This window comes from Methyloversatilis discipulorum (assembly GCF_018780585.1).
GTDB classification, from domain to species: domain Bacteria; phylum Pseudomonadota; class Gammaproteobacteria; order Burkholderiales; family Rhodocyclaceae; genus Methyloversatilis; species Methyloversatilis discipulorum_B.
Window position 1 is genome coordinate 1 of sequence record NZ_JADMJL010000001.1, and the last position, 41,083, is coordinate 41,083.

General features: G+C 65.7%; 35 protein-coding genes and 1 other RNA gene. 29 read left to right on the forward strand and 7 right to left on the reverse strand.

Annotated elements, in window-relative coordinates:
- The 3 genes from IV112_RS00005 to IV112_RS00015 all read left to right on the forward strand — a co-directional run.
- A partial coding sequence (locus IV112_RS00005; RefSeq protein WP_304000223.1) for a TRAP transporter small permease occupies positions 1-485 on the forward strand: 485 nt, incomplete at its 5' end.
- Positions 482-1,768, forward strand: a complete 1,287-nt coding sequence (locus IV112_RS00010) for a TRAP transporter large permease (protein ID WP_304000227.1) — start codon at positions 482-484, stop codon at positions 1,766-1,768. The genes IV112_RS00005 and IV112_RS00010, both read left to right, overlap by 4 nt.
- Before the next feature lie 364 nt (positions 1,769-2,132).
- A complete protein-coding gene (locus IV112_RS00015; RefSeq protein ID WP_232415999.1) occupies positions 2,133-3,149 on the forward strand; it encodes a methyl-accepting chemotaxis protein in 1,017 nt (338 codons plus the stop codon).
- A 68-nt stretch (positions 3,150-3,217) separates the two neighbouring features.
- Here IV112_RS00015 and IV112_RS00020 read toward each other — a convergent pair whose 3' ends face one another.
- The 3 genes from IV112_RS00020 to IV112_RS00030 form a co-directional block, all read right to left on the reverse strand.
- On the reverse strand, positions 3,218-3,727 hold the full coding sequence (locus IV112_RS00020; RefSeq protein WP_304000230.1) for a c-type cytochrome: 510 nt from the start codon (positions 3,725-3,727) through the stop codon (positions 3,218-3,220).
- A gap of 28 nt (positions 3,728-3,755) precedes the next feature.
- Entirely contained in the window at positions 3,756-4,337 is a 582-nt protein-coding gene (locus IV112_RS00025) for a pentapeptide repeat-containing protein (RefSeq protein ID WP_304000232.1), read from the reverse strand.
- Between the two features lie 172 nt (positions 4,338-4,509).
- On the reverse strand, positions 4,510-6,372 hold the full coding sequence (locus tag IV112_RS00030; RefSeq protein WP_020164279.1) for a methanol/ethanol family PQQ-dependent dehydrogenase: 1,863 nt from the start codon (positions 6,370-6,372) through the stop codon (positions 4,510-4,512).
- A gap of 348 nt (positions 6,373-6,720) precedes the next feature.
- Here IV112_RS00030 and IV112_RS00035 point away from each other — a divergent pair, with 348 nt between their 5' ends.
- The 3 genes from IV112_RS00035 (at position 6,721) to IV112_RS00045 (ending at position 10,333) form a co-directional block, all read left to right on the forward strand.
- Positions 6,721-7,476 carry a quinoprotein dehydrogenase-associated SoxYZ-like carrier gene (locus IV112_RS00035; RefSeq protein WP_304000234.1) on the forward strand — a complete coding sequence of 252 codons (756 nt, stop codon included), beginning with the start codon at positions 6,721-6,723 and terminating at the stop codon, positions 7,474-7,476.
- The gene (locus IV112_RS00040) at positions 7,473-8,429 is read left to right on the forward strand and encodes a quinoprotein relay system zinc metallohydrolase 1 (protein ID WP_304000236.1); all 957 of its coding nucleotides are present in this window, start codon (positions 7,473-7,475) and stop codon (positions 8,427-8,429) included. Before IV112_RS00035 ends, IV112_RS00040 begins: the two co-directional genes overlap by 4 nt.
- Before the next feature lie 149 nt (positions 8,430-8,578).
- Positions 8,579-10,333, forward strand: a complete 1,755-nt coding sequence (locus IV112_RS00045; RefSeq protein WP_304000238.1) for a PQQ-dependent methanol/ethanol family dehydrogenase — start codon at positions 8,579-8,581, stop codon at positions 10,331-10,333.
- A gap of 393 nt (positions 10,334-10,726) precedes the next feature.
- On the opposite strand, the gene IV112_RS00050 is transcribed toward IV112_RS00045, so the two are convergent.
- Positions 10,727-12,694, reverse strand: a complete 1,968-nt coding sequence (locus tag IV112_RS00050; protein ID WP_304000240.1) for a sigma-54-dependent Fis family transcriptional regulator — start codon at positions 12,692-12,694, stop codon at positions 10,727-10,729.
- Between the two features lie 235 nt (positions 12,695-12,929).
- Between IV112_RS00050 and pedF the strand changes: the two genes are divergently transcribed.
- From pedF to IV112_RS00160, 22 genes are all read left to right on the forward strand, one after another.
- Entirely contained in the window at positions 12,930-13,370 is a 441-nt protein-coding gene (pedF, locus tag IV112_RS00055) for a cytochrome c-550 PedF (RefSeq protein ID WP_304000243.1), read from the forward strand.
- Positions 13,360-14,205, forward strand: coding sequence for a substrate-binding periplasmic protein (locus IV112_RS00060; RefSeq protein ID WP_304000245.1), 846 nt, complete (start codon positions 13,360-13,362; stop codon positions 14,203-14,205). Before pedF ends, IV112_RS00060 begins: the two co-directional genes overlap by 11 nt.
- A 191-nt stretch (positions 14,206-14,396) precedes the next feature.
- A complete protein-coding gene (locus tag IV112_RS00065) occupies positions 14,397-14,867 on the forward strand; it encodes a 4Fe-4S dicluster domain-containing protein (RefSeq protein ID WP_019918660.1) in 471 nt (156 codons plus the stop codon).
- 18 nt (positions 14,868-14,885) lie between these two features.
- Positions 14,886-16,733: an aldehyde ferredoxin oxidoreductase family protein gene (locus IV112_RS00070; protein WP_304000250.1), complete on the forward strand. Its 1,848-nt coding sequence runs from the start codon at positions 14,886-14,888 to the stop codon at positions 16,731-16,733.
- 63 nt (positions 16,734-16,796) lie between these two features.
- Complete coding sequence (locus tag IV112_RS00075; RefSeq protein ID WP_304000252.1) at positions 16,797-18,068, forward strand: NAD(P)/FAD-dependent oxidoreductase; 1,272 nt, start codon at positions 16,797-16,799, stop codon at positions 18,066-18,068.
- A 2-nt stretch (positions 18,069-18,070) separates the two neighbouring features.
- Positions 18,071-18,325: a sulfur carrier protein ThiS gene (thiS, locus tag IV112_RS00080; protein WP_304000253.1), complete on the forward strand. Its 255-nt coding sequence runs from the start codon at positions 18,071-18,073 to the stop codon at positions 18,323-18,325.
- Entirely contained in the window at positions 18,322-18,630 is a 309-nt protein-coding gene (locus IV112_RS00085) for a hypothetical protein (RefSeq protein ID WP_304000254.1), read from the forward strand. Before thiS ends, IV112_RS00085 begins: the two co-directional genes overlap by 4 nt.
- 62 nt (positions 18,631-18,692) lie before the next feature.
- An RNA gene (gene ffs / locus IV112_RS00090) (signal recognition particle sRNA small type) lies at positions 18,693-18,791 on the forward strand.
- 49 nt (positions 18,792-18,840) lie between these two features.
- Positions 18,841-20,550 (forward strand): DNA polymerase III subunit gamma/tau, encoded by a 1,710-nt coding sequence (dnaX, locus tag IV112_RS00095; protein ID WP_304000256.1) that lies wholly within the window; start codon positions 18,841-18,843, stop codon positions 20,548-20,550.
- A 10-nt stretch (positions 20,551-20,560) separates the two neighbouring features.
- On the forward strand, positions 20,561-20,884 hold the full coding sequence (locus IV112_RS00100; protein ID WP_304000259.1) for a YbaB/EbfC family nucleoid-associated protein: 324 nt from the start codon (positions 20,561-20,563) through the stop codon (positions 20,882-20,884).
- A 19-nt stretch (positions 20,885-20,903) separates the two neighbouring features.
- Entirely contained in the window at positions 20,904-21,497 is a 594-nt protein-coding gene (gene recR / locus IV112_RS00105) for a recombination mediator RecR (protein ID WP_029143636.1), read from the forward strand.
- Entirely contained in the window at positions 21,494-22,705 is a 1,212-nt protein-coding gene (locus tag IV112_RS00110; protein WP_304000263.1) for a CaiB/BaiF CoA transferase family protein, read from the forward strand. Before recR ends, IV112_RS00110 begins: the two co-directional genes overlap by 4 nt.
- A gap of 127 nt (positions 22,706-22,832) precedes the next feature.
- Complete coding sequence (petA, locus tag IV112_RS00115; RefSeq protein WP_029143637.1) at positions 22,833-23,441, forward strand: ubiquinol-cytochrome c reductase iron-sulfur subunit; 609 nt, start codon at positions 22,833-22,835, stop codon at positions 23,439-23,441.
- Between the two features lie 3 nt (positions 23,442-23,444).
- The gene (locus IV112_RS00120; protein ID WP_019918650.1) at positions 23,445-24,728 is read left to right on the forward strand and encodes a cytochrome b; all 1,284 of its coding nucleotides are present in this window, start codon (positions 23,445-23,447) and stop codon (positions 24,726-24,728) included.
- Between the two features lie 13 nt (positions 24,729-24,741).
- Positions 24,742-25,500, forward strand: a complete 759-nt coding sequence (locus IV112_RS00125; RefSeq protein ID WP_304000266.1) for a cytochrome c1 — start codon at positions 24,742-24,744, stop codon at positions 25,498-25,500.
- A 105-nt stretch (positions 25,501-25,605) separates the two neighbouring features.
- Positions 25,606-26,202, forward strand: coding sequence for a glutathione S-transferase N-terminal domain-containing protein (locus tag IV112_RS00130; RefSeq protein ID WP_024300503.1), 597 nt, complete (start codon positions 25,606-25,608; stop codon positions 26,200-26,202).
- 28 nt (positions 26,203-26,230) lie between these two features.
- Positions 26,231-26,668 (forward strand): ClpXP protease specificity-enhancing factor, encoded by a 438-nt coding sequence (locus tag IV112_RS00135; protein WP_020164299.1) that lies wholly within the window; start codon positions 26,231-26,233, stop codon positions 26,666-26,668.
- A gap of 144 nt (positions 26,669-26,812) precedes the next feature.
- A complete protein-coding gene (locus IV112_RS00140) occupies positions 26,813-27,781 on the forward strand; it encodes an acetyl-CoA carboxylase carboxyltransferase subunit alpha (protein WP_304000270.1) in 969 nt (322 codons plus the stop codon).
- Positions 27,750-29,132, forward strand: a complete 1,383-nt coding sequence (gene tilS / locus IV112_RS00145; RefSeq protein WP_304000272.1) for a tRNA lysidine(34) synthetase TilS — start codon at positions 27,750-27,752, stop codon at positions 29,130-29,132. Before IV112_RS00140 ends, tilS begins: the two co-directional genes overlap by 32 nt.
- 81 nt (positions 29,133-29,213) lie before the next feature.
- Positions 29,214-29,906, forward strand: a complete 693-nt coding sequence (locus tag IV112_RS00150; RefSeq protein ID WP_304000273.1) for a CAAX prenyl protease-related protein — start codon at positions 29,214-29,216, stop codon at positions 29,904-29,906.
- A gap of 68 nt (positions 29,907-29,974) precedes the next feature.
- Positions 29,975-30,676 (forward strand): transglutaminase-like cysteine peptidase, encoded by a 702-nt coding sequence (locus IV112_RS00155; RefSeq protein ID WP_304000274.1) that lies wholly within the window; start codon positions 29,975-29,977, stop codon positions 30,674-30,676.
- Positions 30,673-32,616 carry an EAL domain-containing protein gene (locus tag IV112_RS00160; RefSeq protein WP_304000277.1) on the forward strand — a complete coding sequence of 648 codons (1,944 nt, stop codon included), beginning with the start codon at positions 30,673-30,675 and terminating at the stop codon, positions 32,614-32,616. Before IV112_RS00155 ends, IV112_RS00160 begins: the two co-directional genes overlap by 4 nt.
- Before the next feature lie 17 nt (positions 32,617-32,633).
- On the opposite strand, the gene IV112_RS00165 is transcribed toward IV112_RS00160, so the two are convergent.
- Both IV112_RS00165 and IV112_RS00170 read right to left on the reverse strand, forming a co-directional pair.
- Positions 32,634-33,308, reverse strand: a complete 675-nt coding sequence (locus IV112_RS00165; RefSeq protein WP_304000279.1) for an N-acyl amino acid synthase FeeM domain-containing protein — start codon at positions 33,306-33,308, stop codon at positions 32,634-32,636.
- Between the two features lie 381 nt (positions 33,309-33,689).
- Positions 33,690-34,601, reverse strand: coding sequence for a hypothetical protein (locus tag IV112_RS00170; protein ID WP_304000281.1), 912 nt, complete (start codon positions 34,599-34,601; stop codon positions 33,690-33,692).
- Between the two features lie 239 nt (positions 34,602-34,840).
- Between IV112_RS00170 and IV112_RS00175 the strand changes: the two genes are divergently transcribed.
- Complete coding sequence (locus IV112_RS00175) at positions 34,841-39,874, forward strand: alpha-2-macroglobulin family protein (RefSeq protein WP_304000284.1); 5,034 nt, start codon at positions 34,841-34,843, stop codon at positions 39,872-39,874.
- A gap of 524 nt (positions 39,875-40,398) precedes the next feature.
- Here IV112_RS00175 and IV112_RS00180 read toward each other — a convergent pair.
- Positions 40,399-40,842, reverse strand: a complete 444-nt coding sequence (locus IV112_RS00180) for an REP-associated tyrosine transposase (protein WP_304000286.1) — start codon at positions 40,840-40,842, stop codon at positions 40,399-40,401.
- Positions 40,843-41,083 lie beyond the last annotated feature (241 nt).

A 41,083-nucleotide genomic window follows, 5' to 3' on the forward strand; every position in this document is an offset into this window, starting at 1 on the left:
TGTTCGTCTGGATGGCCAAGTTCGGCGCCGCCTACGGCGTGCGCACCGGCATCCACGTCGGCGTCGATGTGCTGATCAACCAGTTGCAGCCGGCGCTGCGCAACAAGTTCGTCGTGTTCGGTCTGGCGGCGGGCGCGCTGTTCACCGGCATCATCTGTGCGCTGGGCAGCCACTTCGTGTGGGAGAACGGCGCCGCCTACGCGGTGCTGAGCGCAATGGGCCAGGACACCGGCGATCTGTTCGAAGGGCCGACCACGCCCGATCTCGAATGGCCGACCTGGATCGTCTACATGGCCATTCCGCTCGGTTCCGGCCTGATGTGCTTCCGCTTCCTGCAGGTGATGACAGCCTTCATCCGTACCGGTGAGCTGCCGCACCATGATCATGCGCACGTCGAAGGCATGGAGGACGTCAAGCCGGTGCTGATCGGCGAGGCGGTTGAAGAAGCCGAAGAGCGCGAACATGCCAAGGGAGGCCGCCAATGAGCGCCGCCATCATCTTTGCACTGCTGCTGGTGCTGATGCTCACCGGCATGCCGGTGTCGATCTCGCTGGGTCTGACCGTACTGACCTTCCTGTTCACGATGACCGATGTGCCGGTCGAATCGGTGGCGCTGAAGCTGTTCACCGGCATCGAGAAGTTCGAAATCATGGCGATTCCGTTCTTCATCCTGGCCGGCAACTTCCTCACCCACGGCGGTGTGGCGAAGCGGATGATCAACTTCGCGACCTCGCTGGTCGGCCATTTCCATGGCGGCCTGGGCATGGGCGGTGTGGTGGCCTGCGGTCTGTTCGCCGCCGTGTCGGGCTCCAGCCCGGCGACGGTGGCGGCGATCGGCGCCATCCTGCTGCCGGCCATGGTGAAGCAGGGCTTCCCGATGAAGTTCGGGGCGGGCATCGTCGCCAGCTCCGGTGCACTCGGCATCCTGATTCCGCCGTCCATCGTGATGGTGATGTATGCGGTGTCGACCAACTCGTCGATCGGCGCGCTTTTCATGGCCGGCATCATCCCGGGCGCGGTGCTGCTGTTCATGCTGGGCTTCACCACCTGGTGGCGCGCCAAGAGCAATAACTACCCGCGCATGCCGAAGGCGCCGATGGCCGATCGCATCAAGGCCTTCCGCGAATCCTTCTGGGGGCTGATGCTCATCGTCGTCGTGATGGGCGGCATCTACACCGGCATCTTCACGCCGACCGAGGCGGCCGCGATGAGCGCGGTGTACGCCTTCATCGTCGCGGTGTTCGTCTACCGCGACCTGCCGCTGAAGCGCATCCCCAAGGTGCTGCTCGATTCGGCAAACATGAGCGCGATGCTGCTCTACATCATCACCAACGCCATCCTGTTCTCCTTCCTGCTGACCTCGGAACAGATTCCGCAGGCGGTGGCGGCATGGCTGGTGGATAGCGGCATGGGGGCGCTCGGCTTCCTGCTGGTGGTGAACATCCTGCTGCTGCTGGCCGGTAACATCATGGAGCCGTCGTCCATCATCCTGATCACCGCGCCCATCCTGTTCCCGGTGGCGATGGCGCTGGGCATCGACCCGGTGCATTTCGGCATCATCATCACGGTGAACATGGAAATCGGCATGATCACGCCGCCGGTGGGTCTCAACCTGTATGTCGGCAGCGGCATCGCAAAGCTGGGCATGACGGACATGACCAAGGCAGTGTCGCCGTGGCTGGTCACGATGCTCATCTTCCTGGTCATCGTCACCTACTGGCCGGCGCTGTCGCTGTGGCTGCCGCGCACCTTGGGCATGATCAGCTGATGCGCAGCTGACACTGCTGCAACTCGCAGTTCTGACGCCGCGTGAAGTTATGCGCGGCGTTCTTCTTTTTTGCAAACCCCCTGCTCAAGTCCGCCGTGCCATGCGTCGTAAACGCTCCTACGAGGAGATCGACGGTGCGCTTCCGTATAACTAAAGTCCTATAAGCACCTGTCGATATTGGCCATGTAGTGAATCGAAAACAGGGAACAGACACATGAAGAACATGCTGAGCATCCGCAAAGCCTTCCTTTTTCACTCCATCTTTGCGTCGGCAATATGCACGACCATTTTCGGCGTGCAGGAGTTTCTGTTCCCGGGTTGGACCGGCCTTGTCGTCTCGTCTGTCCTGAGTTCCGTCTTCATCATGGGCGTTGGCATCTGGTTCGGCACCGGCTTCGGCCAGCGCGCCGAACTGCTGGTCAACGCCATGCACAGCCTTGCCGAAGGCAAGCTCAATCACAAGCTCAGCCTGTCCGGCAAGGACGATTTCGCCTGGCTGGGCTATGAGTACAACCAGGCCTGCAAGTCTTTCCGCAAGCTGATCGAGAAGATGACGACCCTGTCGTCGACGCTCACCAGTTCGGCCGAAGAACTGTCCAAGCTGACCATTGCCGCCAACGAGACCGGCTCGCGCCAGGCCGACCGCATCCGTACCGTCGCCGAGGCGATGGAGCAGATGACCGCCTCGGCCCGCCAGGTCGCAGACCTGTCGGCCGACATGGACAGCATCGTGCGCGCCGCCGGCGACAGCACGCGCAGCGGCAAGACCGACCTCGAAGTGTCGATGGAGGGCGTCAGCCGTATCGCCAAGGAGATGGAAGAGTCGCTGCAGGTGATCGAACGCCTGGTCAAGGATTCCGAAGAGATCGCCAAGATCAACGACGTGGTGAAGGACATTTCCGACCAGACCAACCTGCTGGCGCTCAACGCGGCCATCGAGGCGGCACGGGCCGGCGAGCAGGGCCGCGGTTTCGCGGTGGTGGCCGACGAGGTGCGCAAGCTGGCGCAGCGCACCCAGGGTTCGACCGCGGACATCGAGCAGATCGTTGCCAAGATCCGCCACGACGCTCAGGAAACGGTCGAGCGCGTCGGTCAGGCCAGCGAACGCGTCAGCGGTGCGGTGACCACCTCGCGCGGCGCGGTGGAGACGTTCGAGTCCATCCTGCACCGCATGGAAGAACTGGTGAACAAGTCGGGTGAAGTGGCGACCAGCATGCGCGAACAGGACACCACGGCGCACGCCATCCTGCGCAACGCGGGCGAGCTGTCCGCACTGTCCGAAGACAACGCACGCGGCGTGGCGCAGACCGCGTCGCAGGGCGAATCGGTCGCCGGCTCGGCGCGCGAGCTCGAAGCCAGCCTGCGCACCTTCCAGATCTGAACCGCGTCGATTCCGACCAAAAAAAGCCGGCGCATCGCGCCGGCTTTTTCATTTGTCGCGGGTGAGTTTCAGCGTGCCGCGGTCTTCCCCTGCGCCTTGATCCGCGCATCCTCGTCGATACGGGCCTCGATGAAGGTCTTGATCGCCCACACCGCCTCCTGCGCCAGTACCTTGTCCCACGGCGGCATGTGCTGCACGTCGAGCACCCGCTTGCCCTTGCGGACCGTCTTGACGAAGTAGTGATCGACGTCGCTGAGGCAGCGCGGCAACAGTTCCGGCTCGGTCACCTTGCGACAGCCGCGGTGCAGGCGCAGCAGGTTGGGGCCGACCTGGTTCTTGTGATTGACATCGGTGCCGTGGCAGACGGCGCAGGATTCGTTGTAGAGCGCGCGACCGGTATCAACGACGGCGGCGTTGCCGCGGTAGGGATTGCTGTCCTTCCATGCATCGCCGACCGGCGGCAGCGCCGAAATGTCGGTCTTGGGCGGGTGCGCCTCCATCGCAGGGTCTCCTGCGTATGCCGACGCGATGCCGAGTGCGGCCGCCAGCACCAGTGGTGCAGCCACTTTCCTGATCATGTCCTTTATCTCCTTGTGCGGACGGTGCTTACCAATCGACTGGACAACCCTTGCAGTCGTCGAAATTGGCGTCGAGGAAGACGGTGTAGCGCGTCACGCAGCCTTCCATGATGGCGTTGCGGAAATCGGCGCTGCCAAACTTGGTTTCCTGCAGGTTGGCGTTGACCAGCCGGGCATAGTGGAAGCGCGCGAACATCGGGCGGGCCGCTTCCAGGTTGGCGGCGGTCAGGTCGGCGTAGCTGAAGTCGACGCGGAACATGCGCGCGAACTCCATGTCCGTACCGACCAGCCGCGCGCCGCGCAGGCTGGCGGCGGGAATGTTGGCCTTCTGCAGGCGGGCTGAGCTGAGATCGGCGCGGTCCAGTATCGCGCCTGCAAGATTGGCGGCACGCAGGTCGGCGCGCACCATGTTCGCACCGGTGAAGTCGGCGCCGGCGAGGTCCTTTGCCGACAGGTCGGCATGGCGCAGGTCGGCACCCGGGCAGCGGGTGTAGGGCCAAATCGGGCAGCCATTGACGACCAGTGTTTCGCTCGCCGGCATATCTTCGGCGACGGCCGGCGCGGCCAGGCCGAGCAGTACCAGCAGTGTTACGGGGAAAAGTCTTCGCATCCAGGACTCCGGACAGAAAGAACCTGGCAACCGCGCATCTTGGGCCGACGCTGACGCGACGGCACCGGAAACCCTCGGGAGACCTTATCGCAGTTGCCAGGTAAAGGCCGGCCACGCAGGGCCGGCAGGAGGAGTGGCCGGCCCCCGCCGGGCGGCGGGGGCGCGCCGTCAATCAGCGCTTCGGCAGCTTGAAGGCCCAGAACGAGCCGCCCTGGCTGACCTGCTTGGTCAGCTCGGCCATGTCGCCGCCCCACAGTGGCACGGCGCCGCCGTAGCCGGAAGAAATGCCGATGTACTGTTCGCCATCCTGTTCCCAGGTGATGGGCACCGACACCACGCCGGAGCCGGTCTGGAATTTCCAGACTTCCTTGCCGGTCTTGGCGTCGAAGGCCTTCACGTAGCCATCGGAGGTGCCGGTGAACACCAGGCCGCCGGCGGTGGTCAGCGTGCCGGCCCACAGCGGGAACTGTTCCTTGTGCTCCCAGGCGATCTTGCCGGTCTTCGGATCGATCGCGCGCAGGACGCCGACGTGGTCGTCGAACAGCTTCTTGATCCGGAAGCCCTGGCCGAGGTAGGCGGCACCCGGCTTGTAGGTCACGTTCTCGGTCCAGTAGTCCATCGCCCAGTGGTTGGCCGGGATGTAGAACAGCTCGGTGTCCGGGCTGTACGACATCGGCATCCAGTTGGTGCCGCCGAGGAAGGGCGGCGACACGAAGATGGATTCGCCCTTGTCCGCACCGGCCTTGGGCTTCGGCGGATACTGGCTCTCGACCACGTTGGGCAGGCCGGTCTTCGGATCGAAGCCCTTGGACCAGGTGATACCGTCGACGAAGGGCCAGGCGCCGATCAGCGCGGTCTGCTTCCACGGGTAGCCGGCGCCGGTGGCCAGCTTTTCGCGGTCGGTCACGAAGAAGTAGCCGTTGCGGTCGGCGTGCGCCGATGCCTTCACCAGCTTGCCGGTCTTCGGATCCTTGTACTCGAACAGCAGCACCGAGTTGTTGCCGGAGAAGTCCCAGGCGTCGTTCGGCGTGTGCGAGAAGAAGCCCTTCAGTTCGCCGGTCGAGGCATCGACATAGGCCTGGCCGGAGGTGAACAGGCTGGGCCACTTGGTCGGGCTGTCGCCTTCCTTGGTCCGTTTCCAGGTGTTCCAGGGGGCCGGGTTGCCGGTGCCGATCACCACCATGTTCTGTTCGACGTCGAACGAGGCGGTCTGCCACGGGGCTCCGCCGCCATGGCTCCAGGCCTCGACCTTGCCGGTTTCGCGGCTGGGATCATCCGGCCACGACGGCGCCTTGGCGTCGCCGGTCGTCGTGCTGTCCTTGCCGTTCAGGCGACCCATGTGGCCCTCGACCATCGGACGCGCCCAGATTTCCTCGCCGGTATCGACGTCGCGCGCAAACAGATAGCCGATCACGCCGAATTCGTCACCGGACGAACCGTGCACCAGCATCACGCGACCGGACTTCTTGTCCTTGACGATGAAAGGGGCACCCGACATCGTGTAGCCGACCTTGTGGTCGCCCCACTTCTTCGACCAGACGACCTTGCCGGTGTCCTTGTTCAAGGCCACCATGCCGGCGTCCAGCGTGCCGAAGTACACCTTGTCACCATAGATGGCGGCGCCGCGGTTCACCACGTCGCAGCACGGACGAATGTCGTCCGGCAGCCGATGTTCGTACGCCCACAGACGCTTGCCGGTCTTGGCGTCGATGGCGTACATGCGGGAGTAGGAGCCGGTGATGTAGATGACGCCGTCGTGCACCAGCGCCTGGCCTTCCTGGCCGCGCTGCTTCTCGCCGCCGAAGGAATAGGACCAGGCGGGGCTCAGCGATGCGACGGTCTGCGTGTTGATCTGCTTGAGCGGGCTGTGGCGCTGGGCCTTCATGCCTAGACCATAGGTCAGCACGTCCTTCGTCGTTTTGTCGTCGTTGACGATATCTTCCCAGCTCACCGTCTTGGCGGCGTGCACCGGGCCTGCTGCGAGGATGCCCAGCGCGATCAGCAGTGCCGGGTTCCTGAGGGCAAACGTTTTCATCCTGACTCCTCTTTCAGTGTTGATCTGTCGTGTCGTCATCGCGGCCCCGCTTGTTTCGCGGACACAGGGTCGTGATGCGCACTGCAGGTTAGGCAGCACGTGGAGGTGTCGAAGGTTCAAAGCTCCCGCAGAATCAGGGAGTCGGTCCCGTTTTTCCGGACTGTTTCAGGGATGGACACTTAGTTGTCGAGGTCTGTAACAGACGGCTGTTCGGCAAGCTTTATGCCGGATGCGAGGCGCTCTGCCGGTCCCGGGCGGCGATGGTCTTCGTCTTGCTTGCCTCGCTGCACGGGGACCGGTTTCTGGCGCCGTTTACATATAGAAGATGCAATGGAGGAGTTTGTCCCGATGAAGAAGGTGATTGCGGCCCTCGGGCTCGCGCTTGCGTTGGCCGGCACCGTGCAGGCGGCCGATGCCGATCCGCTGAATTCCTCGCGCTGGCCGGATCTGCAGCGCGAATATCTGAACGATGCGCCAGTGGCTTTCGATCCGCGCATCGAAGTGCTGGCGCCCAAGGTGGCCGAGGATTCGATGAACGTGCCGGTGACGGTCAGGCTGAAAGGCTTGCCGGACGTCAAGCGCGTGCTGGTGATCGCCGACTTCAATCCCATCGTCAAGGTGCTCGACTTCCAGCCGCTGCTGGCGCAGCCCGGCCTGTCCTTCCGCATCAAGCTGCAGCAGGCGAGCCCGATCCGCGCGCTGGTGCAGACCGGCGACGGCAACTGGCTGGCCGGCGGGGTCTGGGTGGATGCTGCCGGCGGCGGCTGTACCGCACCGAGCACCGGCCGCAGTGCGCCGGACTGGGCGCAGAAACTCAATCAAGTGCAGGGCAGGGTGTGGCGCGACGGACAGAACCAGCGTGTTCGCCTGCGCATCATGCATCCGATGGACACCGGTCTTGCGCCGGGCATCCCGGCCTTCTTCATAGAACAGCTCGCCATCGTCGACGACAAGGGCGACGCCATGCTCAAGCTCGAGACGTTCGAGCCCTTGAGCGAGAACCCGGTGTTCTCGTTCGATCTGCCGGACACCGGCGCGGTGGCGCTGCGCGTCGTCGGCCGCGACAACAACGGCAACCGCATCGACGCCAAGGTGCAGCCATGATGGCCCGCCTTCTTGCTGCACTGGTCGCCTTTGCGCTGAGCGTCGCCGCACCCGCGGCGGCACCTTTCGACTATCGCCTGAAGCCGGAGAAGATCGCGGACGACACCTGGGTGCTGATCGGCAGCACCGAGGACATCACGCGCGGCAACGGCGGCAATATCGTGAACACCGCCTTCGTCGTAACCAAGGAGGGCGTGGTCGTGATCGACAGCGGTCCGTCGCGCCGCTATGGCGAACAGATGAGGGCGGCCATCGCCCGCGTCACCGACAAGCCGGTCGTGCGCGTGTTCAATACGCACCATCACCCCGATCACTTCCTCGGCAATCAGGCTTACGCGGATGTTCCGATCGCCGCATTGCCCGCCACGCGCGCCGGCGAGCGTGACGACGGCGGGGCCTTCGCCGACAACATGTACCGGATGGCGGGCGACTGGGCATCCGGCACCGAACCTCAGGTTGCGCAGCAGGACGTGAAACCCGGACGGCTGACGGTGGGCGGACACGAGTTCGAACTGATTGCGCTGGAAGGGCACACCGCCGGCGATCTGGCCATCCTCGATCACCGGACCGGCGTGCTGTTCGCCGGCGATCTGGTGTTCCTCGATCGAGCCCCGACCACGCCGCACGCGTCGGTGCAACGCTGGCTGAAGTCGCTCGACGCGCTGGCGGCGCTGGGCGCGAAGAAGACGCTACCCGGTCACGGTCCCGTGCATGCGGGTAGCGCCGGCATCGAGCAGACGCGTGACTGGCTCAAGTGGCTTGATCAGACCCTGATGCAGTCGGCGGCAAACGGTCTCGATATGGCCGAGGTGATGCGCCTGCCGCTGCCCGAGCGCTTCGAGCGCATGCCGCTCGCCCGCAGCGAGTTCGAGCGTTCGGTCACCCACCTGTACGGCGCCTACGAGTTGCGGGCGCTGGACAGTGTTGCACTGCCTGTGTTGCAACAAAAATGAACACCTGACCCGTTTCGCATCGCAGGAGTGCGGTGCGAACGGGATTTTCTCCTTGTTTTGGGCTGGCCCGGTTTTTGCGGTCGGTCTCCTGCCGAAAAAGGGAACCATTCCCTTCGTGCAAGAGAGAAATTCACCAACGAGGAGGAAGTATGAAAGGCTTGCGTAATTCCACGCTGTCCAGCCTGCTGGTTGCGGCGTTCGCCGCGATGGCAGCACCGCAGGTCATGGCCGGTGTGACCGACCGTGACATCGAAAACGACGCGAAGACGACCGGCGATGTGCTGTCGTGGGGCATGGGCACGGAAGGCCAGCGCTACAGCCCGCTCGACAAGATCAACGTCGGCAACGTCAAGAACCTGGTTCCGGTTTGGTCGTTCTCGTTCGGCGGCGAAAAGCAGCGCGGTCAGGAATCGCAGCCGCTCGTCGTCAACGGCAAGATGTTCGTTACGGGTTCCTACTCCCGCCTGTACGCACTCGATGCCAAGACCGGCGCCAAGCTGTGGCAATACGAGCACCGCCTGCCGGACGGCATCATGCCGTGCTGCGACGTGGTGAACCGCGGCGCCGCCGTGTATGACAACCTGGTCATCTTCAGCACGCTGGACGCACAACTGGTTGCTCTCGACCAGAACACCGGCAAGGTCGTCTGGAAGGAAAAGATCGACGACTATCAGGCTGGTTACTCCAATACCGCAGCTCCGATCATTGCCAAGGGCCTGATCCTGACCGGCGTGTCCGGCGGCGAGTTCGGCATCGTTGGCCGTGTCGAGGCGCGCGACGCCAAGACGGGCAAGATGGTGTGGAGCCGTCCGACCGTCGAAGGCCACATGGGCTACAAGTTCGATGCCGCCGGCAACAAGACCGAAAACGGCATCAGCGGCACGACCAACGCGACCTGGCAGGGTGACCTGTGGAAGACCGGCGGCGCAGCCACCTGGCTCGGCGGCTCCTACGACGCCAAGACCGGTCTGGCCTACTTCGGCACCGGCAACCCGGCTCCGTGGAACAGCCACCTGCGTCCCGGCGACAACCTGTACTCCTGCGCGACCGTGGCCATCGACGTTGCCACCGGCCAGATCAAGTGGCACTTCCAGGGCACGCCGAACGACGGCTGGGACTATGACGGCGTGAACGAATTCGTCACGTTCGACATGAACGGCAAGCGCATGGGCGGCAAGGCTGACCGTAACGGCTTCTTCTACGTGCTGGACGCGAACACCGGCAAGTTCGAGCGCGGCTTCCCCTTCGTCAAGAAGATCACCTGGGCCAAGGGCCTGGATGCAGCCGGCAAGCCGATCTTCGATCCGGCCAACCGCCCTGGCGACCCGTCCAAGGGTGCCGACGGCAAGAAGGGTGAAGTGGTGTTCTCCGCTCCGTCCTTCCTCGGCGGCAAGAACCAGATGCCGATGGCCTACAGCCCGGACACCGGCCTGTTCTACGTGCCGGCCAACGAGTGGGGCATGGAAATCTGGAACGAGCCGATCACCTACAAGAAGGGTGCTGCCTATCTGGGCGCCGGCTTCACCATCAAGACCATCGACGACAAGTACATCGGCGCGCTGCGCGCGGTCGATCCCAAGACTGGCAAGATCGTCTGGGAAGTCACCAACAACGCTCCGCTGTGGGGTGGTGTGATGACGACCAAGGGTGGCCTGGTGTTCTGGGGTACGCCTGAAGGTTTCCTGAAGGCCGCCGACGCGAAGACCGGCAAGGAAGTGTGGTCCTTCCAGACCGGTACCGGCGTCGTGGCGCCCCCGATCACCTGGGAACAGGACGGCGAGCAGTACATCGGCGTCGCTGCCGGCTGGGGTGGCGCTGTGCCGCTGTGGGGCGGGGACGTGGCCAAGAAGGTCAACTACCTGAACCAGGGTGGTTCGATGTGGGTGTTCAAGCTGCACAAGTAATGACATCGACGACCTGTGCTGGCATAGCGCTTGCCTAAGTCGTATATCCCGGCGCCTGTGGGCGTCGGGATAAAGGAAACAAGCGGGCAGGTCGCGGCGGACTGGAGCGACGTACTGGAACTTCAGGCCGAGCCCGCTTCCGGTGGTGTGATCCATCCCCGGTTTCGCGGCCGTATCCGTTCCGTTACAGGCAGTTTCGGGGTGGTGTTGTTCTCTTCAGTTAGACATGGCTCTTTGGCCGGCTTACCCAAGCCGGCCATTTTTTTGCCTGTCCGAAACGGGCGCTGAGGCACGTGCGGGAGCGATTCCCGCCCGCTGTACAGGTGGAACGTTACTGTACGAAGTGTTCAGTTCCGTGGCTGCCGTCCTGGCAGTGCCGAGATCAGAGCCTGATCAGCCTTCCTTCAGCTTGCGATAGAGCGTGGTCCGGCTGATGCCGAGCTCGCGCGCTGTAGCGGCCACGTTTCCTTCGTTGCGCGATAGCGACTCGCGTATTGCGCGCAGCGTGAGGCTGTCGAGGTCACAGGGTGCCTGGGCAGCGACCGCACGGAACTCCGGTTCGCTTGGTGCGAACGTCGGCGCTCCGCCCAGTTCATCGATGAAGTCGTCCGGGAGGTGGGTCTTGCGGATGCAGCCATCGTCGGCGGCCATCACGCCGGCGGTGCGCAAAAGATTCGCCAGCTGGCGCATATTGCCCGGCCACGGATGCCGCTCGAACAGCGCGACCACTTCGTCGTCGATGCGCAGCCCCTGCGGAATGGATTCCTCGCTGGCGAGAATGCGATGCACCAGCGCGCGCAGATCGCTGCGTTCGCGCAGCGGCGGCAGCATCACGGTCAGACCGTTCAGGCGATAGTAGAGGTCGGCGCGGAAGCTGCCCTGGGCGACCAGGTCGCGCAGCTTACGGTGGGTCGCGCAGATGATGGACAGATCGACCGGTGTTGCGCGGCCGCTGCCCAGCGGAACCACGGTGCGCTCCTGCAGCACGCGCAGCAGGCGCGCCTGCAGTGCCAGCGGCATGTCGCCGATTTCGTCGAGGAAGAGGGTGCCACCGTCCGCCTGCATGATGCGGCCCGGGTAGCCTTTGCGACGCGCACCGGTGAAAGCACCTTCCTCGTAGCCGAACAGCTCCGACTCGATCAGGCCATCGGGGATGGCGGCGCAGTTCACGGCTACGAAGGTCTGGTCGCGGCGCGGGCCTTCGTCGTGAATGGCGCGCGCGAGCAGTTCCTTGCCGGTGCCGGTCTCCCCCTGGATCAGCACCGGGATGTCCCGCCCGAGCACGCGACGAACCTTTTCTACGACCGCATCCATCTGCGCGTCGCCGGTGCTCAGCCGAGCCAGTCCGCGGTCCTTGGCGATCTGCACCCGACTGACCGACTGACCGGATTCCGGACGCTGAACGTCCATGCTGATCACACGGGCCGGCGGACGGCTCTGATTGCCGGCTTGCGGGCGACCGAACAGCGTGCGCCCGCCGAACAGGCGCAGTTCGAGCATGTCGGTGCCGCGCAGCAGCGGGTCGTACAGTGCGCCCAGCGGCTTGTCGAACATGGAACTGAAGGAGTGCGTCAGCAGTTCGGCGTGGCTGCGGCCGATCAGCCGACAGGCGCTGCGGTTGGCGGACAGCACGCGACCATCCTGGTCGAAGGCGAGCAGGGCCTCGAACACGGTGCCGATCAGTTCCTGCTGGACATGACAGTGCAGCAGGAAACCGTCCGGGAAGGCGTGCGCGAACATCTGGTTCTCGATGGTCTGCACCGCCAGATTGATCAGCGCGAGGCTGTGATGCGACGGATTGCGCGAGTCGCCCGTGACGTCAAGCACGCCGAGCATGCGGCTGCAAGGGTCGAAGATGGGCGAGGCCGAACAGGTGAGGAAGTGGTTGGCCGAGAAGAAGTGCTGCGAACCGTGCACCGACACCGGGACCTTTTCCACCAGCGCCGTGCCGATGGCGTTGGTGCCCTTGCTTTCCTCCGACCATTCGACGCCGGGCGACAGCGCGACCTTGGAGGCGCGGTCGAGGAAGGTCTGGTCGCCAACCGAATGGATGATGAAGCCCGAGGCGTTGGTCAGCACGATCATGCTGCCCGAGCGTGCGATCTGCGCGTACAGGCCGTTCATCACCGGCGCCGCGTGCTTGAGCAGCGACTCGTTGCGCTCACGTTCGGTCAGCAGCAGGTCGCGCCGGGCTCTTTCGACTTCGCGACTGTTCTTGTCGGCGTCGAGGCCGCGGCTGATGCAGCGGCTCCACGACGTTTCGATCAGCGCCGGCAGGACGCCTGCCGGCACTTCACCGGCGCTGCGCATGATTTCGTGTGCCTGCTCGCTGCGCGCGATGTCGGCGGGGCTTGATTCCATGGTCTCCTCCGAGCCCGTTTCCGGGATGCACGGCCGGTTGTACCGGCTCTCGCCTCCGGCAGGTTGGCGGCAGCTCGTGCCTGCGCCATCGTCCCACCGGACTGTCGAAGCTTTATAACGTGATTCGCTTCGCCGCGCTACACCTGTCTCAAAGTGAAGCTGAACTTGGCACGATTCGTGCAAACAGGCACACCCGCAAGCTGACTTGCAGCATGTGAACATCCACGGAGGAGTTATGAAAGCAGGAGCCGCAACTTTGAAGACGACGGCCATCGTCACCGCGCTGATCGCACTGGGCAGCATGACCACGATGCGTGTCGAAGCTCACGGCGACGTCGTGCCGCAGGCCGTCGATGTCAGCACGCTGAAGGCGCTGGGCGCCGAGTGGCGCAAAGAGAATCCCTACCGCGGCGACAAGGAAGCGGTCCGCGTCGGCAGCTCCGCCTACAACCAGAACTGTGCGCGCTGCCACGGTCTGGAAGCCGTCAGCGGCGGCATTGCCCCGGATCTGCGCATGCTCCCGATCGACGCCGAAACCGACGACTATTTCATCAACACCGTGCGCCGCGGCCGCGTGCGCAACGGCGCCGTCTACATGCCGCCGTTCGAGGAAGCGCTGTCGCAGGAAGCCATGTGGGCCATCCGTGCCTACATCGAAACCCGTCATGAAGACTGATATTGGGGCTCAGCGCCGCCGCCTGCTGCTCGCCGGCGCCGGCCTGGCATTGACCGGGCTGCCCGCGTGGGCGGAGGGCGACGAGGTGTGGGCCGGCGTGAAGAAATCCGGTCTGCTGCGCGTCGCCTTCTACAAGGACTTTGCGCCGTTCTCGAACGAGGGCAAGGGCTCCGACGTCGACATCGCCGCCGCGCTGGCGGCACGCATGGGACTGAAGATGTCACCGATGTTCTTCGACGCCGACGAGAACATGGGCGATGACCTGCGCAATATGGTCTGGAAGGGCCACTACATGGGCTACGGCCCGGCCGACATGATGATGCACGCGCCGGTCGACCGCGAGTACATGGCCCGTCAGGACAAGGTGGAATTCATCGCGCCGTATCACCGCGAGCGCTATGCCGTCGCCTACGACAGACGCCGCGTGGATAGCCTCGAAACGATGGCGCCGTTCGAAAAGCTGCCCTGTGGCGTGGTGGTCGATACGCTGCCCGACTCGCTGATGCTGTCGGCCGACGGCGGGCGCTATCGCAGTCAGCTCAAGCATTACAAGACGCTGACCGAGGCGATGGCTGCACTGCGCTCCGGCGAGGTTGCAGGAGTGATGGCGCTGCAGGGCGAACTGGAAGGAGCGGTCGCTGGTGACGCGAACTTCCCGGTCGGCCCGGCTCCGATCGCATTGCTCAATACTCGCCAGTGGCCGGTCGGCATCGCCATCCGCAAGGGTGAGCAGCTGCTCGGTCGCGCCATCATGGAGGCGATGAATGCGCTGGTCGCCGACGGCGAAATCGAGCGCATCATGGCGCGGCACAATATCAAGTGGCGTGCACCCTGAGTGTTCAGGTGTCCAGTTTATGGACACCTGAACACCTGTCTCGCAAATAAGGATTTTTTGAGACAGCGGAAGCGCACAGGCGCCAAATTCCGAGCGCTAAAATATGAAGCGTTTTTCATAGCGGGGCGACTTTCCCGCCAAAATAACCCTGCGAACCGTGTCACGCCCAGAACGTGGAGGAGCGAATCAATATGCAGAAGTCCCTACACATCGATCCCTCGAAATGCACCAGCTGCCTGCAATGCGAAATGGCCTGTTCGTTCGAGAACTACGGTGTATTCAACAACTCGCTGTCGCGCATCAAGGTGTTCGACTTCCACCATACGGGCGCCAAGGTTCCCTATACCTGTACGCAGTGCGATGAAGCCTGGTGCATGCACGCCTGTCCGGTAGAGGCGATCAAGCTCGACAAGACCAACGGCGCCAAGGTCGTGTTCGAGGATGTGTGCGTGGGCTGCAAGGTGTGCACGATCGCCTGTCCGTTCGGCACCGTGAACTACGTGGCCGAGACCGGCAAGGTGCAGAAGTGCGATCTGTGCGGCGGCAACCCGGCCTGTGCAGAAGCCTGTCCGACCGGCGCCATCACCTATGTGGACGCCAACTGGACCGGTCTGGACCGCATGCGCCAGTGGGCCGACAAGCTCGGCAACCAGCCCGCCTGATTTTCGGAGGAACACAAAATGGCATGGACCCGCAAAATCCTGCGCGTTAACCTGACCGACCGCACCTGCAAGAGCGAGCCCCTGAACATGCAGTGGGCTCAGGACTATCTCGGCCAGCGTGGTCTGGCAACGAAGTATCTGGTGTCGGAGATCGATCCCAAGGTCGATCCGCTGTCGCCGGACAACAAGATCATCTGGGCGACCGGTCCGCTGACCGGCACCATGGCCTCGACCGGCGGCCGCTACTCGGTCGTCACCAAGGGCCCGCTGACCGGCGCCATCGCCTGTTCGAATTCCGGTGGTTACTTCGGCGCCGAGCTGAAGTTCGCCGGCTGGGACATGGTCATCATCGAAGGCCGTGCGTCGAGCCCGGTCTATCTGTCGATCGAGAACGACAAGGTCGAAATCCGCGACGCGTCCCATCTGTGGGGCAAGACCGTCTGGGAAACCGAAGAGGCGATCAAGGCGGCCCATCAGGATCCGCAGGTACGCGTGTCCTGTATCGGCCGTACCGGCGAAGCCGGCGTGCTGTATGCCGCGATCGTCAATGACCTGCACCGCGCAGCCGGCCGTTCCGGCGTCGGCGCGGTCGCCGGCTCGAAGAACCTGAAGGCACTCGTGGTGCGTGGCACCCTCGGCGTCGGCAATCTGGCCAACCCGAAGGAGTTCATGAAGGTTACCTACGAGAAGAAGAAGATCCTCAAGGAGAATGCGGTCACCGGTCAGGGCCTGCCGACCTACGGCACCCAGGTGCTGATGAACGTGATCAACGAGATCGGCGCCATGCCGACGCGCAACCACAAGGACGTGCAGTTCGAGGGCGCGCGCAAGATCTCGGCCGAAGCGATGCACGAGCCGCGCGAATCCGACGGCAAGGCGCAGCTGGTGAACAACCAGGGCTGCTTCGGCTGCACCATCGCCTGTGGCCGCATTTCGAAGATCGACCAGACCCACTACACCGTGGTGAACAGCCCGAAGTACTGGGGCGCCTCCGGCGGTCTCGAGTACGAAGCGGCGTGGTCGCTCGGTTGTGCCAACGGTGTCGACGACATCGAGGCGCTGCAGTACGCCAACATGCTGTGCAACGAAGATGGTTTCGACCCGATTTCCTTCGGCGCCACCATCGGTGCGGTGATGGAACTGTACGAAATGGGCGTGCTGACCAAGGAAGAGATCGGCATCGAGGCGCCGTTTGGCTCGGCCCGCGCGCTCACCTTCCTGGCCGAACAGACGGCCCGTGGCGAAGGCTTCGGCAAGATCGTCGGTCTCGGCTCCAAGCGCCTGTGCGAGAAGTACGGTCATCCCGAGCTGTCGATGTCGGTCAAGGGCCAGGAATTCCCGGCCTATGACGCGCGGGGCGTGCAGGGCATGGGTCTGACCTACGCCACGTCGAACCGCGGTGCCTGCCACCTGCGTTCGTACACGATTTCGTCCGAAGTGCTCGGCATCCCGGTCAAGACCGATCCGCTGACCACCGAAGGCAAGCCTGCACTGGTCAAGGCCTTCCAGGACGCGACTGCGGTGGTCGATTCGTCCGGCCTGTGCGTGTTCACGACCTTCGCCTGGGCGCTGTCGGACATCCAGCCGCAACTGCAGGCTGCCTGCGAAGGCGACTGGTCGATGGAGAAGCTGGACCTGATGGGCGAGCGCATCTGGAACATGGAGCGTCAGTTCAACAACGCAGCCGGCTTTACACGCAAGGACGACGATCTGCCGCCACGTCTGAAGAACGAAGCCGCCAAGGCCGGTCCGGCCAAGGGTCTGGTGTCGGGCATCGACAAGATGATTCCCGAGTACTACGAACTGCGCGGCTGGGACACCGAAGGCCGTCCGACGGCGGAGACGGTTGCCCGCCTGGGTCTCTGATCGAAGTCGTCGCATGAACACAGCGCGCCCTCCGGGGCGCGCTGCATTTCAGGAGCATCACTCATGAAGCACGTCATCATCGGCAACGGTCCGGCCGGCGTGGTCGCCGCCGAAGCGATCCGCCGTGCGGATCGCAATGCCGAAATCGTCATGATCGGCGACGAACCCGAGCCGCCGTATTCGCGCATGGCCATTCCCTACCTGCTGGTCGGCAACATCCAGGAAAAGGGCACCTGGCTGCGCAAGACCGACGGTCATTTCGCGTCGCTGAACATCAAGGAAGTGCTCGGGCGCGCGAAGTCGGTGGACACCGCCGGTCGCGTCGTCCATATGGAGGACGGCGCCTCCTTCGCCTACGATCGCCTGCTCATCTGTACCGGTTCGCATCCGCTCAAGCTGCCGGTGCCGGGCATCGATTCGCCGAACGTGCACAGCTGCTGGACGCTGGACGACGCCCGCCACATCGCCGCCAAGGCAAAGAAGGGCGCGCGCGTGCTGCAGATCGGCGCCGGCTTCATCGGCTGCATCATCATGGAAGCGCTCGCCTCGCGAGGCGTGAAGCTGGACATCGTCGAAATGGGCGACCGCATGGTGCCGCGCATGATGACGTCCAAGGCCGGCAGCATGATCGCGCGCTGGGTGAAACAGAAGGGTGTCAATGTGCACACCAGCGCCCGCGTCACCTCGATCCGCCCGAACGGCGATGAGCTGATTGCCACGCTGGGTGACGGCACCGAAGTGGTGGCCGATCTCATCATCGCGTCGGCGGGCGTGAAGCCCAATGTCGCCTTCCTGCAGGGCAGCGGCATTGCCTGCGCGACCGGCATCCTGATTGACGAACGCTGCGAGACCAACATCCCCGGCGTGTTTGCGGCGGGTGACGTGGCAGAAGCAGTCGATTTCTCGACCGGCGAGCGTCTGGTCAATGCGATTCAGCCGAATGCGGTCGATCAGGGCCGAGTCGCGGCGATGAACATGGTGGGGCGCAACACGCGCTCGCAAGGCACGATGGCGATCAACGTGCTCGACACGCTGGGCCTGATTTCAGCCTCCTTCGGGCAGTGGTGGGGTGCCGACGGCGGCGATTCGGTCGAGCTGATCGACGAAGAGCGCTTCCGCTACATCAGTCTGCAGTTCAAGGACGACGTGCTGGTGGGTGCGACCTCGATCGGCCTGACTGACCACGTCGGCGTGCTGCGCGGCCTGATCCAGACCCGTACGCCGCTGGGCAGCTGGAAGCAGCGCCTGATGCACGACCCGCTGCGCGTGATGGAGGCCTATCTGTCGATGGCCCAGGCGCAGAGCGCGCCGCCGCTGACCGAAGCGCTGCACTGAAGATGCGGGTGACGCTGAAGCTGTACGCCTCGCTGTCCGATTTCCTGCCGGACGAGGCGAAGCGCACCAACGAGTGGCCGATGGACGTGCCCGAAGGAACGACGGTTGGCGATATGATCGCGCGCCATCAACTTCCTGCGCGGCTCGTCCATCTGGTTCTCGTGAACGGTCATTTCATTCCTCCCGTCAGCCGCGATGCGCGCGCGCTGGTCGATAACGACGTACTCGCCATCTGGCCGCCGGTGGCGGGGGGATGAGCGCCGCCTTTCCGCTGAAGCCCGAGGAACTTGCCTCCGGTCAGGTCGTGCGCGTGATGAGCATAGGGCGCGAAGAGTTCTTCCAGATGCTGCCCGGCGCGGTCGAACTGCCCATCGTCCATCGCGGTGACAGCGTCAGCGGCCGCGGCTGGACGGTGTCCGCAGAGGTGTTGCCGGCGCTTCACATCGCGCTGCTGAGTCTGCCTCGCCTGCGGGTACAGATCGACTTCACGGTTCGCGATGTCGATTTCATGGCCGCCTTCATGGCGCGCTTCGACCGTCATTTCCAGCGCGGCGGCGGCTGAGTCCAGCCAGAATTTCAGGTCGGGCTGGTCGAGAGGGGGGCTCCCGGGTTAATATTCGGCGTGGCGGGTCTCCCCGCATCGTGGCGCGGTGAACCTGGTCAGGTCCGGAAGGAAGCAGCCACAGCTGCTCACCACGAGTGCCGGGGGTCAGGCTCGCCACCCCTCCCTTTTCTGCAGTCCGCACAGCCGTCCTCTTACGCCAGCGTCCAGATGACTTATCAGGTTCTTGCGCGCAAGTGGCGTCCCCGCAGCTTCGAAACCCTGGTCGGTCAGGATCACGTCGTGCGTGCGTTGACGCACGCGCTCGAACAGCAGCGCCTGCATCACGCCTATCTGTTTACCGGCACCCGCGGCGTCGGCAAGACGACGATCTCGCGCATCCTGGCCAAGAGCCTGAACTGTGAAACTGGCATTACGGCAAAGCCGTGTGGCACCTGCGCCGCCTGCACCGAAATCGATGCCGGCCGTTTCGTCGACTACGTCGAAATGGACGCCGCGTCGAACCGCAGCGTGGACGACATGGCCGCGCTGCTCGAAAAGGCGGCCTACGCGCCGGCGCGCGGGCGATACAAGGTCTACATGATCGACGAAGTCCACATGCTGACCGGGCACGCCTTCAACGCGATGCTTAAAACGCTCGAAGAGCCGCCGGAGCACGTGAAGTTCATCCTCGCGACCACCGATCCGCAGAAGATTCCGGTCACCGTACTGAGCCGCTGCCTGCAGTTCAACCTGAAGCAGATGCCGCCGGACGCCATCGTGCGTCATCTGTCGGGCGTGCTCGACGCCGAAGGTGTCGAGTACGAGCCGGCCGCACTGCGGCCGATCGCGAAGGGCGCCGCCGGTTCGATGCGCGATGCGCTGTCGCTGCTCGATCAGGCCATTGCGCATGGTGCCGGCCGGCTGGTCGAACAGGATGTGCTCGACATGCTGGGCACGGTGGGCGACGAACACCTCTACCTCATTCTCGATGCGCTGCTCGCCGGAGACGGCGCAGCACTGATGACCCTGACCGCGCAGATGCGCGCGCGCAGTGTCGATTTCGACCAGGCGTTGCGTGAACTGGCGGTGCTGCTGCACCGCGTCGCAGTGGCGCAGAAGGTGCCGGACGCGATCACCGACGAAGGTGAAAAGGCGCGGCTTGAACCCTACGCTGCAGCGATGGACGCCGAATCGGTGCAGCTGGCGTACCAGATCGTCGTCCAGGGCTGCAACGATCTGGCGCTGGCGCCGGACGAAGTCACCGGGTTCTCGATGACCCTGCTGCGTCTGCTGGCCTTCCGCCCGGAGACGCCGCCGGCGCTGGGCACCACCCCGCGCGGCCAGAGCGCTGCGCTGCAGGCGCCCAACCGTGTCGCGCGCACCAGCGCGCCGGTGCCGCCCCCCGTTGCGGCGGCACCGGTCGCCGCGTCGTTGCCGCGTGAAACGCCGTCGCCTGCCGCGCAGGCGCAAGCGGTCGACGCGAATCCCGCGCCGCCGCCGTGGGAAGACGACGAGCCGGTCAATGTCGCGCCGCCCGCCGCGGCCGCGGGAGCGATGCCGCGTACCAACGCCGACTGGCATGCGCTCGTGGATACGCTGGAGGTTGCCGCGCTGAGCAAGCAGCTGGCGCACCAGAGCGAGTGGCTGGCCAGCGAAGGCGAGGCGATTCGCCTGCGCCTGTCGCGTGACATGGCGCACCTGATCACCTCCGGACAGGACAAGTTGCGCGCTGCGCTGCAGACCCGCCTCGGCGTCAATGTCCGGCTGCATTTCGAACAGGGTGACCCGGTCGGACAGACCGTTGCCCAGCGACTGAACGCAGAACAGCGCGCGCGCCATGAACAGGCGTGCGCGTCGATGAAGAATGACCCCTTCGTACAGCAGGTGATTGAACAGTTCGGCGCCCGGCTGATCGAAGACTCGATCAAACCCCTTTGAGGACAGCACCATGATGAAAGGTGGCATCGGTGGCCTGATGAAGCAGGCCCAGCAGATGCAGGAAAACATGAAGAAGATGCAGGAGCAGCTGGCCAGCGTCGAGGTCGAGGGCCAGTCCGGTGCCGGCATGGTCAAGGTGCTCATGACCTGCAAGCACGACGTGCGCCGCGTGTCCATCGACCCGTCGGTGATGGACGACCGCGAAATGCTGGAGGACCTGCTCGCGGCCGCCGTCAATGACGCGGTGCGCCGCGTCGAGGCGACCACCCAGGAAAAGATGGCCGGCTTCACGTCGGGCCTGAACCTGCCGCCGGGCTTCAAGCTGCCGTTCTGAGTCCGGTCCTGCGCCCGTCATGAGTACAGGTGTGCTGGACGAGCTGGTCAGCGCGCTGCGCTGCCTGCCCTCGGTCGGCCCGAAAAGCGCGCAGCGCATGGCCTTCCATCTGCTGCAGCGCGACCGCGGCGGCGCCGAGAAGCTGGCGCGCGCGCTCGGCAATGCACTGACGCGGCTGCACAACTGCGCGCGCTGCAACACCTTCACCGAACTCGAGGTGTGCGAGCGCTGCAGTTCGCCGCGTCGCGACGCCAGTCTGCTGTGCGTGGTCGAAACACCGGCCGACATGCTCATGATGGAGCAGACGCACAGCTACGCCGGACTCTATTTCTGCCTGATGGGGCGCATCGCGCCACTCGAAGGCGTCGGTCCGAAGGAGCTGCGGCTGGATCGCCTGCTGGAGCGTGCGGCGGATCCCGCCGTGCGCGAGGTCATTCTGGCGACCAATTTCACCAACGAGGGCGAGGCGACCGCACATTACCTCGGCGAAATGCTGCGCGCGCGCGGCCTCGCGGTCAGCCGCATCGCCCGCGGTCTGCCGGTCGGTGGCGAACTGGAACACACCGATATTGGAACCATCGCCCAGGCGCTGTCGGAAAGGCGGCCGGCGTGAGCACGCAGGCACGTCCGCTCGATGGCCTGAAGGTGGTCGAACTGGGTACGCTGATCGCCGGCCCGTTTGCCTCGCGCATCCTGGCCGAGTTCGGCGCCGAGGTGATCAAGATCGAATCACCCGACGGTGGCGACCCCTTGCGCAAGTGGCGCCTGCTGTACGAAGGCACCTCGCTGTGGTGGTTCGTGCAGGCACGCAACAAGAAGTCGGTCACACTGAACCTGAAGCATCCGGACGCGATCGCGGTGCTGAAGAAGCTGCTGGCGGACGCCGACGTGCTGGTTGAGAACTTCCGCCCGGGCGTGCTCGACAAGCTCGGTTTGCCGGAAGCGGTGCTGAAGGACATCAATCCGTCGCTGGTCATCGTGCGACTGTCCGGTTTTGGCCAGACCGGACCGATGGCGCAGCAGCCGGGTTTCGGTGCCATCGGCGAATCGATGGGCGGGCTGCGCTACATCACCGGTTTTCCCGATCGCCCGCCGGTAAAGGTGGGCATTTCGATCGGCGATTCGATCGCCGCGCTGTGGGGGGTGATCGGTGCGCTGATGGCCTTGCGCCATCGCGACGCCACCGGCGGGCGCGGGGCAGGGCAGGGCCAGACCGTCGATGTCGCGCTGTACGAGGCGGTGTTCGCGATGATGGAGAGCATGTTGCCGGAGTTCGACGTGTTCGGTTTCATCCGCGGCCGCACCGGCAACATCATGCCCGGCATCACGCCGTCGAACACGCACACCGCGCGCGACGGCCGTCACATCATCATCGGCGGCAACGGCGACGCCATCTTCCGTCGGCTGATGACCGCGATGGGGCGGCCGGATCTGGCCGACGATCCCACGCTGGCCGACAACGCCGGGCGCGACGCGCGCCGCGACGAGATCTACGGCCTGATCGACGCCTGGGTCGCCGCGCGCGACGGCGACGAGGTGCTGCACCTGCTCGGCGAGGCCGACGTGCCGGTGAGCCGCGTCTACTCGATCGAGGACATCGCCTCGGATCCGCAGTATCTGGCGCGGGCGGTGTTCGAAACCGCGCGCCTTCCTGACGGTCGCACGTTCAAGGCGCCGGCCCCGATGCCGCGGCTGTCGGAAACACCCGGGCGCACCGACTGGATCGGGCCGGCGCTGGGTGAGCACACGGACGAAGTGCTGGCTGGGCTCGGATACGGCGCCGGCGACATCGCCGCGCTGCATGCCCGGGGCGCGCTTTGAAATCATCGGAAATCGGCTTCTCTCGCCGCTTCCGCGTTGTTTGCAGTGCAGCAGGGCTTTAAACGGGGCACCGCTTGAGGGTATAATCGCAGGTTGTGCAGAATCAATTGTCTAGACGGGATAAAGCATGAGTGGCAATGAACGGAAAGCGGATTGCGGCCGGCGCAATCTGCTCGTGGCAACAGCCTGTGCTGGCGGTGTGGCCGGGCTTGCGGTGGCAGTGCCTTTTCTCACCAGTCTCTCCCCTTCGGAGCGCGCGAAAGCGGCCGGCGCTCCGGTCGAGGTGGACATCTCCAAACTCGGTCCCGGTGAAATGACCACCGTCGAGTGGCAAGGCAAGCCGGTGTGGATCATGCGCCGTACGCCGACCCAGCTCGAAGCGCTGGCCAAGATCGAGGACAAGCTGGCCGACCCGAAGTCGGAGCGCAATCCTTCCGAGTTCACTCCCGAATACGCACGCAACGTTCAGCGCTCGCGTGAAGACCACGCCGATGTGCTGGTCGTCGTCGCGATCTGTACCCACCTCGGCTGTTCGCCGTCGGGCCCCTTCGAGTCGGGCTCCAACGCACAGCTCGGCGATGTCGCCGGCTTCGTGTGTCCGTGCCACGGTTCGACCTTCGACCTGTCCGGTCGTGTGTTCAAGGCCATGCCGGCCCCGGACAACCTGAAGGTTCCGCCGTACATGTTCCTGTCTGACTCGCGCATCCTGGTCGGCCAGGATTCCAAGGAGGGTTGATCGATGGCTGGCGAAAAGGTAGTGACCACGACCGGCCTGCTCGGCTGGATCGACGAGCGTTTCCCGCTCACCTCGCTCTGGAAGGAACACCTTTCGGAGTACTACGCACCGAAGAACTTCAACTTCTGGTATTTCTTCGGCTCGCTGGCGCTGCTGGTGCTGGTGATCCAGATCGTGACCGGCATCTTCCTGGTCATGCACTTCAAGCCGGACGCGTCGCTGAACGCCTCGGGCGTGCCGGTGGCCTTCGCCAGCGTCGAATACATCATGCGCGACGTGCCGTGGGGCTGGCTCATCCGCTACATGCACTCGACCGGCGCTTCGGCGTTCTTCGTCGTCGTGTACATGCACATGTTCCGCGGCCTGCTTTACGGTTCCTACCGCAAGCCGCGCGAGCTGGTGTGGATCTTCGGCTGCCTGATCTTCCTGTGCCTGATGGCCGAAGCCTTCATGGGCTACCTGCTGCCGTGGGGCCAGATGTCGTACTGGGGCGCCCAGGTCATCATCAACCTGTTCTCGGCCATCCCGCTGATCGGCAACGACCTGTCGACCTGGCTGCGTGGTGACTTCGTGATCGGTGATGCGACGCTGAACCGCTTCTTCTCCTTCCACGTCATCGCCGTGCCGCTGGTGCTGATCGGCCTCGTCGCCGCCCACATCATCGCGCTGCACGAAGTCGGGTCGAACAACCCGGACGGCGTCGAGATCAAGAAGAACAAGGACCCGAAGACCGGCATCCCGCTGGACGGCATCCCGTTCCATCCGTACTACACGGTGAAGGACATCGTCGGCGTCGTCGTCTTCCTGATCTGCTTCTCGGCCGTGGTGTTCTTCGGTCCCGAGTTCGGCGGCTACTTCCTGGAGTACAACAACTTCATCCCGGCTGACCCGATGAAGACGCCGCCGCACATCGCGCCGGTCTGGTACTTCACGCCGTTCTACTCGATCCTGCGTGCCAACACGATCAACTTCTTCTGGGTCGATGCGAAGCTGTGGGGCGTCATCTTCATGGGCCTGTCGGTCATGGTCTTCTTCGCGCTGCCGTGGCTGGACCGCTCGCCGGTGAAGTCGATCCGCTACAAGGGCCCGATCTTCAAGTCGGCTCTGGTGGTGTTCGTGATCGCCTTCCTGATCCTGGGCTACCTCGGCATGCAGGCGCCGACGCCGATGGGCACGCTGGTTTCGCAGATCTGCACGGTCATCTACTTCCTGTTCTTCGCGCTGATGCCCTGGTACACCGCGATCGACAAGTGCAAGCCCGAACCCGCGCGCGTGACCGGTCACTGAGAGCCAGAGAACCATGAAACAACTCAAAAAACTGTTTCTCGGCGCGCTGTGCGCGCCCCTGCTGGCGATTGCCAGTTCCGAACCGGTGCAGCTCGATCGTGCGCCGACCGAGAAATTCCGCGACGCCATCGCCATCCAGCGCGGCGCCCAGGTTTTCGTCAATTACTGCCTGAACTGCCATTCGGCGTCCTACATGCGCTACAACCGCCTGAAGGATGTCGGTCTGACCGACGAGCAGATCAAGGACAACCTCATGTTCACCGCCGACAAGGTCGGTGAAACGATGAAGGTGGCCCTGACCCGCAGCGACGGTCAGGCATGGTTCGGCGCCGCGCCGCCCGACCTTACGGTGATCGCGCGTTCGCGTGCTTCGGCCGATGGCAGTGGCGCAGACTGGCTCTACACCTATCTGCGCAACTTCTATCGCGACGAGAACCGTCCGACCGGCTGGAACAACACCACCTTCGCCAATGTCGGCATGCCGCACGTCCTGTACGAACTGCAGGGCGAGCAGACGGCCAAGCACGTCAAGGTGGCTGACGGTCACGGCGGCGAGAAGGAAGTCATTCAGCTCGAGCTCACCAAGCCGGGCAAGATGAGCAAGTCCGAATACGACTCGATGGTCGGCGATCTCGTCGCCTATCTGGTCTACATGGGCGAACCGGGCGCTGAAAAGCGCCGTCAGACCGGTCTTCTGGTCATCATCGGTCTTTCCGTTCTTCTCGTTCTGAGCTACCTGCTCAAGCGCGAATTCTGGAAAGACATTCACTAATCAATACGCCCGAAAGTCATGCAAGCTCTCGGTCATCGCGAAGCGACCTCATCACGCGTCAGACGCGTGGTGAGGGATGCCGAGTACTCCTGGGGTGTTAACACCATGATGAATCTGTACTCGGGGACTACCGATCCCTTTTCCCATCGTTGCCGGATCGTGCTCTACGAAAAGGGCATGGATTTCCAGGTCATCGATGTCGACCTCTATAACAAGCCGGAAGATATCGCGGTCATCAATCCCTACAACCGCGTGCCGGTTCTGGTCGATCGCGATCTCATCCTGTATGACTCGAACATCATCAACGAGTACATCGACGAGCGCTTTCCGCATCCGCAGCTGATGCCGCCGGATCCGATCATGCGCGCGCGGGCACGCCAGTTGCTGCATACGGTCGAAAACGAGCTGTTCTCGCACATCGAGGCGCTCGAGAAGAACGCACGCACGGCCGACAAGTCGCGCACCCACCTGCGCGACCGCCTGACCGAGCTGACCGCGATCTTCGCCAAGCAGAAGTACATGCTGGGCGAGGAATTTTCCATGCTTGACGTGGCCATCGCTCCGTTACTATGGCGCCTTGACCACTACGGTATCGAGCTGCCGAAGTCGGCTGCACCGCTGATGAAGTACGCTGAGCGCATCTTCTCCCGTCAAGGGTTCATTGATGCGCTCACGCCGTCCGAAAAGGTGATGCGTCGCTGACCCGCGTCGGCTCTGCGCGAAAGTCTTCATGGACGTCATGAGTTCCGTTTCCACCAAGCCCTACCTGTTGCGCGCACTGTTCGACTGGTGCGCCGATCAGGGGCTGACGCCGTACATCGCGGTCGTTGTTGACGACCGCGCCGGCGTGCCTCGCCAGTATGTGAAGGATGGCCAGATCATCCTGAACATCGGCCGCGAGGCGGTGCACCAGCTGGTGATGGGCAATGAGCTCATCACCTGTTCCGCCCGCTTCGGCGGCGTGGCGCAGGAACTGACGATTCCGGTCGAGTGCGTCGCCGCGATCTACGCGCGCGAAAACGGCCACGGCATGGCGTTCGAAGTGACGCCGGGCCAGCCGGTCCGTGCCGATCTGGCGCCCAACCCGGTCACCGACCGGGTCGAGCATCCGGTGCTGACGACACCGGAAAAGCCGGCGGCGCGACCGCATCTGCGGCGAATCAAGTAGGAAGAAAACCGGCGCAAGCCGGTTTTTTCTTTCCATCCCATTGATTTACAGAGGTAATCCGGCTGCTGCGGCCGCTTGCACGCGGCACGAGCCGTCGCGCCCTCGACGCGCTAGAATTGCGCACCTTTGTTTGTGGTCAGCCTGATGAAAACAACCTTTCTCGATTTCGAACAGCCGATCGCCGAGCTCGAAGCCAAGATCGAAGAGCTCCGCTTTGTCCAGGATGACTCCGCTGTCGATATATCCGAGGAAATCACGCGACTCGAGGGCAAGAGCCAGGCGCTGACCAAGGACATCTACGCCAAGCTCACGCCGTGGCAGATCGCCCAGGTGGCGCGCCACCCACAGCGCCCCTACACGCTCGATTACCTGCGCCTGATGTTCTCCGATTTTCAGGAACTGCACGGTGATCGCGCTTTCGCCGACGACCATGCCATCGTCGGCGGTATCGCCCGTTTCAATGGCCAGTCCTGCATGGTGATCGGTCACCAGAAGGGCCGCGACACCAAGGAGAAGATCCTCCGAAATTTCGGCATGCCGCGCCCGGAGGGCTATCGCAAGGCGCTGCGCCTGATGAAGCTGGCCGAGAAGTTCGGCATTCCGGTATTCACCTTCGTCGATACACCGGGTGCCTATCCGGGCATCGATGCCGAGGAACGCGGCCAGTCCGAGGCGATCGGCCACAATCTTTACGCGATGGCCGAACTGCGGGTACCCATCGTATCCACCATCATCGGTGAGGGCGGTTCCGGTGGCGCGCTGGCGATCGCCGTCGCGGATACGCTGATGATGCTGCAGTACTCCACCTACTCGGTCATTTCGCCCGAAGGCTGTGCGTCCATCCTGTGGAAGAGCGCGGACAAGGCCGCCGACGCCGCCGAGATCATGGGCATCACAGCGTCGCGACTGAAGACGTTGGGCCTGATCGACAAGGTCGTGAACGAACCTGCCGGTGGCGCGCACCGCGACCATGCCGCAGTGGCGGCTTCGCTGAAGCGCGCGCTGGCCGAATCGCTGCGCCAGCTGGCCGACCTGACCCCCACCCAGCTGGTCGAGCGCCGTTTCGAGCGCCTCATGTCCTATGGAAAGTTCAAGGAGCAGGCGGTCGCCTGATCTGTACGCCCGCATCGCCGCCAGCGCGGCGGCGCATCTGGCCGACGGCGCCCAGCTGCTGATCGGCCTCAGCGGCGGGCTTGATTCAACCGTATTGCTGCACGCACTGGCCGCGGCCCGCGATGTCCATCGCTGGCGGTTGGCGTGCGCGCACGTCCACCACGGGCTGAGCCCGAACGCCGATGCCTGGGCCGATCACTGCGCGGTGCAGGCGGCCGCGCTCGGCATTCCGTTCTCGCTGCATCGCGTGCAGGTCGACACGGCCAGCCCGGACGGGCTTGAATGCGCCGCCCGCGACGCCCGTTACCGGGCCCTCAACGCGCAGGCGCAGGCCCTGGGTGCCGACGCACTGCTGACCGCCCACCACGCCGACGACCAGGCGGAAACGCTGCTGCACAACATGGTGCGCGGCGCCGGGCTGCTCGGCCTGGCCGGCATGCCCGTCTGGCGCCCGCCCACCCCGTCGCGTCCGGCCCAGTTGCGGCCGCTGCTCGGCCTGTCCCGCGTCTCGCTGGAGATGTGCGCACGCGCGCACGGACTCGTGTGGATGGAGGACGAATCCAATGCCGACATCCGTTACGCACGCAATTACCTGCGCCGCGAGGTGATGCCGCGGCTGGCCGCTCGCTGGCCGCGCACCGCCGAAACCATGTCCGGCGTCGCCCGCCGGCTGGCGGAGGCGCAGACCTTGCTCGACGGCCTGGCCGACGCCGATGCGGCCGCACTGTCCATGGCGACCGAATGGGGCATCGCCTGGTCCATCGACGGGCTGCGTGCGCTCGACGACGCGCGCAGCCGCAACCTGCTGCGTCGCCTGCTGCGCGTACATGGCGCTCGCACGGCACCGACCGAAGCGTGGCTGGACGAATGGTTGCGCCAGATCCGCGCTTGGCAGCCGGGCGCCGAATGCCCGGTGACACACGCCGGCGTCGCCGGCTTCTGTCATCGCGGCCTGCTGTGGCTGATGCCCGATCAGCCACCGCCCGCAGCTGTCGTCTGGCAGGGCGAAACCGACATCGCCTGGGGTCCGGGATGCCTGCGTTTCGACGCCGTGATCGGGCGCGGGTTTGCGCCATCCGCACTGCCCACGGGCTCGCTCACGATACGTGCCCGCCAGCCCAAGGACCGCGTCTGCCGCGGTCCCGGGCGACCGCGTGCCGGCGTCAAGCAGATCGCGCAGGAATGTGGCCTGCCGCCCTGGCTGCGCGATCGCGCTCCCATCCTTGCGGTCGGCCGCGAGGCGCTGTGGATGCCCGGCTGCGAGCCGGCGCCACCCTGGCAGGCCGCGCCGGGCGAACCGGGATGGCTGCCCGTGTGGACGCCGGTCGTGGCGCAGTCGACACCCGGGTGACGTTGTAACGGTTGGTGACATTTCCATGTCGCATGGCGGCCGTATGATCCGGCCATTCCGGACCTTCCCGCCACGGCCCTGATGAGCCCGACCACCGCAGCATCCAGGCGTGCAGTGCTCGCACGCGTACTTCCGTTCGCCCTCTACATCGTCTTCCTTGTCATCTCCGCGCCGCTGGCCGAGCTGGCCGGTGTCGACGTGCGCTGGATGTATGCGGTGCAGATCGCCAGCGTCATTGCCGCTCTGCTGTACTTTCAGCGCGACTACGTGGAACTGCGCGAAGCGCCGCCATCCGGGCCGTTGGCCGGTGCCGCCGGCTGGGTCGCGGCGCTGGTGTCCGGCGCGGTCGTCTGGGCGATCTGGATATGGCTCGACTTCTCGCCCTTCGCCTTCGCGCCGGGCAAGGGCTACCAGCCACTGGACGAGGCCGGTGCGCTCATCCTTCCCGTGGTCGTCGTACGCATCTTCGGTGCCGCCGTCGTCGTGCCTGTCATGGAAGAGCTGTTCTGGCGCTCCTTCATCCAGCGCTGGCTCGATTCCCCGAATTTCCTTGCGGTGGCCGCGCGCTCGGTCACGCTGCGCAGCATGCTGTTCTGCTCGATCGCATTCGGCTTCGAGCATGGCCAGTGGGCGGCAGGCATCGTCGCCGGGCTGGCCTACGGTCAGTTGTACCGGGCGAGTGGGCGCCTGTGGTTGCCCATCGTTTCGCACGCGCTGACCAATCTGCTGCTGGGCCTGTGGGTGGTGCACACGGCACAATGGCAGTTCTGGTAGCGCCCGCTCCGCATCAAGGCGAAGCACGGTACGACCGTTAAAGGAGAACTGTCCTTTGCCCCGTCGCCATGACACCGTTGCCCGCCCTGACTGTCGTGCTGTCCCGTCCGCGCCTGATCGCCTGCCTGCTGCTGGTGTTCATGGCGGCACAGGCGACTGCGTTCACCTACCAGGGTTATCTGCTCACCGTGCGCACTGAGCTGCAGCAGAATATGACGGCGCGTTTCGGCGACAAGGCCGGACCGCGCATGGCCGAGCTGGCCGAGGCGCTGAATGCCGCCGGCCGCATCGCCGACGAAGCGGTTCGCGTCGAGCGGATCAACCAGATCGCCAATCGCGCGCGTTACGTGACCGATCCGCAGCTCTGGCAGTCGGAAGACTATTGGGCGACGCCGGTGGAATTCGCCGCGCTGTCTGCCGGCGACTGCGAGGATTACTCGCTGGCCAAGTACTTCGCGCTGCGCGAACTGGGCATGCCAGCCGACAAGCTGCGCATCACCTACGTGCGGCTGCTCCGCCAGGGGCGCCTGGAAAACCACATGGTGCTCGCCTATTACCCGGAGCCCGGCGCCGAGCCCTGGGTGCTCGACAATCTCGAAAAGCGTTTCATGCTGGCGCGCGACCGGCCCGACCTGACGCCGGTCTACAGCTTCAATGACGACCGCGTGTGGAAGGTGCAGAGCGGCGGCGACCGCGAGCTGGGCTCGCCGCAGCAGTTGCGCAAGTGGCGCGAACTGCTCGATCGGGTCGAGGCCGAGGTGCGCGGATGAACAGCCTGCGCCTGCGTCTGCTGGCAGCGCTGCTCGGCGTCGGTGTCGTCGCCTTCGCGGCGGCGCTGGCCACCGCGCTTTGGGTGTCGCGCGACCGGGTCGAGGCGCAGATGGCCAGCCAGGCGCAGTCGATCGCGCTGTCGCTGACGGTGGCGCTGACCGCCGGCGGCGAACCGGCGCTGCAGAATGCCGAAAGCCTGGTCGAGCCTGTGTTCGATCAGAGCTACCTTCGCCGCATCGAGGTGCGCGATGCCAAGGGTGCGGTGATCGCCGCGCGGCAGGCACCGGCGCGGCTGGCCGGCGGTGCGCCGCAATGGTTCATCGACCTGCTGCCGCTGGCGGCCGGCGCGCAGAGTGCCGACATCATGCATGGCTGGCGCATTGCCGGCAGCGTGGTGGTCGAGCCGCATCCGCACTGGGCCCAGCTGCAGCTGTGGGCGATAGCCGAGACACTGGCGCTGTGGATGGGCGGCGGTCTGGCGGTCGCCAGTGTGCTCGGCCTGATGGCCTTGCGCTGGGGTCTGCGCCCGCTGCGCCGCGTGCAGCGTTCGGCGGTGGCGGCGGCATCGCGCAAGTTCGTGCCCATCGACGAAACGCGCATGCCGATCGAACTGCAGCCACTGGTCGGTGCCTTCAACCGCATGCTCACCGCCATGGCCGGCGCGCTCGAAAGCGAAGCCGGGCGCGCTGCGCAGTTCCGCGACCAGGCGCTGGTGGATGAACTGACCGGCCTGCCGAACCGTCGCGGCTTCCGCGCCGCGCTCGAAGCGCGCATCGAAGCCGGTACGCGCAGCGGCTGGCTGGCCTTGTTGCGCGTCGAGGGGCTGGAGGACCTGAACCATCTGTATGGTCGCGAAGCGGTCGACGATCTGCTGACCGAATCGGCCGGTTTCATGGCGGCCATCGATACGGTTGAACTGAGCGGCCGCGTCGAGGGTGCCTGCTTCGCGCTGCTGTTCGATGCCGACGAGTACACGACGCACGACGCGCTGACGGCATTGCTCGCGCGGCTCAACAGCCTCGCCGCCGCCGCCGGGGCAGGTCAGGCCTACGCCTGGCGGGCCGGTGCGGCCGACTGCGCCGGCGACGGCGACGCAGCGCACTGGCTTGCAGCGGCCGATCGCGCGCTGCATCAGTGGCGCATCGAAAGTGGCGCGGCGCCGGTGCTGGCACACGCGCGTTTGGCGGAAGCGGGCGGCGGCAGTCTGCGTACCCGCGTGCGCGAGCTGATCGGGGCCGGGCGCATCGCCTTTGCCGAACAGACCACGCGGGCACTCGATGGCGAACACATCGGAGCGCCGCTGCACGTCGAGCTGCGTGCCACGCTGGACGACGGCCAGCGCCTGATCCGCGCCGCCGAGTACATCGCCTACGCGAGCGAAACCCGCGTGTCGGCCGCGCTCGACGGCGCCTGCCTGATGCGCGCGCTGGAACACGCGAAGGCGCGTCGCGACGGCATTGCTACCGTGGTCAATGTCGGTGCGGCGACGCTGACCGACCCCGACATCCAGCGCTGGCTGCGCGGTTACCGTCACGACCCGCGCGTCGGCACGCTGGTGCTCGAGTTCCCCGAGTCGGCACTGCTCGGCGACCCGGACGCCGCCGAGGCCTTTGCCCATCAGGCACAGGCCAACGGTCTGGCGCTGGGCATCAAGCATTTCGGCCTTCATGCAAACGCGCTGACGCTGCTGCGCCGCCTGCGTCCGGCGCACGTGAAGTTCTCGGTCACGCTGACGCGCGAAGCGCTGCTGAACCCGGACTCCGGTGCTTACGTGAGCTCGCTGGCCGGCATTGCGTCGGCGCTGTCGATCACGCCGATGGCGGTGGCGGTCGAACACGCGGAGACGCTGGCCGGGCTGTACGCGCTGGGCATCCGTGCGGTGCAGGGCGAAGCGGTGTCGGCCGAACAGGTGCCGGCTCCGGGCAGCAGCGGCCGCTGAGCGGCGGGCCGTCTCATTCAGTGCAGCGGTGTCCGCGGGTCGTGCGCGAGGCAGGCCGGCGGCACGACCATGTCCAGATGCAGCAGGCGGGCGGGCGCGCCGACGCGTTCACAGGTGCGTTCGGGCCCGAACTCGCGAAACCCGAACTCGCGCCGGTAGTAGCGCGCATGGCGCGGGTTGACCTCGATCACGCAGTCGGTGGCGCCGAGCGCGACGTGCCCCAGCAGCAGTGCGCGGCGCATCAGTTGCGGCGCGAGATCGTCCGGCAGCGCCCGCTCGCGGTCGATGGCGAAACGGGTGTATTCGACCAGCCGGCGCCCCTGCCGGCGCAGTTCGCCGACGTGTTCGGCATAGCCTGCTTCCGCCTGCAGACGCAGCCGTGTGCCGCAGCGCACGGTCAGCGTGCCGACCACTTCGCCCTCCAGCCGCGCGAGCAAGGTCGTTTCACCCTGCCGTGCGGCGCGCTGCTCGACGCCATAGCCACGCCAGCCATAGCAGCGCACGACGAGCGCCTCTGCTGCCGCCAGGTCTGCCGCATCGGCGGCAATCGTGAATTCGATGGCGGCTGGCAGCGCCGCCGCATGTTGCAGCGCCGCCGGAGCGACCGCGCGCAGCCGCGGTCGCGGGCGCAGCAGCGGGAAGGGCCGGAAGAGTGCGTCGTTCGCGGCGTCGTGCAAAGTGCGGGGAGACATGGGGAGGCGCCTCGTGTATCGGTGACCGGTATGCAAACTTCGGCAAAGAGATCCTGTGCCGTGATCTGCTTCCTTGCCGCCTGCGCAGCCTGATCGATGCCGGTTGCAACGAGTTGATGCGGACTTGACATTTTCATGTCGCCGACAGATGGTCCGGCGATGATCCGCAGCGCTGGACCGCGTGTGTGAGCGGTATCGCGAATGAGGCCGCTCCCACCGCGTGTGCGCTCGAACAGCCGCAGGAGCGGTCTTCCGACCGCGACGGCAGCGGTGGATGGTGCGCGGCGAGGGCTGGAGATGCCGTCCGCAGCATTGCGGCTTTCCGCAGCGATACGGGCTCGGGGGCTGTGACCCTGCTGCGGGAGAGCGCAGCGCCAACGATCAGTGCATCGTGCCCATGCGCTTCACCGCGGCGGCGGTGGCTTCGGCTGACGCGTCGGCCACGTCCATCCAGACCGCGCCGTCCTCGCCCAGGCGAGAGGCAAGGCCCATTGCGCCCAGCACGGCGATCACGCGCGTGCGCAGCATGTCCAGCTGCAGCGCGCGCGCCTCCCCCTCGCTGGCAGTGGCGCCGGCCAGCAGCGCGGCGATACGCGGCCATTCCCGACCGAGCAGCGAGGCGTCGATGCCCGCCTTCAGTTCGGGTGCGATATCGGCAACGGTACGGCCGAGACCGGCCAGGTAGCCGAGGCTGAAGGCGGTGGTCTGCATCAGCAGCGCCAGACGCGCCATCGAAATGCCGGCCAGCGCGTCGAGATTGCCATCGAGCCGGTAGTCGGCCAGCGCCCGTTCGCAGGCAGCCGGCAGTTCCTCCAGCAGGCCGAGCAGGTGGGGCAGCAGCAGGTCGGCCTTGGCCGGCAGCGACCACGCGCTGGCGCGGTTGGCGCGGTATTCGTCGAACATGCGCGCGACGATGGGCGCGAACTGCGCCGCCAGCGCGTCCGCCGGTGCCGCGGCGACCGGGTCGAGCGTCAGCTGGCCGCGCCACATTTCGCGGTGCAGCAGGTGCACCAGCTGCAGCAACTGGTCGGTGTCGCCGCCCAGCGCCTGTTCGACATAGGGCGCCGCCAGCGTGATCGTGCAGCCGTCGGCATGGTCCTCGCGCACCAGCGGCGGCGCTTCGGCCTGGCCCTGCGCCGGCACGGCGACGTCGTCGGTCACCACCAGCGCCGTCAGGCGTGATGCATCGAGCGCGCCGTCGCGCGCGTAAAGGCGGTCGAGCAGGTCGGCGAGCGTGCTGCGCAGCGTGGCCGCGCCAGCGAGGCGGTCGCCGCGGAGTTCTATCGTGGGCATGGCGGTAAGGCGTTGATTCGTCAGGCCGCGCAGCATAGCGGCGAGCACCGGGCACGTCCACGCATGGACTCATGCACGCCGGCCCATATCGCCGGATGAGGGGCTGGCGATTGCCGCAGTGGTGCGGGAAGCCAACTCCGTCGCAGTGTGGAGAACGACGCCGGCCTCGTGCATTCGTCCGCCATTACGCCCCGGCAGCGAGGATAATCCGTCGCGTCATGACATACGGGCGGTCCGCGATGGCGAACGGGAAGGTGGTCGGATGGTTGGCGGCAGCGGTCGTGGTGGCCGCATCGGCCGGCGCATGGTGGCAGTTCGGGCGCACGCCCGGAGCCGACGTGGCGGCGATCGGTGACGACCCGTCAACGCCGTTTGCGGTCATGAACTGCACTGCGCGCAGCCGCGACGAGGGGCCTGTGCTGGCGGTGACCTTCAGCCGGCCGCTGGCCGCACGGCAGACACTGAACGACCTGATGAAAGTGACCGACCTCGGCGAAGCCGACGCCGGGCGCGATGCCGCCGACAAGGTGGCCGGTCACTGGCGCGTCGGCGACAACCCGCGCGTTGCCTTCTTTTCCGGCGTGCTGCCCAAGCGTCGCTACCGCATCGACATCGCGACCGGCGTGGCGGCGCGATCCGGTGATCAGCTGGCCGGCGCCCACCAGTGCGAAACCCTGGTCGAGGACATGCCGCCGGCGCACTTCTTTGCCAGCCGCGGCACCGTGCTGCCCGCCGGCCAGAACGGCGGCCTGCCGGTGGTCACCGTCAACACGCCGGAGGTCGACGTGCAGTTCCTGCGCGTCGAGCCGGCACAGCTGCCGGCTTTCCTCGACAAGGTGTACGGCATCCGCCGCACCCAGGCCGAGGAGGGCGCAGACGGCGAAGGCGAGGTCTACGACGAGGACTACTACGACGGCGGAACGGTCGATCTGCGCGGCCGCACCTCGGGCTGGTATCTCGACCGGCTGAAGGACCTGTCGACCAGCGTCTATCTCGGCCGCTTCCTGACCGACGACAAGAAGGACCGCCGGCACGTGAGCTTCCTGCCGGTCGAGAACATCAAGGAGCTGAAGGAGCCCGGCGTCTACATCGCGGTGATGAGCGCGCCCGGCAGTTTCGCCGGCGACTACCAGACCACCTATTTCTACGTCAGCGACATCGGTCTGCACCTGCACCGCAACGGTGGCCGCATCGACGCCTTCGCCACGTCGCTGAAGTCGGGTACGGCCCTCGACGGCGTCGAATTCGAACTGCTCGACGGCGACGGCAAGCGGGTCGGCACGGTGAAGGGCGACGGCGACGGTCGCGCCAGCTTCGAGGCGGCACCGGCCGATGCGCGGCTGGTGATCGCGCGGCGCGGGCGTGAACTGTCGGTCGTGTCGCTGGCCGAGGCGGCGCTGGACCTGTCGGAATTCGACACGTCGGGACTGCTGCCGACCAGCACCAAGCTGTTCGCGTACAGCGGTCGCGACCTCTACCGGCCGGGCGAAACCTTCGACGTGTCGGTGCTGGCGCGCGACGCCGACGGCCGCGCGATCGAGCCGCTGCCGCTCACCGCGGTGCTGAAGCGGCCGGATGGCCGCACCGTGAGCCAGCGCGTCTGGAAAAGCTCGGGCGAACAACCGGGTTACTACCGTCAGCCGCTGGCCATACCGGCCGACGCGCAGACCGGCGCCTGGACACTGGAACTGCGTGCTGACCCGGCAGCGAAGCGGCCGGATGCGGTCATGCGTTTCAAGATCGAAGAATTCCTTCCCGAGCGCATGAAGCTTGCGATGAAGAGCGACGAGCGCGTGCTCGCCGAAGGCGCACCCTTCGACATCGGTGTGCAGGGCGACTACCTGTTCGGCGCGCCGGCCTCCGGCAACCGCCTGCTCGGCGCGCTCGCCACCGAGCGGCTGCGCTTCGCGCTGGCGCAGAAGAAACCGGGCTTCATCTTCGGCGACTTCGCCGACGATGCGCTGAAGGGGCGGCGCGAACTGGAGGAAACGGCGCTCGACGACAGCGGCGCCGCGACCATCGAGGTGACTTACGACCCGGGTACCGCACGCTCGCCGCTGCAGCTTCGGGTCAGCCTGAGCCTGCTCGAATCCGCCGGCCGCCCGGTCGTGCGTTCGATCGAACGCGCGTGGTGGCCGGCGCCGGCGCTGATCGCCGTGCGTCCGCTGTTCGACGGTGACGTCGCGCGCGAATCGGCGCTGGCCGAATTCGAGGTCGGCCGTTTCCTGCCCGACGCCGCCTTCGCGCCGATCGACAAGGCCAATGTGCGGCTGTTCAGGGAAGAGCGTCAGTACTACTGGCGCTTCGACGACCAGCGCGGCTGGCATTCAGGTTTCAGCGAGAACGACGAACTGGTCGACAGCCGCAGCGTCGCGCTGAAGGCGCAGACCAAGCTCGGTTTCCCGGTCACCTGGGGTCGCTACCGGCTGGAGATCGATGATCCGCAGACCAAGCTCACGATGCGCTACCGCTTCTACGCCGGCTGGGGCGCGCAGGACAACGAGGCGCTCGGCAACCGGCCGGACCGCGTGCAGGTGCGGCTCGAAGGCGCGCCCTACAGGGCGGGCGACACGGTGAAGGCACACCTGACGCCGCCGCACGACGGCGAGGCGCTGGTGCTGATCGAGGGCGATCGCGTGCTGTGGGCGAAGCGCGTCAAGGTGAGCGCATCCGGTACCGCCATCGATCTGCCGCTGGACAAGAGCTGGAACCGCCACGATCTCTACGTGTCGGTGCTGGCCTTCCGGCCGGGCAGCGAAGGCAGTCGCGTCACGCCGGCGCGCGCGCTCGGACTGGCGCACATCCCGCTCGCGCGTGAGGACCGCCGGCTCAAGGTGGCGCTGGACGCGCCGGCCAAGGTCGAACCGGAGACGAAAACCACGGTGAAGGTGAAGGTCGATGGCGCGACCGGGCAGGCCGCCTGGGTGACGCTGTCGGCGGTGGACCAGGGCATCCTCAACATCACGAAGTTCGCCACCCCCGACCCGCACGGCTACTTCTTCGGCAAGCAGCGTTACGCGCCCGACCTGCTCGACATCTACGGCCGGCTGATCGAGAAGATGGACGGCTCGCGCGGCAAGCTCAAGTGGGGCGGCGACGCCGGCATGCGCGACTCGCAGAGCATGCCGAAGAAGGTGAAGCTGGTCGATCTGTTCTCCGGGCCGGTGAAGCTCGACGACAAGGGCGAGGCGGCGATCACGCTGACGCTGCCCGACTTCAACGGCAGCCTGCGCCTGATGGCGGTCGCCTCGACGCCCGAGCGTTACGGCCACGGCGAGCGCGAACTGACGGTGGCGGCACCCATCGTCGCCGAGCTGTCGACGCCGCGCTTCATCGCGCCGGGCGACAGCGCGAAGGTGGCGCTGGAGGTAACCAATCTGACCGAGTCACCGCAGCAGATCCGGCTCACGCTGTCGGCCGAGTCGCCGGCGCGCATCGCCGACGGCGCGCGCACGCTGACGCTGGCGCCGAAGCAGCGCGAAACGCTGCGCTTCGACGCCGAGGCGGTCGAGGCGGAAGGGCTGGCGCGGCTGAAGCTGGTGCTCGACGCCAGTGGCGGCGCGAAGCCCATCCACATCGAGCGCGAAGCCGCGCTGCAGGTGACGCCGCCGGTCGCGCTCGAACGCAGCGTGCTGCGCCTGAAGGTCGAGCCGGGCGCGCGCCAGGCCATCGACGCCGCGCTGCTGGATAAATTCTGGCCGGCCTCGGCCACGCTGAACGTCAGCGCCTCGTCCAGCCCGCCGCTGAACATCCGCGAAAGCGTGCGCGGCCTGCTGCGCTATCCCTATGGCTGCGCTGAGCAGACGGTCAGCTCCGCCTGGCCGCACGTCATCATCGACGAGACCTACGCGAAGGAACTGGGTCTGAAGCAGTACTCGCGTGCGGAACGCGCAACCATGGTCGAGGGCGCCATCGGCCGGCTGGCCGGCATGCAGGGCGCGTCCGGCGGCATGACGATGTGGGGCGGCGGCGAGTACGAATACTGGATCAGTGCCTATGTCGCCGGTTTCCTGATCGACGCCAAGGCGGGCGGTTTCACCGTGCCCGAAGCCTTCCAGAAGAAGCTGGGCGACTGGATGCTGAAGGAGTTCCAGCTCGCGCCGTCGCAGATGCCGCGGCTGCCGGCGCAAGCCGGCAACCAGCCCGGCCAGATGGACCTCGTGCGCGGTGCCCACCTGCGTTTTGCCAACGCTGCCCACCTCGGCTATGTGCTGGCGCGCGAGCAGCGCGCGCCACTGGCCACGCTGCGCCTGCTGCATGACGAGCACCGGCAGCTGGCGAAGTCGCCGCTGGCGCTGGCCCACCTCGGGCTGGCGCTGAAGCTGATGGGCGACGAGGCGCGTTCGCGCGTCGCGCTCGATGAGGCGCTGGCCAAGCCCTACGGACTGCGCGGCAACGACAGCGAATACGAATGGCTGGGCGATTATGGCAGTCCGCTGCGCGACCGCGCCACGCTGTACGCGCTGCTCGCCCGTCACGAGGTCAAGCTCGACCGCGCCGCCAACCTGTTGTTCGAGTTGTCGAATGACACGGCGAAGCGACGCTGGCTGTCGACGCAGGAACAGATCTCGCTGGTGATGGCCGGCCGCGCCGCCGGTCTGGGCGCTGGCAAGCCGTGGGCGCTCACGCTGGAAGGCGGTGCTGACTTCAAGGGCGACAAACCGGCGTTGCTCCCCGTCGACGCGGCCGCGGCGCGCAAGGGCGCAGCGATCAGCAACACCGGCGACGCGCCGCTCTACGTCGAAATCGAGGGCGCGGGTTACCCGAAGGTTGCGCCGCCGGTGGATAACGGACTGGGCACGGCGCAGCGCACGCTGTTCGAAGCCGACGGGCGTCCGTGGGGCGGTCGCGCGCTGAAAGTGGGCGAACTGATGCTGGTGCGGGTCGAGGTCAGGCCGACCCGGCGTGCCGATGACGCACTGGTCGTCGACCGCCTGCCGGCCGGTCTGGAAATCGAGAACCAGAATCTGTCGCAGGGGCCGCAGGCGACTGAATTCACGCTGCAGCTGCCGAACGGCCAGTCGCTGCGGGTGATGGACACGCTGATGGACAACCGGGTGAAACACCGCGAATACCGCGACGACCGCTTCGTCGCCGCGGTGAAGCTCGATTCGGCGCCGATGAACCTCGTCTATATGGTGCGGGTGGTCACCCCCGGCCGTTACACCGTGCCCGGCACCTTCGTCGAGGACATGTACCGGCCGGAACTGCGCATCGTCGGTGAACGCGGCGCGATGCTGGACGTTATCGATGTTCCCGCGGCAAAGCGCTGAGCGTTTTCTGTGCTGCATCGCCCTGCTGTGTGCGCCAGCGCAGGCGGAGCAGGGCAGCGTGGAGTGTCCGCCTGCAGCCATGGCCGACGATGCGCCGGATCGCGTCCGTCTGTTCCGTTGCCGGGCCGAAGCGCTGATTTCGGAAGGCCTGATCCCGCCAGCGCGTACTGAACGTTGTCATGAGCGATCGGGCGCACTGTGGGGTAATCGACCGGGCGAGCGGGAAGAATCGCTGTGGCAGTGCTTGCGGCGTGAGCGTGAAAGGGCGACCGCAGGCGGCGATCGTTGAGCCTATCGCGAGCAAGCTCGCACCCACGGAAATCTGGCCCAGACGATGGATCGGGCGTGCTTTTGTGGGAGCGGCCTTGGCCGCGATGCGGCAGGTGAAGCCGTGGTGCCCATGTTCCGGTCGGGATCGCGAGCAAGCTCGCTCCCACCAGGTGGGGCGGCGCGGGTAGGTGGGAGCGACCTCTGGTCGCGATGCAGCACTGGCTCACCGCTGCCCTGCGACCCTCGCAACCCATTCAGATCCAGATTGCATCCGAATGCGGATAATCGCCGACCGTTTCAACGAGACCCGCTCGCAGTGGGTTTGCAACGATGTAGCGCGCTTGATTGCGTACATCCTCGCCCTCACGCGCGCCGCGGTCATGGAATCCGGCCTGCCAGAGTGCTCGCCGGATCCTGTGCGCACTCACCGACTTCACCCGCTGCACGACTTGCGACAGCGTGGCCGCCGCGTCGAGCCTGAACAGCCAGTGCAGGTGGTCGGGCATCACGACGAACGCAAGGGTTCGGCTCATTCCGACGCGATCAGCCTCCATCAATACGCCAATCAGGATTCTCGCTGACCGCAGATCCTCAAACACCGGTTCACGCGCCCGGGTAACCGTCGTCACCAGGTAGGCGCGTCCAGGCTCGGAGACCCGGCCGCGACGAAGCCGGTGCGAGGAGGGTAGCTTGTTCATGACTTTGGAATGCTAGTTCAACGGAACGCATTTCGCGAAGCCTAGGCTCGTTATTTGCCGGCGAGCTCGCGAGCAAGCTCGCTCCCACAGAAATCTGGCTCCGACGATGGATCGGGAAGGCTTTGGTGGGCGCGGCCTTGGCCGCGATGGGGCGGGTGGCGCCGTGGCGTCCTTGTTTTAGGCCGGATCGCGAGCAAGCTCGCTTGTATGTTCTGCCCTGGCAAGCGTAGGAATAGCTTGT

Coding starts and splice junctions, on each gene's coding strand:
- IV112_RS00010 (WP_304000227.1), top strand. CDS start 482: ATGAGCGCCGCCATCATCTTTGCACTGCTGCTGGTGCTGATGCTCACC.
- IV112_RS00015 (WP_232415999.1), top strand. CDS start 2,133: ATGGGCGTTGGCATCTGGTTCGGCACCGGCTTCGGCCAGCGCGCCGAA.
- IV112_RS00020 (WP_304000230.1), bottom strand. CDS start 3,727: ATGATCAGGAAAGTGGCTGCACCACTGGTGCTGGCGGCCGCACTCGGC.
- IV112_RS00025 (WP_304000232.1), bottom strand. CDS start 4,337: ATGCGAAGACTTTTCCCCGTAACACTGCTGGTACTGCTCGGCCTGGCC.
- IV112_RS00030 (WP_020164279.1), bottom strand. CDS start 6,372: ATGAAAACGTTTGCCCTCAGGAACCCGGCACTGCTGATCGCGCTGGGC.
- IV112_RS00035 (WP_304000234.1), top strand. CDS start 6,721: ATGAAGAAGGTGATTGCGGCCCTCGGGCTCGCGCTTGCGTTGGCCGGC.
- IV112_RS00040 (WP_304000236.1), top strand. CDS start 7,473: ATGATGGCCCGCCTTCTTGCTGCACTGGTCGCCTTTGCGCTGAGCGTC.
- IV112_RS00045 (WP_304000238.1), top strand. CDS start 8,579: ATGAAAGGCTTGCGTAATTCCACGCTGTCCAGCCTGCTGGTTGCGGCG.
- IV112_RS00050 (WP_304000240.1), bottom strand. CDS start 12,694: ATGGAATCAAGCCCCGCCGACATCGCGCGCAGCGAGCAGGCACACGAA.
- pedF (WP_304000243.1), top strand. CDS start 12,930: ATGAAAGCAGGAGCCGCAACTTTGAAGACGACGGCCATCGTCACCGCG.
- IV112_RS00060 (WP_304000245.1), top strand. CDS start 13,360: ATGAAGACTGATATTGGGGCTCAGCGCCGCCGCCTGCTGCTCGCCGGC.
- IV112_RS00065 (WP_019918660.1), top strand. CDS start 14,397: ATGCAGAAGTCCCTACACATCGATCCCTCGAAATGCACCAGCTGCCTG.
- IV112_RS00070 (WP_304000250.1), top strand. CDS start 14,886: ATGGCATGGACCCGCAAAATCCTGCGCGTTAACCTGACCGACCGCACC.
- IV112_RS00075 (WP_304000252.1), top strand. CDS start 16,797: ATGAAGCACGTCATCATCGGCAACGGTCCGGCCGGCGTGGTCGCCGCC.
- thiS (WP_304000253.1), top strand. CDS start 18,071: ATGCGGGTGACGCTGAAGCTGTACGCCTCGCTGTCCGATTTCCTGCCG.
- IV112_RS00085 (WP_304000254.1), top strand. CDS start 18,322: ATGAGCGCCGCCTTTCCGCTGAAGCCCGAGGAACTTGCCTCCGGTCAG.
- dnaX (WP_304000256.1), top strand. CDS start 18,841: ATGACTTATCAGGTTCTTGCGCGCAAGTGGCGTCCCCGCAGCTTCGAA.
- IV112_RS00100 (WP_304000259.1), top strand. CDS start 20,561: ATGATGAAAGGTGGCATCGGTGGCCTGATGAAGCAGGCCCAGCAGATG.
- recR (WP_029143636.1), top strand. CDS start 20,904: ATGAGTACAGGTGTGCTGGACGAGCTGGTCAGCGCGCTGCGCTGCCTG.
- petA (WP_029143637.1), top strand. CDS start 22,833: ATGAGTGGCAATGAACGGAAAGCGGATTGCGGCCGGCGCAATCTGCTC.
- IV112_RS00120 (WP_019918650.1), top strand. CDS start 23,445: ATGGCTGGCGAAAAGGTAGTGACCACGACCGGCCTGCTCGGCTGGATC.
- IV112_RS00125 (WP_304000266.1), top strand. CDS start 24,742: ATGAAACAACTCAAAAAACTGTTTCTCGGCGCGCTGTGCGCGCCCCTG.
- IV112_RS00130 (WP_024300503.1), top strand. CDS start 25,606: ATGATGAATCTGTACTCGGGGACTACCGATCCCTTTTCCCATCGTTGC.
- IV112_RS00135 (WP_020164299.1), top strand. CDS start 26,231: ATGGACGTCATGAGTTCCGTTTCCACCAAGCCCTACCTGTTGCGCGCA.
- IV112_RS00140 (WP_304000270.1), top strand. CDS start 26,813: ATGAAAACAACCTTTCTCGATTTCGAACAGCCGATCGCCGAGCTCGAA.
- tilS (WP_304000272.1), top strand. CDS start 27,750: ATGGAAAGTTCAAGGAGCAGGCGGTCGCCTGATCTGTACGCCCGCATC.
- IV112_RS00150 (WP_304000273.1), top strand. CDS start 29,214: ATGAGCCCGACCACCGCAGCATCCAGGCGTGCAGTGCTCGCACGCGTA.
- IV112_RS00155 (WP_304000274.1), top strand. CDS start 29,975: ATGACACCGTTGCCCGCCCTGACTGTCGTGCTGTCCCGTCCGCGCCTG.
- IV112_RS00160 (WP_304000277.1), top strand. CDS start 30,673: ATGAACAGCCTGCGCCTGCGTCTGCTGGCAGCGCTGCTCGGCGTCGGT.
- IV112_RS00165 (WP_304000279.1), bottom strand. CDS start 33,308: ATGTCTCCCCGCACTTTGCACGACGCCGCGAACGACGCACTCTTCCGG.
- IV112_RS00170 (WP_304000281.1), bottom strand. CDS start 34,601: ATGCCCACGATAGAACTCCGCGGCGACCGCCTCGCTGGCGCGGCCACG.
- IV112_RS00175 (WP_304000284.1), top strand. CDS start 34,841: ATGGCGAACGGGAAGGTGGTCGGATGGTTGGCGGCAGCGGTCGTGGTG.
- IV112_RS00180 (WP_304000286.1), bottom strand. CDS start 40,842: ATGAACAAGCTACCCTCCTCGCACCGGCTTCGTCGCGGCCGGGTCTCC.